Source organism: Hydrogenophaga sp. 2FB, assembly GCF_005503365.1.
In the GTDB taxonomy this organism is placed as follows: domain Bacteria; phylum Pseudomonadota; class Gammaproteobacteria; order Burkholderiales; family Burkholderiaceae_C; genus Hydrogenophaga.
Genome location: NZ_SCML01000011.1, coordinates 53,902 through 107,901, shown reverse-complemented (window position 1 = coordinate 107,901; position 54,000 = coordinate 53,902). Strand labels below are relative to the sequence as shown.

Annotated in this window: 61 protein-coding genes, 1 tRNA gene and 3 pseudogenes (2 of these 65 cut by a window edge); 28 read left to right on the top strand and 37 right to left on the bottom strand. The window is 64.5% G+C overall.

Going from position 1 to position 54,000, the window contains the following annotated elements; translation table 11 throughout:
• A protein-coding gene (locus tag FFS09_RS09165) for a DUF4124 domain-containing protein (RefSeq protein ID WP_137918545.1) crosses the window boundary here: on the top strand, positions 1–225 show its end. The gene continues 327 nt to the left of window position 1, outside the view; 225 of the gene's 552 nt are visible here — the last part of the coding sequence; its start codon lies off the left edge, out of view; it ends in the stop codon at positions 223–225.
• On the opposite strand, the gene FFS09_RS09160 is transcribed toward FFS09_RS09165, so the two are convergent.
• Complete coding sequence (locus FFS09_RS09160; RefSeq protein WP_137918544.1) at positions 219–548, bottom strand: RnfH family protein; 330 nt, start codon at positions 546–548, stop codon at positions 219–221. The genes FFS09_RS09165 and FFS09_RS09160 overlap by 7 nt on opposite strands.
• 11 nt (positions 549–559) lie before the next feature.
• On the bottom strand, positions 560–1,006 hold the full coding sequence (locus FFS09_RS09155) for a type II toxin-antitoxin system RatA family toxin (RefSeq protein WP_137918543.1): 447 nt from the start codon (positions 1,004–1,006) through the stop codon (positions 560–562).
• Positions 1,007–1,055: 49 nt separating this feature from the next.
• Here FFS09_RS09155 and smpB point away from each other — a divergent pair, with 49 nt between their 5' ends.
• The 4 genes from smpB to FFS09_RS09135 all read left to right on the top strand — a co-directional run bounded on the left by smpB (position 1,056) and on the right by FFS09_RS09135 (position 3,433).
• A complete protein-coding gene (smpB, locus tag FFS09_RS09150; RefSeq protein ID WP_137918542.1) occupies positions 1,056–1,553 on the top strand; it encodes an SsrA-binding protein SmpB in 498 nt (165 codons plus the stop codon).
• Between the two features lie 91 nt (positions 1,554–1,644).
• A complete protein-coding gene (locus FFS09_RS09145) occupies positions 1,645–2,022 on the top strand; it encodes a COG4315 family predicted lipoprotein (protein ID WP_137918541.1) in 378 nt (125 codons plus the stop codon).
• A 42-nt stretch (positions 2,023–2,064) separates the two neighbouring features.
• Positions 2,065–2,601: a sigma-70 family RNA polymerase sigma factor gene (locus FFS09_RS09140; RefSeq protein WP_137918540.1), complete on the top strand. Its 537-nt coding sequence runs from the start codon at positions 2,065–2,067 to the stop codon at positions 2,599–2,601.
• A gap of 16 nt (positions 2,602–2,617) precedes the next feature.
• Positions 2,618–3,433: an anti-sigma factor family protein gene (locus FFS09_RS09135; protein ID WP_137918539.1), complete on the top strand. Its 816-nt coding sequence runs from the start codon at positions 2,618–2,620 to the stop codon at positions 3,431–3,433.
• 34 nt (positions 3,434–3,467) lie between these two features.
• Here FFS09_RS09135 and FFS09_RS09130 read toward each other — a convergent pair whose 3' ends face one another.
• From FFS09_RS09130 to FFS09_RS09075, 12 genes are all read right to left on the bottom strand, one after another.
• Positions 3,468–4,571, bottom strand: a complete 1,104-nt coding sequence (locus FFS09_RS09130) for an enoyl-CoA hydratase/isomerase family protein (protein WP_137918538.1) — start codon at positions 4,569–4,571, stop codon at positions 3,468–3,470.
• Positions 4,572–4,594: 23 nt separating this feature from the next.
• The gene (locus FFS09_RS09125; RefSeq protein ID WP_137918537.1) at positions 4,595–5,602 is read right to left on the bottom strand and encodes a DMT family transporter; all 1,008 of its coding nucleotides are present in this window, start codon (positions 5,600–5,602) and stop codon (positions 4,595–4,597) included.
• A gap of 55 nt (positions 5,603–5,657) precedes the next feature.
• Positions 5,658–7,484 carry a translational GTPase TypA gene (gene typA / locus FFS09_RS09120; RefSeq protein WP_137918536.1) on the bottom strand — a complete coding sequence of 609 codons (1,827 nt, stop codon included), beginning with the start codon at positions 7,482–7,484 and terminating at the stop codon, positions 5,658–5,660.
• Positions 7,481–8,473 carry a tRNA pseudouridine(55) synthase TruB gene (gene truB, locus FFS09_RS09115; protein WP_137918535.1) on the bottom strand — a complete coding sequence of 331 codons (993 nt, stop codon included), beginning with the start codon at positions 8,471–8,473 and terminating at the stop codon, positions 7,481–7,483. The genes typA and truB overlap by 4 nt, the downstream gene beginning before the upstream one ends.
• A 2-nt stretch (positions 8,474–8,475) precedes the next feature.
• Positions 8,476–8,850, bottom strand: a complete 375-nt coding sequence (rbfA, locus tag FFS09_RS09110; RefSeq protein ID WP_137918534.1) for a 30S ribosome-binding factor RbfA — start codon at positions 8,848–8,850, stop codon at positions 8,476–8,478.
• 6 nt (positions 8,851–8,856) lie between these two features.
• Positions 8,857–11,733 carry a translation initiation factor IF-2 gene (gene infB, locus FFS09_RS09105; RefSeq protein WP_137918533.1) on the bottom strand — a complete coding sequence of 959 codons (2,877 nt, stop codon included), beginning with the start codon at positions 11,731–11,733 and terminating at the stop codon, positions 8,857–8,859.
• Positions 11,734–11,764: 31 nt separating this feature from the next.
• Positions 11,765–13,264, bottom strand: a complete 1,500-nt coding sequence (nusA, locus tag FFS09_RS09100; protein ID WP_137918532.1) for a transcription termination factor NusA — start codon at positions 13,262–13,264, stop codon at positions 11,765–11,767.
• Positions 13,265–13,315: 51 nt separating this feature from the next.
• A complete protein-coding gene (gene rimP / locus FFS09_RS09095) occupies positions 13,316–13,915 on the bottom strand; it encodes a ribosome maturation factor RimP (protein WP_137918531.1) in 600 nt (199 codons plus the stop codon).
• 174 nt (positions 13,916–14,089) lie between these two features.
• Positions 14,090–15,697 (bottom strand): ABC transporter ATP-binding protein, encoded by a 1,608-nt coding sequence (locus FFS09_RS09090; RefSeq protein WP_137918530.1) that lies wholly within the window; start codon positions 15,695–15,697, stop codon positions 14,090–14,092.
• Positions 15,694–16,734 carry an ABC transporter permease gene (locus FFS09_RS09085; RefSeq protein WP_137918529.1) on the bottom strand — a complete coding sequence of 347 codons (1,041 nt, stop codon included), beginning with the start codon at positions 16,732–16,734 and terminating at the stop codon, positions 15,694–15,696. Before FFS09_RS09085 ends, FFS09_RS09090 begins: the two co-directional genes overlap by 4 nt.
• Positions 16,734–17,765: a microcin C ABC transporter permease YejB gene (locus tag FFS09_RS09080; RefSeq protein WP_137918528.1), complete on the bottom strand. Its 1,032-nt coding sequence runs from the start codon at positions 17,763–17,765 to the stop codon at positions 16,734–16,736. Before FFS09_RS09080 ends, FFS09_RS09085 begins: the two co-directional genes overlap by 1 nt.
• 5 nt (positions 17,766–17,770) lie before the next feature.
• Entirely contained in the window at positions 17,771–19,567 is a 1,797-nt protein-coding gene (locus FFS09_RS09075; RefSeq protein WP_137918569.1) for an extracellular solute-binding protein, read from the bottom strand.
• A 76-nt stretch (positions 19,568–19,643) separates the two neighbouring features.
• On the opposite strand from FFS09_RS09075, the gene fabI reads away from it, so the two are divergent.
• Positions 19,644–20,441, top strand: coding sequence for an enoyl-ACP reductase FabI (gene fabI / locus FFS09_RS09070; RefSeq protein WP_137918527.1), 798 nt, complete (start codon positions 19,644–19,646; stop codon positions 20,439–20,441).
• Between the two features lie 55 nt (positions 20,442–20,496).
• The gene (locus FFS09_RS09065; RefSeq protein ID WP_502703725.1) at positions 20,497–21,357 is read left to right on the top strand and encodes a DNA ligase; all 861 of its coding nucleotides are present in this window, start codon (positions 20,497–20,499) and stop codon (positions 21,355–21,357) included.
• A gap of 15 nt (positions 21,358–21,372) precedes the next feature.
• On the opposite strand, the gene FFS09_RS09060 is transcribed toward FFS09_RS09065, so the two are convergent.
• A complete protein-coding gene (locus tag FFS09_RS09060) occupies positions 21,373–23,649 on the bottom strand; it encodes an arginine/lysine/ornithine decarboxylase (RefSeq protein WP_137918526.1) in 2,277 nt (758 codons plus the stop codon).
• Between the two features lie 222 nt (positions 23,650–23,871).
• Between FFS09_RS09060 and FFS09_RS09055 the strand changes: the two genes are divergently transcribed.
• The 3 genes from FFS09_RS09055 to FFS09_RS09045 all read left to right on the top strand — a co-directional run bounded on the left by FFS09_RS09055 (position 23,872) and on the right by FFS09_RS09045 (position 25,407).
• The gene (locus FFS09_RS09055; RefSeq protein ID WP_137918525.1) at positions 23,872–24,297 is read left to right on the top strand and encodes an NfeD family protein; all 426 of its coding nucleotides are present in this window, start codon (positions 23,872–23,874) and stop codon (positions 24,295–24,297) included.
• 58 nt (positions 24,298–24,355) lie between these two features.
• The gene (locus tag FFS09_RS09050) at positions 24,356–25,270 is read left to right on the top strand and encodes an SPFH domain-containing protein (protein ID WP_137918524.1); all 915 of its coding nucleotides are present in this window, start codon (positions 24,356–24,358) and stop codon (positions 25,268–25,270) included.
• Positions 25,271–25,317: 47 nt separating this feature from the next.
• Positions 25,318–25,407, top strand: a tRNA-Ser gene (locus tag FFS09_RS09045).
• 23 nt (positions 25,408–25,430) lie between these two features.
• On the opposite strand, the gene FFS09_RS09040 is transcribed toward FFS09_RS09045, so the two are convergent.
• Complete coding sequence (locus tag FFS09_RS09040) at positions 25,431–26,447, bottom strand: AraC family transcriptional regulator (RefSeq protein WP_137918523.1); 1,017 nt, start codon at positions 26,445–26,447, stop codon at positions 25,431–25,433.
• A gap of 151 nt (positions 26,448–26,598) precedes the next feature.
• On the opposite strand from FFS09_RS09040, the gene FFS09_RS09035 reads away from it, so the two are divergent.
• From FFS09_RS09035 to kce, 4 genes are read left to right on the top strand one after another with little or no spacing between them, the layout of a single operon-like run.
• Positions 26,599–27,657: a beta-keto acid cleavage family enzyme gene (locus FFS09_RS09035; RefSeq protein ID WP_137918522.1), complete on the top strand. Its 1,059-nt coding sequence runs from the start codon at positions 26,599–26,601 to the stop codon at positions 27,655–27,657.
• Between the two features lie 46 nt (positions 27,658–27,703).
• Complete coding sequence (locus tag FFS09_RS09030; protein ID WP_137918521.1) at positions 27,704–28,696, top strand: Bug family tripartite tricarboxylate transporter substrate binding protein; 993 nt, start codon at positions 27,704–27,706, stop codon at positions 28,694–28,696.
• 7 nt (positions 28,697–28,703) lie between these two features.
• On the top strand, positions 28,704–29,099 hold the full coding sequence (locus FFS09_RS09025; protein WP_137918520.1) for a carboxymuconolactone decarboxylase family protein: 396 nt from the start codon (positions 28,704–28,706) through the stop codon (positions 29,097–29,099).
• Between the two features lie 7 nt (positions 29,100–29,106).
• A complete protein-coding gene (kce, locus tag FFS09_RS09020) occupies positions 29,107–30,042 on the top strand; it encodes a 3,5-dioxohexanoate:acetyl-CoA acetone transferase (RefSeq protein ID WP_137918519.1) in 936 nt (311 codons plus the stop codon).
• A gap of 18 nt (positions 30,043–30,060) precedes the next feature.
• Here the strand turns inward: kce and FFS09_RS09015 are convergent, their stop codons facing one another.
• The 5 genes from FFS09_RS09015 to FFS09_RS08995 all read right to left on the bottom strand — a co-directional run bounded on the left by FFS09_RS09015 (position 30,061) and on the right by FFS09_RS08995 (position 34,299).
• Positions 30,061–31,464, bottom strand: coding sequence for a TolC family protein (locus FFS09_RS09015; RefSeq protein ID WP_137918518.1), 1,404 nt, complete (start codon positions 31,462–31,464; stop codon positions 30,061–30,063).
• A gap of 10 nt (positions 31,465–31,474) precedes the next feature.
• Positions 31,475–32,656 carry an HlyD family secretion protein gene (locus FFS09_RS09010; protein WP_137918517.1) on the bottom strand — a complete coding sequence of 394 codons (1,182 nt, stop codon included), beginning with the start codon at positions 32,654–32,656 and terminating at the stop codon, positions 31,475–31,477.
• Positions 32,656–33,189, bottom strand: coding sequence for a DUF3302 domain-containing protein (locus FFS09_RS09005; RefSeq protein WP_137918516.1), 534 nt, complete (start codon positions 33,187–33,189; stop codon positions 32,656–32,658). The genes FFS09_RS09010 and FFS09_RS09005 overlap by 1 nt, the downstream gene beginning before the upstream one ends.
• 101 nt (positions 33,190–33,290) lie before the next feature.
• The gene (locus tag FFS09_RS09000; RefSeq protein WP_137918515.1) at positions 33,291–33,635 is read right to left on the bottom strand and encodes a Rieske (2Fe-2S) protein; all 345 of its coding nucleotides are present in this window, start codon (positions 33,633–33,635) and stop codon (positions 33,291–33,293) included.
• Entirely contained in the window at positions 33,628–34,299 is a 672-nt protein-coding gene (locus FFS09_RS08995; RefSeq protein ID WP_252374298.1) for a DsbA family protein, read from the bottom strand. Before FFS09_RS08995 ends, FFS09_RS09000 begins: the two co-directional genes overlap by 8 nt.
• Before the next feature lie 24 nt (positions 34,300–34,323).
• Here FFS09_RS08995 and FFS09_RS08990 point away from each other — a divergent pair, with 24 nt between their 5' ends.
• Positions 34,324–35,424 (top strand): AraC family transcriptional regulator, encoded by a 1,101-nt coding sequence (locus tag FFS09_RS08990; RefSeq protein ID WP_252374297.1) that lies wholly within the window; start codon positions 34,324–34,326, stop codon positions 35,422–35,424.
• A 28-nt stretch (positions 35,425–35,452) separates the two neighbouring features.
• Here the strand turns inward: FFS09_RS08990 and FFS09_RS08985 are convergent, their stop codons facing one another.
• The 5 genes and pseudogenes from FFS09_RS08985 to FFS09_RS08965 all read right to left on the bottom strand — a co-directional run bounded on the left by FFS09_RS08985 (position 35,453) and on the right by FFS09_RS08965 (position 38,984).
• A complete protein-coding gene (locus FFS09_RS08985; protein ID WP_137918514.1) occupies positions 35,453–36,181 on the bottom strand; it encodes a zinc-binding metallopeptidase family protein in 729 nt (242 codons plus the stop codon).
• A 60-nt stretch (positions 36,182–36,241) separates the two neighbouring features.
• Positions 36,242–37,339 (bottom strand): DNA-binding protein, encoded by a 1,098-nt coding sequence (locus FFS09_RS08980; RefSeq protein WP_024815569.1) that lies wholly within the window; start codon positions 37,337–37,339, stop codon positions 36,242–36,244.
• 449 nt (positions 37,340–37,788) lie between these two features.
• Positions 37,789–37,899, bottom strand: a pseudogene (locus FFS09_RS08975) (IS5/IS1182 family transposase); the annotation flags it as partial.
• A gap of 64 nt (positions 37,900–37,963) precedes the next feature.
• A complete protein-coding gene (locus FFS09_RS08970; RefSeq protein WP_137918513.1) occupies positions 37,964–38,509 on the bottom strand; it encodes a hypothetical protein in 546 nt (181 codons plus the stop codon).
• A 28-nt stretch (positions 38,510–38,537) separates the two neighbouring features.
• On the bottom strand, positions 38,538–38,984 hold the full coding sequence (locus FFS09_RS08965) for a universal stress protein (protein ID WP_137918512.1): 447 nt from the start codon (positions 38,982–38,984) through the stop codon (positions 38,538–38,540).
• Positions 38,985–39,203: 219 nt separating this feature from the next.
• Between FFS09_RS08965 and FFS09_RS30585 the strand changes: the two genes are divergently transcribed.
• The 5 genes from FFS09_RS30585 (at position 39,204) to FFS09_RS30580 (ending at position 41,083) form a co-directional block, all read left to right on the top strand.
• A complete protein-coding gene (locus FFS09_RS30585) occupies positions 39,204–39,434 on the top strand; it encodes a hypothetical protein (RefSeq protein ID WP_171019938.1) in 231 nt (76 codons plus the stop codon).
• Positions 39,388–39,711, top strand: coding sequence for a putative Na+/H+ antiporter (locus FFS09_RS31545; protein ID WP_137918511.1), 324 nt, complete (start codon positions 39,388–39,390; stop codon positions 39,709–39,711). Before FFS09_RS30585 ends, FFS09_RS31545 begins: the two co-directional genes overlap by 47 nt.
• 310 nt (positions 39,712–40,021) lie before the next feature.
• Positions 40,022–40,363: an HPF/RaiA family ribosome-associated protein gene (locus FFS09_RS08955; RefSeq protein ID WP_137918510.1), complete on the top strand. Its 342-nt coding sequence runs from the start codon at positions 40,022–40,024 to the stop codon at positions 40,361–40,363.
• A 137-nt stretch (positions 40,364–40,500) separates the two neighbouring features.
• Positions 40,501–40,935: a TerB family tellurite resistance protein gene (locus FFS09_RS08950; RefSeq protein ID WP_137918509.1), complete on the top strand. Its 435-nt coding sequence runs from the start codon at positions 40,501–40,503 to the stop codon at positions 40,933–40,935.
• Complete coding sequence (locus FFS09_RS30580; RefSeq protein WP_171019937.1) at positions 40,928–41,083, top strand: hypothetical protein; 156 nt, start codon at positions 40,928–40,930, stop codon at positions 41,081–41,083. Before FFS09_RS08950 ends, FFS09_RS30580 begins: the two co-directional genes overlap by 8 nt.
• A 137-nt stretch (positions 41,084–41,220) precedes the next feature.
• Here the strand turns inward: FFS09_RS30580 and nhaR are convergent, their stop codons facing one another.
• Entirely contained in the window at positions 41,221–42,156 is a 936-nt protein-coding gene (nhaR, locus tag FFS09_RS08945) for a transcriptional activator NhaR (protein ID WP_137918508.1), read from the bottom strand.
• Between the two features lie 113 nt (positions 42,157–42,269).
• On the opposite strand from nhaR, the gene FFS09_RS08940 reads away from it, so the two are divergent.
• Genes FFS09_RS08940 through FFS09_RS08925 form a run of 4 tightly spaced genes read left to right on the top strand, consistent with a single transcriptional unit; the run spans position 42,270 to position 44,336 of the window.
• Positions 42,270–42,668 (top strand): HPF/RaiA family ribosome-associated protein, encoded by a 399-nt coding sequence (locus FFS09_RS08940; protein WP_137918507.1) that lies wholly within the window; start codon positions 42,270–42,272, stop codon positions 42,666–42,668.
• Positions 42,665–42,973 (top strand): Bax inhibitor 1 family protein, encoded by a 309-nt coding sequence (locus FFS09_RS08935; RefSeq protein WP_137918506.1) that lies wholly within the window; start codon positions 42,665–42,667, stop codon positions 42,971–42,973. Before FFS09_RS08940 ends, FFS09_RS08935 begins: the two co-directional genes overlap by 4 nt.
• The gene (gene floA / locus FFS09_RS08930; RefSeq protein WP_289509295.1) at positions 42,970–43,950 is read left to right on the top strand and encodes a flotillin-like protein FloA; all 981 of its coding nucleotides are present in this window, start codon (positions 42,970–42,972) and stop codon (positions 43,948–43,950) included. The genes FFS09_RS08935 and floA overlap by 4 nt, the downstream gene beginning before the upstream one ends.
• A 14-nt stretch (positions 43,951–43,964) precedes the next feature.
• Complete coding sequence (locus FFS09_RS08925; protein ID WP_137918505.1) at positions 43,965–44,336, top strand: hypothetical protein; 372 nt, start codon at positions 43,965–43,967, stop codon at positions 44,334–44,336.
• 6 nt (positions 44,337–44,342) lie between these two features.
• Here FFS09_RS08925 and FFS09_RS08920 read toward each other — a convergent pair.
• Positions 44,343–44,962, bottom strand: a pseudogene (locus FFS09_RS08920) (integrase core domain-containing protein).
• A gap of 197 nt (positions 44,963–45,159) precedes the next feature.
• On the opposite strand from FFS09_RS08920, the gene FFS09_RS08915 reads away from it, so the two are divergent.
• The gene (locus FFS09_RS08915; protein ID WP_137918504.1) at positions 45,160–45,597 is read left to right on the top strand and encodes a CBS domain-containing protein; all 438 of its coding nucleotides are present in this window, start codon (positions 45,160–45,162) and stop codon (positions 45,595–45,597) included.
• 396 nt (positions 45,598–45,993) lie between these two features.
• Here the strand turns inward: FFS09_RS08915 and FFS09_RS31075 are convergent.
• The 9 genes and pseudogenes from FFS09_RS31075 to FFS09_RS31070 form a co-directional block, all read right to left on the bottom strand.
• Positions 45,994–46,098, bottom strand: a pseudogene (locus tag FFS09_RS31075) (transposase); the annotation flags it as partial.
• Between the two features lie 543 nt (positions 46,099–46,641).
• Positions 46,642–47,547, bottom strand: coding sequence for a universal stress protein (locus tag FFS09_RS08900; RefSeq protein WP_137918502.1), 906 nt, complete (start codon positions 47,545–47,547; stop codon positions 46,642–46,644).
• 99 nt (positions 47,548–47,646) lie between these two features.
• Positions 47,647–47,868 carry a P-II family nitrogen regulator gene (locus FFS09_RS08895; RefSeq protein WP_212745081.1) on the bottom strand — a complete coding sequence of 74 codons (222 nt, stop codon included), beginning with the start codon at positions 47,866–47,868 and terminating at the stop codon, positions 47,647–47,649.
• Positions 47,869–47,896: 28 nt separating this feature from the next.
• On the bottom strand, positions 47,897–48,013 hold the full coding sequence (locus FFS09_RS08890) for a sodium-dependent bicarbonate transport family permease (protein WP_137918564.1): 117 nt from the start codon (positions 48,011–48,013) through the stop codon (positions 47,897–47,899).
• 470 nt (positions 48,014–48,483) lie between these two features.
• Positions 48,484–49,944 carry a GntP family permease gene (locus tag FFS09_RS08885; RefSeq protein WP_137918501.1) on the bottom strand — a complete coding sequence of 487 codons (1,461 nt, stop codon included), beginning with the start codon at positions 49,942–49,944 and terminating at the stop codon, positions 48,484–48,486.
• 40 nt (positions 49,945–49,984) lie between these two features.
• Positions 49,985–51,031 (bottom strand): patatin-like phospholipase family protein, encoded by a 1,047-nt coding sequence (locus FFS09_RS08880; RefSeq protein ID WP_137918500.1) that lies wholly within the window; start codon positions 51,029–51,031, stop codon positions 49,985–49,987.
• Positions 51,032–51,120: 89 nt separating this feature from the next.
• Positions 51,121–51,300, bottom strand: a complete 180-nt coding sequence (locus FFS09_RS08875; RefSeq protein WP_137918499.1) for a hypothetical protein — start codon at positions 51,298–51,300, stop codon at positions 51,121–51,123.
• A 40-nt stretch (positions 51,301–51,340) separates the two neighbouring features.
• Positions 51,341–51,481 (bottom strand): hypothetical protein, encoded by a 141-nt coding sequence (locus FFS09_RS31540; RefSeq protein ID WP_354595875.1) that lies wholly within the window; start codon positions 51,479–51,481, stop codon positions 51,341–51,343.
• Positions 51,460–52,071, bottom strand: coding sequence for a universal stress protein (locus FFS09_RS31070; RefSeq protein WP_252374296.1), 612 nt, complete (start codon positions 52,069–52,071; stop codon positions 51,460–51,462). Before FFS09_RS31070 ends, FFS09_RS31540 begins: the two co-directional genes overlap by 22 nt.
• A gap of 391 nt (positions 52,072–52,462) precedes the next feature.
• Between FFS09_RS31070 and FFS09_RS08865 the strand changes: the two genes are divergently transcribed.
• The 3 genes from FFS09_RS08865 to FFS09_RS08855 all read left to right on the top strand — a co-directional run.
• Positions 52,463–52,738 (top strand): DUF2934 domain-containing protein, encoded by a 276-nt coding sequence (locus FFS09_RS08865; RefSeq protein WP_137918497.1) that lies wholly within the window; start codon positions 52,463–52,465, stop codon positions 52,736–52,738.
• Positions 52,739–53,429: 691 nt separating this feature from the next.
• Positions 53,430–53,774, top strand: coding sequence for a calcium:cation antiporter family protein (locus tag FFS09_RS08860; protein ID WP_252374295.1), 345 nt, complete (start codon positions 53,430–53,432; stop codon positions 53,772–53,774).
• Positions 53,771–54,000: the beginning of a monovalent cation/H+ antiporter subunit A gene (locus FFS09_RS08855; RefSeq protein ID WP_137918496.1), read on the top strand. The gene runs 2,611 nt beyond the window's last position; the window shows 230 of its 2,841 coding nt (coding positions 1–230); it begins with the start codon at positions 53,771–53,773; the stop codon falls past the right edge of the window. The genes FFS09_RS08860 and FFS09_RS08855 overlap by 4 nt, the downstream gene beginning before the upstream one ends.

Below are 54,000 nucleotides of genomic sequence, written 5' to 3'. Positions count from 1 at the left end.
AGCAAGAAGGCAGAGGAACAACGCGTGGCCCAGGCTCGCGCCGAGAATTGCGAGCGCGCCCGCAAGGCCAAAGGCGCCATCGATTCGGGCATTCGCCTTGCCGTCACCAACGCCAAGGGTGAGCGAGAGATCATGGACGACAAGGCCCGCGCCAGCGAGGGCCGCCGCATCGACGGGGTCGTCCGCAGCGACTGCGGCCCCTTGCCCAAGCCCGCCGCTCAGTAACCCGCTTTGGAGCCCGGTCGACGCCGGGCAAACAAACCCGTGGAACGTGCGCCCTGACCGGCAAATCGCTCGCGCCGGGCCACTTTCGGATCGACGCGCAGTCCACGCACCACCTCCACACGGTCGTCCTCGCGCAGCACGCGGTCCCATCCGGCCTTGCGGCCCCAGACACCCACCGCCAGCGATTCGGCCTCGATCTCGGGAAAGCGTTGCAGCCAACCCGCCTGCTCCAATGCGCTGCGCAGCGTGCAGGCGTCGGTCACCGTCAGCGCCACTTCGTGCACCTCGCGTGGCGCAGAGGCGTACATGAGGGTGATCTTCATGCTGGCTGTGCTCAGTCCACGCCGTAGACCTGATCGGCCCGCTTCACGAAAGCGTCCACCAGGCTGCCGGCGATCTTGTCGAACACCGGCCCGACCAGTGCGGCGAGTGTTGAGCTGGCGAAGCCGTAACGCAGCTGAAACTCCACCTTGCAGGCGCGCTGCTTGCCATCCCCCAATGGGGTGAATGCCCAGACGCCGTCGAGTGTGGAGAACGGCCCGTCGACGAGCTTCATGAAGACCTTGCGATCGGTCTCGTGCGTGTTGCGCGTGGTGAAGTTCTGGCGCAGACCGCTGATGGCAATGCCCACCCGAGCCACCACGCCATCGTGCATGCGCTCCAGCACCTCGCCGTGGTCGCACCACGGCAGAAACTGCGGATAGCGCTCGATATCGGTGACGAGCGCAAACATTTCGTGCGCGCTGTGCCAGAGCAGGACGGACTTGTGAATGGTTTTCATACAATCCGATCCATTGTATTGGCCTCAAACGGCCGCACCTTGCCCCTTCATGGCCACCAAAAGCAGCAAAGAATCCCCAGCGAAAGGCAGCGGCGACAGCCGCATTGCCGACAACAAGAAAGCCCTCTTCAACTACGCGATCGAGGAACGCTTCGAGGCGGGCGTTGTGCTGGAAGGCTGGGAGGTCAAGGCCTTGCGCGAAGGCAAGGTGCAACTCACCGACGGCTACGTGGTGATCCGCGAAGGCGAGATGTTCCTCATCGGCTGCCAGATCAACCCGCTGCACACGGCCTCCTCCCACATCAGCCCGGATGCCGTGCGCACCAAGAAGCTGTTGCTGCACAAGGAACAGATTCGCCGCCTCATCGGCAAGGTCGAGCAAAAGGGCTACACACTGGTGCCGCTGAACCTGCACTGGAAGGGCCGCAACGTGAAGTGCGAGATCGCATTGGGCAAGGGCAAGGCCGAACACGACAAGCGCAACACCATCAAGGACCGCGAAGGCCAGCGCGAAGTCGAGCGGGTGATGAAGTCGCGCAACCGCTGAATTTTTTTCGAGGCGCGGGAATAAACCACGCCCCGCCGGCGTTCATCCCTGTGCAGAGACTGTCTGCTCATCACCCAACGGAGAGAACGCCATGAAATTCCTGATCCCCCTGACCCTGGCAGCCGCGCTGCTGGGCGGTTGCGCCTCGATGTCATCGACCCCGCCGCCCGCGATGACCAGCGATGGCGTGCTGGTCGGCCCCAACCGGATGACGCTCTACACCTTTGACCGTGACGCCGCGGGCAGTGGCAAATCGGTCTGCAATGGCCCCTGCGCCACGAACTGGCCGCCATTGATGGCCATGGGCAATGACAGGGGACACGGTGACTACACCGTCATCACACGCGATGATGGCCAGAAGCAATGGGCGCTGAAGGGCAAGCCGCTGTACTACTGGGCCAAGGACACCAAGCCCGGCGACAAGACCGGCGACGGCGTGAACAACGTGTGGCGCGTGGCCAAGCCCTGATCGCCCCGGCATGAGCGCACATCGCTGCAGCCACACAGGGTCATGAAGCGGTCCGAGCTCATCGACCAGATGCCCGGTTTGCGCCGCTATGCACGGGCGCTGACCGGCGACCCCTGGGCCGCCGACGACCTGGTGCAGGACACGCTGGAGCGCGCCTGCAGCAAGTGGCGGCTCTGGACGGTGGGGACGGACTTGCGCGCCTGGTTGTTCACCCTCATGCACAACCTGCACGTGAGCGGCCTGCGCCAGACGCAGCGCCGCTCGGGCAGCGGCACCCAGGTGGATCCGGAAGACGTGGCGGCCGAGCTGGTGGCGCCCGATAGCGCGCAGGATCTGGTGCTGGATCTGCAACGCTGCCTGCTGCGCTTGCCCGAGGAACAGCGCGCCGTGCTGCTGCTGGTGAGCCTGGAGGACATGAGCTACGACCAGGTGGCCCGCATCACGGGCACCCCCGTCGGCACCGTCATGTCCCGGCTCTCACGCGCCCGCACCCGTCTGCAGACATTGATGAATGCAACGGCCACGAACGCGCCACCGCCCGATGCCTGCGTCCCCACCCACCTGAGGCGGTTGAAATAGCACCACCCGCAAGACCATGGACACGCCCAACACCCTGCCCCTCACCGACACAGATCTCCATCGCCTGCTCGATGGCGAGGTGCTTGGCGCCGAGCGAGATGCCCTGCTGCAGCGCTTGCAGGGTGACCCGCCCGGCCGCGAGCGCCTGGCCCAATGGCAGGCTCAGCGAGAGGCCATTCGACAGCTGCATGCCGGCGTGCTGCACGAGCCATTGCCCTCTTCCTTGTTGGAAGCGGTGAACCGCGCTGACGATGCGCAGGCACGCGTGGCGGGCTGGTGGCGCTGGGGCGGCATGGCGGCAGGTATCGTGCTCGCCTTCGGTGCGGGCTGGTTGTCGCACCAGCAATGGCCGGGCAACACCACGATGGGCACCCGCCAACTCGCCACCCTGCCCGCCTTCGCGCGCGATGCGGCGGTGGCGCACGCGGTGTACTCCCCCGAGAAACGGCATCCGGTGGAAGTCGGTGCGCTGGAACAGGAACACCTGGTGCAGTGGCTCTCGCGCCGCACCGGCAAACCGCTCAAGGTGCCGCGACTGGATGCCCTGGGCTACGAACTCGTTGGAGGCCGGCTGCTGCCAGGCGATGCGGGCGCGCGTGCGCAGTTCATGTTCGAGAACACCCAGGGTGTTCGCATCACGCTGTACCTGGGTGCGTTGTCCCCCACACCCGGGCAGGTCGCCCCCAGTGGGGAAACCGCCTTTCGCTTTGCCCAGGAAGGCCCGGTGCCCGGCTTCTACTGGGTAGACCAGGGTTTCGGCTACGCGCTCAGCGGCCCGCTGAGCCGCGATGCCCTCATGGCCTTGGCCGAGGCGGTGTACCGGCAGCTCTGAGCGCCAGCACCGCGCCCCATCAAGCGAGGCCGTGTCAGCCCAGCGCTTTCAGCGGGTGCGTGTCCGCCGTCCAGGGACTCTCGAAAAAGGCCGCCACGTTGGCGGGCTTCACGTCTTCGATGCGGCTTGGGTTCCACTTCGGCGCATGGTCCTTGTCCACCGCCAGGGCGCGAATGCCCTCCACCGTTTCGCTGGCCGCACCGGGGCGCAGGTGGAAACAGCGGTACACCATGTCGCGCTCCATGCGCAGGTCATCGGCCAGGCCCATGCCGCGTGCGCGTCGGATCTGCTCCAGCACCACATGCAGCATCAGCGGTGAGCGCTGGCGCAGCGTGGCGGCGGTGCTGCGCGCCCAATCGCTGTCGGTGTTTTCGAGTGTGCCCATCACGTGTTGCATATCGGGTTGGCTGAACACGCGATCCACTTCCTTCGCAGGCCATGGCACGGGCGTGGCCGCGGTGCTCAGGTGGCTCGCGCACCAGCGCTCGACGGAGGCGCCGTTCTCGAAGGGGGTCTTTTCGAGCGAGGTCCACAGCCCCGGCAGGCGGCCCGAGTCGATATAGCCGTCGGCCAGCCCCGCCGCCATGGCGTCTTGCCCGCTCAACACGAGGCCAGTCAGCGCCAGGTACTCACCCAGATGCCCCCGGCAACGGCTCAGGAAGTAGCCGCCGCCCACGTCGGGGAACAGGCCGATGTTCGTCTCCGGCATGGCCAGCTTGCTGCGCTCGGTGACGATGCGCAGGCTCGCGCCCTGGCTGATACCCATGCCGCCGCCCATGACGATGCCGTCCATGAGCGCGATGTAGGGTTTGGGGTAGGTGTGGACCAGGTGGTTGAGCGCGTACTCCTCGGTGAAGAAGTCGTCGAGCTCGGGGTTGCCCGCCAGCGCAGCCTGATGGAAGAAACGGATGTCGCCGCCCGCGCAGAACGCGCCGAAGGGTCCTTCCTTGCCCATGCCGCGCACCACCACCGCGAGCACCGTGTGGTCGTCCTTCCAGGCCAGCAAAGTCTGCGTGATGTCGCGGATCATCGCTAGCGAGAGCGCGTTGAGTGCCTTCGGGCGGTTGAGCGTGATGCACCCGACGCGCCCCCGGATTTCAGCTTTCACATGGATGTCTTCAGAGACTGTCGCATTCATCTTTTTTCTTCCGGTTGAATCGGTCATTGTGGCCGTTTGTCTATCGTCTGGATACGCGGTGTGCCGACACGCGATCGCCAGCCCAGCAGTTCGTTGAGCACGAGGGCGCCGATCACCAACGAGCCGCCTGCAAGCACTTCGCGGCCGGGCTCTTCGCCCGCGCCCAGCCACACCAGCAAGATGCCGAAGATCACTTCGAGCAATGCCAGCAACGAGACCTCGGGTGCCTTGAGCGAACGGGCGCAGACCACGGCCAGTGCGCAGGGAATGGCCAGTTGGACCGCCCCCAGCAAGGCCAGCCAGGCGATGTCGGCGCCCGTGGCATGGAACGGCAAGGCCAGGGGCAAGGTCATCAGCGACGAGAGAATGCCGCCCAGCAGCACCGAAGGCACGAGGTCGATCTTCTCGCCATGGGTCTGGCCACGCTGCAACACGGTCCAGTTGACCGCGCCCGCCACGGGCACGCACAACGCCGCCAGCGAACCGACGACGAGACCGCTCGCTTGCTGGCCGGGGTCGGTAAAGGCCTGCAGGAACTGACTGCCGTACATGTAGACGATACCCGCGCCAGCCGCCAGGATGGCCAACCAGGTGCGCAGCGCGAGCCGCTGGCCGATGACCACGCGCGCGACCAGCGCCGTGAACAACGGGCCCACCGCCATGATGATCAGCACGTTCGCCACCGTGGTGAACGTCAACGCCAGCATGAAGGCGGTGAACATCACGCTCCAGCACACGCCGGCAATCCAGAATGCCTTCGAGCGCGCCAGGATGCCCCAGTGGCGCTCCAGCATGCCCTGTGCCGGATCATTGGCGATGTGCCCCGATGCGCGGTCCGCGGCGCGCCACCACGGCAGGATGACCAGCAGCGAGAGCGCGGTGAACGCGCTGCGCCAGAAGGTCACCTCAAAGCGCGCGGCCGATTCCAGCTGGCGTGAGACCACCCCCGCGATCGACCACATCAGGGTCACCGCAATCATCATGAACACCGCCTGGGTGTGCGTCAGGCGGCTGAGAACACGAAAGGGCATGGTCTGATTCGTAAAAAAGGCCGCGTTCTGGAGAACAGCGGCCTGTGACGCGGGATCAGCTATCGCGGCTGGCGCGCTTGCGGTCGTGTTCCTTCAGGTGGCGCTTGCGCAGGCGGATGCTCTTGGGGGTGATTTCCACCAGCTCGTCGTCCTCGATGAACTCCACACCATACTCCAGCGTGCACTCGATCGGCGGCGTGATCTTGATCGCGTCTTCCTTGCCGCTCACACGGAAGTTGGTCAGCTGCTTGGTGCGGGTGGCGTTCACCACCAGGTCGTTGTCGCGGTTGTGGATGCCGACGATCATGCCTTCGTACACCGGGTCGCCGGCGCGCACGAACATGCGGCCGCGATCGTCGAGCTTGCCCAGGGCGTAGGTGAAGATTTCACCGTCGTCCATGGAGATCAGCACGCCGTTCTTGCGGCTGGCGATGTCACCCTTGTGCGGCTCGTAGCCGTCAAAGATATTGGCGATCAGGCCCGAACCGCGCGTCAGGTTCAGGAATTCGTTGGTGAAACCGATCAGGCCACGGGCCGGAATGCGGTACTCGAGGCGCACACGACCACGGCCATCGGGTTCCATGTTGACCAGCTCGCCCTTGCGTTCGCCCAGCGCCTGCATCACGCCGCCCTGGTGCTGCTCTTCGATGTCGGCCGTCACCATTTCGATCGGCTCGTGGCGCTCGCCGTTGATCTCGCGGAACACCACGCGCGGCTTGGACACCGCCAGCTCGTAGCCTTCACGGCGCATGTTTTCCAGCAGGATGGTCAGGTGCAATTCACCACGGCCCATCACTTCGAAAATGCCGTCTTCGCTGGTTTCCTTGACGCGCAGCGCCACGTTGCTCTGCAGTTCTTTCTGCAGGCGGTCCCAGACCTGGCGGCTGGTGACGTACTTGCCTTCGCGGCCGGCCAGGGGGCTGGTGTTGACGCAGAAGTTCATGGTCAGCGTCGGCTCGTCGATCTTGAGCATGGGCAGCGGCGCCGGGTTGAGCGGATCGGTGATGGTCACGCCAATGCCGATGTCGGCAATGCCGTTGATCAGCACGATGTCACCGGGGCCGGCCTCCGTCACTTGCACGCGGTCCAGGCCCTGGAACGTCAGCACCTGGTTGACGCGGCCCTTGATGGTCTTGCCATCGGCTCCTTCCATCACCGCCACGTCCATGCCGGGCTTGACGACGCCAGCGCTGATGCGGCCCACGCCGATGCGGCCCACGAAGGTGGAGAAGTCGAGTGCGGAGATCTGCAGTTGCAGCGGTGCGGCCGGGTCACCGGTTTGCGCCGGCACGTGCTTGAGCACGGTGTTGAACAGGGCCGACATGTCGGGGCCCCACTGCTCGCCCGGCGCGCCCTCGACCAACGAGGTCCAGCCGTTGATGCCCGAGGCGTACACCACGGGGAAATCCAGCTGCTCGTCGTTCGCGCCGAGCTTGTCGAACAGATCGAAAGCGGCGTTGATCACCTTGTCGGGGTTGGCACCCGGCTTGTCGACCTTGTTGACCACCACGATGGGCTTCAAGCCCAGCGCCAGCGCCTTCTTGGTCACGAAGCGCGTCTGCGGCATCGGGCCTTCTTGCGCATCGATCAGCAGCACCACGCCATCCACCATGGACAGCGCGCGCTCCACCTCGCCGCCGAAGTCCGCGTGGCCCGGGGTGTCCACGATGTTGATGTGCGTGCCTTCCCAGCTCACGGCGCAGTTCTTGGCCAGGATGGTGATGCCGCGCTCGCGCTCGATCGCGTTGTTGTCCATCACCGTGTCGACCACTTTTTCGTGTTCGGCGAACGTGCCCGACTGGCGAAGCAGTTGGTCCACCATGGTGGTTTTGCCATGGTCAACGTGGGCAATGATGGCGATGTTGCGGATTTGTTTGCTCATGATGCGAGTTCCGGTGAGGTTTCCAGGATTTGCTGTATTTCGATGGGGCTCAGCAGCCGCCCCGGGATGAGTTCACCTGCCACGGTGTGTGCGCTGCCGAGCAGCACAGGCGGTGATGTGGGCGGGTCGTGGGCGCCGGTCGGAACCGGGCCAAACACCGCCACGCGCGCGCTGTCCGCCCAATCGCCCCGGCGGCGCAAGCCGCTGAGAAACCGTCCGGCATGGTCGGCGTCGAGGGTGACGGCGTCGTGACCGTCCAGCAGTGCCTGCACCGGCAGCAGCCGTCCCAGGCGATCGTTCTCGTCCAGGGCTTCGAGCGCGTCGAGTGCGATGCATTGCGACACATCGAACGGGCCCGTGGCGGTGCGGCGCAGCATGGTGAGATGACCGCCGCAGCCCAGGGCTTCGCCGATGTCTTCGCCCAGCGTGCGGATGTAGGTGCCCTTGCTGCAGCGCACCCGAAGGCGCAGATGCGGCTCGTCGCCCTGCAACTGCATGTCGAGCAACTCCAGATCGTGGATGACAACGTGGCGCGCCTCGCGCTCCACCGTTTCGCCGTCGCGCGCGTATTCGTAGAGCGCCTTGCCGTCCTTCTTCAAGGCACTGTGCATGGGCGGCACTTGAGCGATGGGGCCCATGAAGCGGTCGAGCACCTCGACCACCTGCCCCACGCTGCAGACCACAGGGCGCACCTCGATCACATCACCCTCGGCATCGGCGGTGCTCGTCTTCACGCCCAGGCGCACCGTGGTTTCGTAGGTCTTGTCCGCGTCCAGGTGGATCTGGCTGAACTTGGTGGCGGCACCGAAGCACAGCGGTAACACACCGGTGGCCAACGGATCGAGCGTGCCTGTGTGGCCCGCCTTTTCGGCGCGCAACAACCACTTGGCTTTTTGCAAGGCCTGGTTGCTGGAGAGACCCAGCGGCTTGTCGAGCAACAACACCCCATGCACAGGGCGCCGTTGCACCCTGGTGCGTGGCGCGTGCATCTTCAGTCCTCGTCTTTGGAACGTGAAGCGACGGCCTTGGAAATCAAGGCGTTCATGTCGGCCGCGCGCTCGGTGGTGCGGTCGAACAGGAAGTGCAATGTCGGCACGGTGTGGATGTGCAGACGCTTGAACAAGCCGCTGCGCAGGAAGCCGGCCGCCGCGTTGAGACCCTGAAGGGTCTCGTCGGGGTTGCCCGTGAGCAGGCTGAAGAACACCTTGGCGTGCGCGTAGTCCGGCGTCACCTCCACCGCATTGATCGTCACCATGCCCACCCGCGGGTCCTTGAGCTCGCGCGCGATCAGCTCGGCCAGATCACGCTGGATCTGGTCGGCCACGCGGAAACCGCGGTTGGGGGTGGATGATGCTTTGCGGGGCATGGTGGTTTACAGCGTACGCGCCACTTCCTTGACTTCGAAGAATTCGAGCTGGTCGCCTTCTTTGATGTCGTTGTAGTTCTTCAGCTTGATACCGCACTCGAAGCCTTCCTTGACTTCGCGCACGTCGTCCTTGAGGCGCTTGAGTGTGTCGATCTCGCCGGTGTAAATCACCACGTTGTCGCGCAGCAGGCGGAAATGCGCACTGCGGGTGACCATGCCGGAGGTGACCATACAACCCGCCACCGTGCCGATCTTGGAGGCCACGAACACCGTGCGGATCTCGGCCGCGCCGATGACCTCTTCACGTTTCTCTGGCGCCAACATGCCGGACATGGCCGCCTTCAACTCGTCCACGGCGTCGTAGATGATGTTGTAGTAACGCAGATCCACGTCGTTGCCTTCGGCCAGCTTGCGCGCGCCCACGTCGGCTCGCACGTTGAAGCCTATGACCACGGCCTTGGAGGCGATCGCCAGGTTGACGTCCGACTCGCTGATGCCGCCGACACCGGCGAACACCAGTTGCACCTTGACCTCGTCGGTCGACAGCTTGAGCAACGACTGGGCGAGCGCTTCCTGCGAACCTTGCACGTCGGCCTTGACGATGATGGGCAGCAGCTTGACTTCGCCTGCCGTCATGTCGGAGAACATGTTCTCCAGCTTGGCGGCCTGTTGCTTGGCCAGCTTGGTGTTGCGGAACTTGCCGGCACGGTAGGTCGCGATTTCGCGCGCACGGCGCTCGTCGGTCATCACCATGAAGTCGTCACCGGCTTGAGGCACTTCGGCCAAGCCCTGGATTTCCACCGGGATGGACGGACCGGCCGACTTGATCGTCTTGCCGTTTTCGTCCAGCATGGCGCGCACGCGGCCCGAGGTCTGACCGACCAGGATCACGTCGCCGGTCTTGAGCGTACCGCTCTGCACCAGCACCGTGGCCACCGCACCGCGACCCTTGTCCAGACGCGCTTCGATCACCAGGCCCTTGGCCATGGCATCCACGGGCGCCTTGAGCTCCAGCACTTCGGCCTGCAGCAGCACCTGCTCGAGCAGTGCGTCGACACCTTCGCCGGTCTTGGCCGACACGCCCACGAATGGGGTGTCGCCACCGAATTCTTCGGGCACGACTTCTTCGGCGACCAGCTCGGAACGCACCTTCTCGATATTGATACCAGGCTTGTCGATCTTGGTGATCGCCACCACCATCGGCACACCCGCCGCTTTCGCGTGCTTGATGGCTTCCTTGGTCTGCGGCATGACGCCATCGTCTGCCGCGCAGACCAGGATCACGATGTCGGTGGCCTGGGCGCCACGGGCACGCATGGCGGTGAACGCCTCGTGGCCCGGGGTGTCGAGGAAGGAGACCACACCGCGCGGGGTTTCCACGTGGTACGCCCCGATGTGCTGCGTGATGCCGCCGGCTTCGCCCGCCGCCACCTTGGCACGGCGGATGTAATCCAGCAACGAGGTCTTGCCGTGGTCGACGTGACCCATGACCGTGACCACCGGCGCGCGGGGCAGCGCTTCGGCGTCGGTCTGGGACGCTTCTTCGTCGGTGAAGGCTTCCGGATCGTCCAGCGCGGCCACGATGGCCTGGTGGCCCAGTTCTTCCACCACGATCATGGCGGTGTCCTGGTCCAGCGGCTGGTTGATGGTGACCATCTGACCCAGCTTCATCAACTGCTTGATGACTTCCGAGGACTTCAGACTCATCTTGTGCGCCAGTTCGGCCACGGTGATCGTTTCGGGCACATGGACCTCGATCACCTTGAACTCGGTCGGCGCCACGAAGTTACCCGAACCGCTGTCGCGCGAATCGCGGTCATTGCGGCGGCCGCGCGGGCCACCACGCCAGTTGGAAGAACGCCCGGCGCTGGTATCGCCACGGGTCTTGATTTCCTTCTTCTTGGCCGCGTCGTCCTTCCAGGTGGAGGACAGGTTTTCGGATTTGACTTCCTTCTTGCCCGCGGCACCGGCAACGCCCGGTGCGGCGACGGGTGCTGCCTTGCCCGGCGTACCCGCTGGCTTGTGCAAGGTGCCCTTGATGCCGGCCTTCGGGTCCGCACTGGGTGCGGGCTCGGGCTTCTTGGCCACCAGCGTCTTCGCTGGCGCGGCCATCATGGCGCGAATGTTGGCGGCTTCTGCCTCGGCCTTGCGGCGGCGCTCGTTCAGATCCTGCGCGCGCAGATCTTCCGCCTTCTTGGCTTCCGCGATCTTGTCGGCGGCGGCACGGGCGGCGGACTCGCGCTCGAGCGAGGCGGTTTTGGCCTCGGCGTCCTTGCCGGCCTTGACGGCAGCGGCTTCGGCGGCATTCTCCGGCGCTGCGGCCTCTTGTGCTGCGGCGGCTTCCTTGGCGGCACGTTCTTCTGCCGCCGCGCGTTCCTGCTCCGCCTTTGCCTGGGCCTGGGCTTCGCGAGCCTCTTCGGCCTCGCGGGCCTTGCGCTTTTCGGTCAGCTCTTCTTCCTGGCGGCGCAGCAATTCGGCCTGGCGGCGCGCGGATTCCTCGCGGCGAGCCAGTTCTTCGGCGTCGATCAAGGGCGCAGCCGGTGCGACAGGTTCTGCTTCCACTTCGGGCACCGCCACCTCGTCGTCGCGCTTGACGAAGGTGCGCTTCTTGCGCACTTCCACCTGGATCGTGCGCGCGCGCCCGGTCGCATCGGCCTGCTTGATCTCGGAGGTCGATTTCTTGACGAGGGTGATCTTCTTGCGCTCACCACCGGCCGTGCCGTGGCTGGCCTTGAGGTGGCCGAGCAACGACTGCTTGTCGGTTTCGGTGACGCGATCGGTCCCGGATGTCTTGGGCACTCCCGCAGCGGAGAGTTGCTCCAGCAAGACGGTGGTGGGTTTGTTCAGCTCGGCAGCCAATTCGGCGACGGTGGTACTGGTCATGGGTTCTTTTCTCCGCGTGGGCCTCCGCTGGTCAGTTGGTGGATTGCGCTTCGTCACCGGTAAACCAGTGCGCGCGTGCCAGCATGATCAGCGCCGTGGCCTCTTCAGGCGTCTGTGCGGTGATGTCGGTGAGCTCGTCGGTGGCCAGGTCGGCCAACTCGTCGCGGGTGTGGACGCCGGCATCGGCCAACTTGGCGATCAGCTCGGGGGTCACGCCTTCGAGGTCGCGCAGGTCTTGCGAAACTTCCTCGACGCTTTCTTCCCGGGCGATTTCCATCGTCAGCAAGGCATCCTTGGCGCGGGTGCGCAGCTCGTTGACGGTGTCTTCGTCAAATGACTCGATTTCAAGCATTTCCTGCAGCGGCACATAGGCCACTTCTTCGAGGCTGGTGAAGCCTTCCTCGATCAGGATGTCGGCGATTTCCTGGTCCACGTCCAGCTTGGCCATGAACACCTTGCGAATGCCGTCGGCCTCTTCGGCCTGTTTCTGCGCCGACTCGTCGGCGGTCATGATGTTGATGCGCCAGCCGGTCAACTCGGAGGCCAGGCGCACGTTCTGGCCGCCACGGCCGATCGCGATGGCGAGGTTTTCCTCGTCCACCACCACGTCCATGGCATGCCGCTCTTCGTCCACCACGATCGAAACCACGTTGGCCGGAGCCAGCGCGCCGATGACGAACTGCGCCGGGTCTTCCGACCACAGCACGATGTCCACGCGCTCACCGGCGAGTTCGTTGGTCACGCCGTTGACGCGCGAGCCACGCACGCCGACGCAGGTACCGATGGGGTCGATGCGCTTGTCGTAGCTGTGCACGGCGATCTTGGCGCGTGAACCGGGGTCACGGGCGCAGGTCTTGATCTCGAGCAGGCCTTGTTCGATCTCGGGCACTTCCTGGCGGAAGAGTTCGATCATGAAAGCGGGGGCGGAACGCGACAACAGGATGGGCGCGCCGCGCAGCGACAGGTCCACTTCCATGATGATGGCGCGCACGCGATCACCCGTGCGGAAGTTTTCCTTGGGGATCATTTCGCCACGCTTCAAGCGGCCTTCAACGCGGCCGCTCTCGACGATCAGGTCGCCCTTGTCCATGCGCTTGACGGTGCCGACGAAGATCTTGTCGCCACGCGACATGAAGTCGTTGAGCAGCATTTCGCGCTCGGCGTCGCGGATCTTCTGCAGGATGACCTGCTTGGCGGCCATGGCGCCGATGCGGCCGATCGGCACGCTCTCCACCGGCTTCTCGATGTAGTCGCCCTCTTCGATGTCGGCGAGTTCGTCGCGCGCATCGCTGAGCATTTCTTCGGCATCGGGGTTCTGCAGACCGGCCTCGTCGGGTACGACAAGCCAGCGGCGGAAGGTTTCGTAGGCGCCGGTATCAGGGTCCATCGCGACACGGATGTCGACTTCACCCTTGTAGAGCTTCTTGGTGGCCGAGGCCAACGCGAGTTCAACAGCACCGAGCACGACGTCGCGCTCGACGTTCTTCTCGCGTGAAATCGCATCGATCAACATCAACATTTCGCGGTTCATTTCACTCGCCCACCTTTCCGAATAGCTTGTCCGTAATCACAACGTTTTTTCTCATTCATCGCTGGGCGCAGCACCTGCACCCGGGGCCTGACGCCCCTTGAAATTCACAATCGGCGCCAGGCGCGCCTGCTGGATGTCGTCCAGCGAAAAAGTCATGGCCTGCATGGGTACCGGTGCGCGCTTCTTGCTCACCCGTTGCCCTGGCTTGGGCTCGGGCGCATCGCTCCACACCACCTGCCACTGCACACCATCGGCGGCACGTTCGAGCGTGCCGCGAAATTTCTTGCGGTTGGCCGCCACATCGGAACCCGTGACACCAATCGGCGCCTTCAAGGTCAGGTCCACCACGTGGCCCTCGAACCGCACGTAGTCGATCTCGCGCTTGAGTGGTCGGTCGATACCGGGGGAGCCCACTTCGAGGCGCCGGTATTCCAGACCTTCCACTTCCAGCAGGTACTGCAACTGCCGCGTGATCTTTTCGCAATCTTCCACCGTCACGAACTGCTCCGGGGGCAAGGGCTGGCCGGCTTGCGGTGCTTGCCACGGCAAGTCGATCGTGATCCGCAGCAACCCGCCGGCGGAGCGTTCGAGCTCCACCAGGTCAAAACCCAGTCCGGTAACGGTTTGCTCTACGGTGTCTTGCCAAGCCATGCTGCGCGGTGTCTGCCCAGGGTTCGTGTGGTCGTATTGCCCTGTGGTTATCCGCAGGGCCAAAATCGTTCGGCCAAAAAAAATGGGCCGGTGAGAACCCGCCCATTTGGTCGTGAAGCAAGGATTGTAACCCGTTTACATCTCGCTTTCAAGCATCCGGAATGCTTTGCGCTCTCAGCCAGCGGCCTGCACCAGTGCGCGGGTATAGGGGTGTTGCGGCGCGTGCAAAACCCGCTGCACAGTGCCACTTTCGACTACATCGCCGTCTTTCATCACGAGCACGTCATGCGCCATGGCCTGGATCACGTCCACGTCGTGGGTGATGAGCAGGTAGCTCAGGCCCCGCTCGCGCTGCAGGCGCTGCAACAGCGCCAGCACCTGTTTCTGCACCGTCACGTCCAGCGCGCTGGTGGGCTCGTCGAGCACCAGCAGCTCGGGGTTGACGATGAGCGCGCGGGCGATCGCCAGCCGCTGGCGCTGCCCGCCGGAGAATTCATGCGGGTAGCGCTGCAACCAGTCGCCGCCACGGGATGGATCGTCCACCAGGCCCACGTCGGCCAGGGCCGTCACCACGCGCTCGCGCCGCTGCGCCACCGAGAGGCCGGGCTGGTGCACCCGCAGCCCTTCCCCCACGATCTGCTCGACGGTCATGCGGGGTGAGAGCGAGGAAAACGGGTCCTGGAACACCACCTGGATGCGCTGGCGCAAGGCTTTTTCCTGTCCGCTGTGCTTCGCCTGTTTCCAGTCGGTGCCGCCCACTTGCAAGCTGCCCTGGTGCGGCAGAAGGCCCAACGTGGCCAGCGCGAGGGTGGATTTTCCAGAGCCGGATTCACCGATCACGCCCAGCGTGTGTCCCGGGGCAATGGACATGTCCGCGCCCTGCACGGCCACGAACTCGCCCTTCTTGAACCAGCCGCGAAAACCTGGCAGGCGCACCGGATAGCCCACGCGCAAGCCCTGTGTCTGCAACACGGGCACGGCATCCGGGCGGCTCACCGGTTCGACCACGTCGCGCGAGGGCTTGCTGGCCAGCAGCATGCGGGTGTAGGCGTGCCGCGGCGCGGCAAACACGTCGCCCACCTCGCCCTGCTCCACCAGATGCCCTCGCTCCATGACCGCCACGCGGTCCGCAAAACGGCGCACGAGGTTCAGGTCGTGCGTGATCAGCAGCACCGCCATGCCGTGCTGGCGCTGCAGGTCGGTCAGCAAGTCGAGGATTTGCTCGCGCAGGCTCACGTCGAGCGCGGTGGTGGGCTCATCGGCGATCAGCAGCTTGGGCGCGCTGGCCAGGGCCATGGCGATCATGGCGCGCTGGCGCTGGCCACCGCTCAGCTGGTGCGGGAAGGCGTTGGCGCGCCGCGCGGGCTCGGGAATGCCGGTGGACGCCAGCAGCTCGATGGCCGAGGTGCTGGCCTGCCGGGGCGTGAGGCCTTTCTTGAGTTGCAGCACCTCGCGGATCTGATCGCCCACGGTGTAGAGCGGGTTGAGCGCGCTCATGGGCTCCTGGAACACGAAGGCCACGTCGTCGCCGCGCACGCCGCGCAGTTGCCGCTCGGTCAGCGCGAGCAGGTCGCGGCCATTCAGCAGCGCGGTGCCCGACACCTCGGCGTTGTGCACCAGGCGCAGCAACGACAGCGCCGAGACGGTCTTGCCCGAACCGGATTCGCCCACCAGCGCGAGCTTCTCGCCGGCCCGAATCGAAAAATCGATGCCGTGCACGACCTCCTGGCCGCCGAACGACACGCGCAAGCCTTTGACGTCGAGCAACGTGGGCGCGGTCATTGATCCGCCTTCCGGGGGTCGAGCGCGTCGCGCAAGGCGTCGCCCATGAAGGTGAGCAACAGCAGCGTGATGACGAGCACCGCAAAGGTGGAGAGCGAAATCCACCACGCGTCGATGCTGTTCTTGCCCTGGCTGAGCAACTCGCCCAGTGACGGCGTGCCCGGCGGCACGCCCAGGCCCAGAAAGTCGAGGGAGGTCAGCGCCAGGATGGCCGCGCTCATGCGAAACGGCAGGAAGGTCACGACGGGGGTGAGGCTGTTGGGCAGCACATGGCGCCAGATGATCTGCCCGTTTGACAGGCCCATGGCCCGCGCCGCGCGCACGTAGTCGAGCTGGCGGTTGCGCAGGAATTCGGCGCGGACGTAGTCGGACAGGCCCATCCAGCCAAACAGGCTGAGCAGGATCAGCAACAAACCAATGCTGGGCGAGAACACGGCCGAGAAGATGATGAGCAGGTAGAGCTCGGGCATGGAGCTCCAGATTTCGATGAAGCGCTGGAAGGCCAGATCGGTCTTGCCGCCGAAGAAGCCCTGAATGGCCCCGGTGACGATGCCCAGCACCACGCCGATGGCCGTGAGTGCCAGCGCGAACAGCGCACTGACGCGGAATCCATAGATCAACTGCGCCAGCAGGTCGCGGCCGCGGTCGTCGGTACCGAACCAGTTGGCCCGGGTGGGCGCCGAGGGGTTGGGCTTCTCGGCGAAGTAGTTGATGGTCTGCGCGCCGTAGGGGTTGGGTGCGTAGAGCGCCCAGTTGTCACCGCGGGTGATCTGTTCGCGGATGAACGGGTCGAGGTAGTCGGTGGGCGTTTCGAAGTCGCCGCCGAACGCCGTCTCCGGATAGTCCTGGACGATGGGGAAATAGGTCTTGCCCTCGTAGCGCACGACCAGGGGCCGGTCGTTGGAGAGCACCTCGGCGAACAGGCTGGCCACCACCAGCGTGCAGAAGATGATGAGGCTCCAGTAGCCCAGGCGGTTGCGCTTGAAGCGCTGCCAGGCGCGGCGGCCCGGGCTGAGTGAGGGGTGCTGCGGCGCCATCAGTCGAACTTCACGCGGGGGTCGACCCACACGTAGCAAAGATCGGAGATGAGCTTGGTCACCAGGCCGATCAAGGTGAACAGGAACAGCGTGCCCATGACCACCGGGTAGTCGCGCCGGATCACGCTCTCGTAGCTCAACAGGCCCAGGCCATCGAGCGAGAACAGGGTTTCGATCAGCAGCGCGCCGGTGAAGAACGCGCCGATGAAGGCCGACGGAAAGCCGGTGATGATGGGGATGAGCGCGTTGCGAAAAACGTGTTTCCACAGCACCTGCCGCTCGTCCAGGCCTTTGGCGCGCGCGGTCATCACGTACTGCTTGCGGATTTCCTCCAGGAACGCGTTCTTGGTCAGCATGGCGGTGACAGCGAAGCTGCCCAGCACCATCGCCGTGACGGGCAAGGTGATGTGCCAGAGGTAGTCTGCGATGCGCGCGCCCCAGCTCAGCTCATCCCAGTTGGATGACGTCAGGCCGCGCAAGGGGAACCACTGCAGCTGCCCGCCAAAGATCACGAGCAGCGCCACGCCGAGCACGAAACCGGGGATGGCGTAGCCCACCAGCACCAGCAACGTGGTGACAAAGTCGAACTTCGAGCCCGCCCGCACCGCCTTGGCCACGCCCAGCGGCACCGCCACGCCGTAGCTGATGAGGAAGGTCCACAGGCCCAACGTGATGGATACGGGCAGCTTTTCCATGATGAGTTCGCTCACCGGCTTGTTCTGGAAGAAGCTGTTGCCCAGGTCGAAGCGCGCGAAACGGCTCAGCATGTCCACGAAGCGCACGTGCGCTGGCTTGTCGAAGCCGTAGAGCGCCTTGATCTGCTCCAGCCGCTGCGCGTCCACGCCCTGCGCACCGCGGTAGGTCATGCCACTGCCTTCGGTACCGCCCGGCCCCGCCCCGGCGCGTGCATCGGCCAGGTACTGCTCCACCGGACCACCGGGCACGAACTGGATCACCACGAAGGTGAGCAGCAGCACGCCAAACAGGGTGGGCAACATGAGCAGCAAGCGCTTGAGGATGTAGACCCACATGTTCGTTACCTTTTTGCCCACCAGGTGCTGATGGCCCAGGTTTCGGCCTGGGTGTAGGGCGGCATCTGCGCCGGTTTGTCCAGGCGCGTGGCGTTGTACGCCATGCGGTGCTCGTTGACCGTCCACTGCGGGATCAGGTAGTGGCTGTGTGCGATCACGCGTTCCAGCGCGTGGCAGGCGGGCAGCAGTTCGGCCTTGTCGCGCGCGCTGGTCATGCGGCGGATGAGCGCGTCCACCGCCGGGCTCTTGACGCCCGCGAAGTTGCCCGAGCCCTCCACATCGGCCGCCTTGCTGCCGAAGATGTCGAGGTATTCCTGCCCGGGGTTGTTGGTGCCGGGGAAGGCAATGGAGATCATTTCGTAGTCGAAGCGGTCCACGCGCTGCTGGTAGAGCGCGTAGTCCACCGAACGGAAGTTCAGGCGGATGCCCAGCTTCTCCAGGTTGCGGATCCAGGGCGCGACGGAGCGAACGCCGCCCTCGCGGCTGTCGAGGTACTCCAGCACAAAGGGCTGGCCTTGCGCGTTGCGCAGCGCGCCATCGCGGTACACCCAGCCCGCCTCCTGCAACAGCGCGCGGGCGCGGCGCAGGTTCGCGCGCAGGGAAGAATCGCCGTCGGTGCGCGGCGGCACGGTCATCGGGCCGAACACGGCGTCGGGCACCTTGCCGCGCCAGGGTTCGAGCAGCGCCAGCTCTTCGGGCGAGGGGGTGCCCTGCGTCTCGCAGTCGGTGTTGCCGAACAAGCCGTTCACACGGTGGTACGAGTTGTAGAACATCTGCCGGTTCATCCACTCGTAATCCATCGCCAGGCCCAGGGCTTCGCGCACGCGCACGTCGGCCAGCTTGGGGTTGCGCGTGTTCAGCACATAGCTCTGAAAGCCCGAAGGCAGGCGGTGGGCAAATTCGCCCTTGACCAGTTCGCCGCTGTCGAAGCGCTTACCGCTGACGCGGCGCGCCCAATCGCCCGCGGAGAACACCTGCATCAGGTCGTATTCGCCGGCCTTGAAGCCTTCCAGCCGCGCGGTGTTGTCCTTGTAGATCTTGACCGTGATGCGGTCGAAGTTGTCGGTGCCGCGCTTGACGTTGAGGTTTCGCGCCCAGTAGTTCGGGTCGCGCACGTAGGTGATGTCGCGGCCGAAGGAGACGGGCCCGATCTTGTAGCGCCCGCTGCCGATGGGGATGTCCATGATGACCTGGTCAAACGGCTTGGGCTTGCCGTCCACCACGCCCCACTTCCGGCTGAACACGGGAATGGTGCCAACCGTCAGGGGCAGTTCGCGGTTGGGCCGCTTGAAGCGGAAGCGCACGGTGCGCTCGTCGATCACGTCCAGCCCGGCCACATCGTCCAGCAAGGTCTTGTAGCCCGGCATGGTCTGCGGACTCATCAAGGTGTCAAAGCTGTGGCGCACGTCCGCGGCCAGCACGGGGTCGCCATTGTGAAAGCGCGCTTCGGGCCGGAGCTTGAAGGTGGCCGACAGTCCATCGGCCGCCACGGTGACATCGTTCGCCAGCAAGCCATACGCCGAAGCCGTCTCGTCCAGCGAAGGCGTCAACAAGGTGTCGAACATCAGCGCGGCCAGGTAGGCCGGCGCCGAACCGCGGATGGTGAACGGGTTGTACTTGTCGAAGGTGGAGACCCGCTGGTTGCTCACCAGCCGCAGCTCGCCGCCCTGGGGCGCCTGCGGGTTCACGTAGTCGAAATGCGCGAAACCGTCGGGGTACTTGAGATCGCCCCACAGCGCATACCCGTGCACCGCCCAACTCGCCGGGCTCCACACCACCAACGCCAGGGCCGCGCACAACATGGCGAGGCGGCTGAGGGGGCGAGGACGGATGACACGCATGAGACAATTCTGCTGGATTTTTCTCTGGAGATTGAAAATGGGTTTTCTTGCTGGCAAGAAATTGCTGATCACGGGCGTGCTGTCCAACCGTTCCATCGCTTACGGCATTGCCAAGGCCTGCCACCAACAGGGTGCGGAGCTCGCGTTCAGCTACGTCGGCGACCGCTTCAAGGACCGCATCACCGAGTTCGCGGCCGACTTCAATTCATCGCTGCTCTTCGATTGCGACGTGAGCGACGATGCGCAGATCGACAAGATGTTCGCCGACCTGTCGCAGACCTGGCCCAAGTTCGACGGCTTCGTGCACAGCATCGGCTTCGCGCCGCGCGAGGCTATCACCGGCGACTTCCTCGAAGGCCTCTCGCGCGAAGCCTTCCGCATCGCGCACGACATCAGCGCCTACAGCTTCCCGGGTATGGCCAAGGCGGCCCTGCCCTACCTGAACGACAAGGCCGCGTTGCTCACGCTGAGCTACATGGGCGCGATCCGCGCCGTGCCGAACTACAACACCATGGGCCTGGCCAAGGCCAGCCTGGAAGCGTCGGTGCGTTACCTGGCCGAATCGCTCGGCCCCAAGGGCATGCGCGTCAACGGCATCAGCGCCGGCCCGATCAAGACGCTCGCGGCCAGCGGCATCAAGGACTTCAGCAAGCTGCTCAACCTCGTGGCCAGCGCGGCACCCATTCGCCGCAACATCACGATCGAAGAAGTGGGCAACGTGGCGGCGTTCCTGCTGTCCGACCTGGCGTCGGGCGTGTCGGCGGAGATCACGTATGTGGACGGCGGCTACGCCCAGACCACGGGCGTGAGCCTCGACAGCCAGGCCATGCGCTGATTTTTCTTTTTTCAAGGAGATCCCGGCGCCGCTGACGTGGCCTGGGTGGTGTGCTTTGCAACGACGCAAATTGTTCACCGGGCTCGGAGCGGCCCTGCTGCTGACCGCTCTGCCTGTTCCAACGTGGGCGGACGGTGCGCCCGCGTTGATGCTGGCCGGCGTCTACCGCCCCGGCATCCCGCTGGGCGCGTATTGGCTCAGCGAAAAATACGACGGCCTGCGCGCGTTCTGGGACGGTCAGCGGTTGCGCACCCGTGGCGGCGAGACCATCGTGCCGCCCGCCTGGTTCACCGCGGGTTGGCCCGCGGAGGCCATGGATGGCGAACTCTGGGCCGGCCGAGGCCGCTTCGAAGACGCCCTGTCTACCGTGCGCCAACAAACGCCCAACGAAGACGCCTGGCGTCGTATCCGCTTCATGGTGTTCGACCTGCCCGGCCACCCGGGCGCATTCTCCGACCGCATCACGGCCTACCACGGCCTGGTGTCGCGCATCGATCAGCCCTGGGTGCGTGCCGTGCCCCAGGAACGCGTGCCGAACCACGCCGTGCTCATGGCGCACCTTGACCGCATGGTGAAGGACGGTGGTGAAGGCTTGATGCTCCACCGTGGCGATGCGCCCTACCGGGCGATCCGCAGCGACGACCTGCTCAAGGTCAAGACGCACGAAGATGCCGAAGCCCGTGTGATCGCACACCTGCCCGGCCAAGGCCGCCATGCAGGTCGCATGGGTGCTCTGCTGGTTGAGACACCCAAGGGTCAGCGCTTTCGCCTGGGCACCGGTTTCACCGATGCGCAGCGCGAACAGCCACCCGCCGTGGGCGAGTGGGTGACCTATCGATTCCGAGGCATCAACACCAGCGGCGTGCCGCGTTTCGCCAGCTTCGTGCGGGTGCGGCCGGACCTACCGCGCTTTTGAAGCGCGGCGAAGGTCTCAGACCTTCACGCAGTCGGCGAAGAAGCGCTTGCGACCGTCGTCACCCACCACTTCCACCAGGCCGTGGATGTCGGTCTCGAAGCCCGGGCACTGCAGGTTGAATTCGCGCGCGAACTTCAGGTAGTCGACGATCTTCTTGTTGAACACCTCGCCCGGGATCAGCAGCGGAATGCCCGGTGGGTACGGCGTGACCAGGCTCGTGGTGATGCGGCCTTCCAGGTCGTCGATCGGCACCCGCTCGGTGGTGCGCTGCGCGATGTGCGCGAATGCGTCGGTCGGCTTCATCGCGGGCGTGAGGTCGCTCAGGTACATCTCGGTGGTCAGGCGCGCGATGTCGTAGCGCGCATACAGCTCGTGCACGTGCTGGCACAGGTCGCGCAGGCCCATCTGCTCGTAGCGCGGGTGCTTCTGGCAGAACTCCGGCAGGATGCGCCACATCGGCTGGTTCTTGGCGTAGTCGTCCTTGAACTGCTGCAGCGCGGTCAACAGCGTGTTCCAGCGGCCCTTGGTGATGCCGATGGTGAACATGATGAAGAAGCTGTAGAGGCCGGTCTTCTCCACCACCACGCCGTGCTCGGCGAGGAACTTGGTGACGATGGACGCGGGAATGCCATCGGTCTCGAAGCGGCCGTCCAGGTTCAGGCCCGGCGTGACGATGGTCGCCTTGATCGGGTCGAGCATGTTGAAGCCCGGCGCCATGTCGCCAAAGCCGTGCCAGTCCTTGTCGTTGAAGGACACGTCCTTCTGCTTGAGCACCCAATCCCCGGCCTCGCCCATGCCCTCGTCGGCCAGGTCGTCCGGGCCCCAGACCTTGAACCACCAGTCGTCCTCGCCGAACTCGGCCTCCACCTTGCGCATGGCGCGGCGGAAATCGAGCGCCTCGAAGATGCTCTCTTCCACCAGCGCGCGGCCGCCGGGCGGCTCCATCATGGCCGCGGCCACGTCGCAGCTCGCGATGATCGCGTACTGCGGGCTGGTGCTGGTGTGCATCAGGTAGGCCTCATTGAAGAGGTGCCTGTCGAGCTTGACGTTCTGCGAGTCCTGCACCAGCACGTGGCTGGCCTGGCTGATGCCCGCGAGCAGCTTGTGGATCGACTGCGTGGCGTACACCACCGACTCCATCGGCCGCGCGCGCTTCTTGCCCATGGCGTGGAAGTTGCCGTAGAACGGGTGGAAGGCCGCGTGCGGCAGCCAGGCTTCGTCGAAGTGCAGGTTGGCCACATAGCCGTCGAGCATGCTCTTGATGGCCTCGGTGTTGTAGAGCACACCGTCGTAGGTGGACTGCGTCAGCGTCAACACGCGCGGCTTCACGGTCGTGGCGTCCACGCCGGCCAGCAGAGGGTTGGCGCGGATCTTGGCCTGGATCGCTTCGATCTCGAACTCGCTTTGCGGGATCGGGCCGATGATGCCGTAGTGGTTGCGCGTGGGCTTCAGGAAAACGGGGATTGCGCCCGTCATGATGATGCTGTGCAGGATGGACTTGTGGCAGTTGCGGTCCACCACCACCACGTCGCCCGGCGCCACCGTGTGGTGCCACACCATCTTGTTGCTGGTGCTGGTGCCGTTGGTGACGAAGAAGCAGTGGTCGGCGTTGAAGATGCGCGCCGCGTTGCGCTCGCTGGCGCCGATCGCGCCGTTGTGGTCCAGCAGCTGGCCGAGTTCTTCCACCGCGTTGCACACGTCGGCGCGCAGCATGTTTTCACCGAAGAACTGGTGGAACATCTGCCCCACCGGGCTCTTCAGAAACGCCACGCCACCGGAGTGGCCGGGGCAATGCCAGGAGTACGAACCGTCTTCCGCGTAGTCCAGCAGCGCCTTGAAGAACGGTGGCTGAATGCCTTCGAGGTAACTTTTGGCCTCGCGGATGATGTGGCGCGCCACGAACTCCGGCGTGTCCTCGAACATGTGGATGAAGCCATGCAGCTCGCGCAGCACGTCGTTGGGCAGGTGCCGGCTGGTCTTGGTTTCGCCGTAGATGTAGATCGGCACATCCGCGTTCTTGCGCCGCACCTCGTCGATGAAGCTGCGCAGGTTCAGCACCACCGGGTCCATGTCCTCGCCCGAGCTGAATTCTTCGTCGTCGATCGACAGGATGAATGCGCTCGCCCGGCTCTGCTGCTGCGCGAACTGGCTCATGTCGCCGTAACTCGTCACACCCACCACCTCGAAGCCCTCGGCCTCGATCGCCTGCGCCAGCGCGCGAATGCCCAGACCCGACGTGTTCTCGGAGCGGAAGTCCTCATCGATGATGACGATGGGAAAGCGGAATTTCATGTGGTTCTCCAGCCGCACAACGCCGGCTACGGGGGAAGGGTATCGGGAGCACGAGGCCCCATCGATGGCAAAGCAGGCGCGAAGTGTACGGAAATCGAGTGGCACCCTGCGGAACGTGCCAGGCTTTTGTCGCAGAATGTGGCGCAAGCCAGACAATCGACCGGCTTGACCCCATAGGGTCCCCCTCCCTCTTTTTCGTTCCCGAGTCAGGAGCATTCATTCATGGCGGAATCAACCTTGTGGTGGCTGTTGGCCGGTGCGGCGGTGGCGGTGGAGCTTTTCACCGGCACCTTCTACCTGCTCATGCTCGCGGTCGGCATGGTGGCTGCCGCGCTCGCGGCGCACGCCGGCGCGGACACGACGGTGCAGCTCGTCGTGGCGGCAATGGTCGGGTCGGCCTCGGTGATCGGCTGGCACCTCATCAAGCGGCGGCGCGCGGGGGACCCGTCCGTGCGCTCCCTGCGCAGCGTCAACCTGGATGTGGGCGAGATCCTGCAGATCGACGAGTGGCAGGCCGATGGCACGGCCACCGTGAAATACCGCGGCGCGCAATGGACCGTCATCCAGCGGCCGGGCAACGCGCCCACGCCGGGCAGCTATCGCGTGGCCGAGCTCGTGGGCAACCGGCTGCTGGTCGACAAAGTTTGAGCGCGTGCGCGTGCGCTACCCTCACCCTCTTCTGCAACCTCACTGAGACGCCATCGCCATGGAAATTGCCATTGTTCTGTTCATCATCGCCGTCATATTCATCACCCGCTCTGTCAAGGTGGTGCCGCAGCAGAACGCCTGGGTGGTGGAGCGGCTGGGCAAGTACCACGCCTCGCTGGCGCCCGGCCTGAACTTCCTGGTGCCCTTCATCGACAAAGTCGCGTACAAGCACAGCCTGAAAGAAATCCCGCTGGACGTGCCCAGCCAGGTCTGCATCACGCGCGACAACACGCAGCTGCAAGTCGACGGCATCCTGTACTTCCAGGTGACGGACCCGATGCGCGCCAGCTACGGCTCGTCCAACTACATCGTCGCCGTGACCCAGCTGGCCCAGACCTCGTTGCGATCGGTCATCGGCAAGCTCGAACTCGACAAGACCTTCGAAGAGCGCGACATCATCAACGCGCAGATCGTGCATGCCATCGACGAAGCCGCTTTGAACTGGGGCGTGAAGGTGCTGCGCTATGAAATCAAGGACCTGACGCCGCCGAAGGAAATCTTGCTGGCCATGCAGGCGCAGATCACTGCCGAGCGCGAGAAGCGTGCGCTGATCGCCGCGTCGGAAGGCCGCCGCCAGGAGCAGATCAACATCGCCACCGGCGAGCGCGAGGCCTTCATCGCCCGCTCCGAGGGTGAGAAGCAAGCCGAGATCAACAACGCGCAAGGTGAAGCATCGGCCATTCTGGCGGTGGCCGAAGCCACGGCCGAGGCCATTCGCAAGGTGGCCGATGCGATCCGCCAGCCCGGCGGCCAGGAAGCCGTGCAACTCAAAGTGGCGGAGAAGGCTGTGGACGCCTACAGCAAGGTCGCGGCCGATGCGACCACCACGCTGATCGTGCCGAGCAACATGACCGAGGTGTCCGCGCTCATCGCGTCCGCCATGAAGATGGTCGGCACGGGCAAAAGCGCTTGATGCCAGGCTGAATACACAGATTGGCCTGCTACAATCGCAGGCTTCGCGGAGAGGTGGATGAGTGGTTTAAGTCGCACGCCTGGAAAGCGTGTGTGGGCTAATCCCCACCGCGGGTTCGAATCCCGCCCTCTCCGCCATTGACTGGGTCGCTGACGACCACCTAAGAGCCTCGCTTCCCTATGGAATCGGGGCTTTTTTGTTTCTTCGCACGGGCATCCATCGGATAGCCGCGCTTCCAGCGAGAGAACGCACTCAGGCTGCTGAATCCCAACAAGGGGGCGATGTCGGTGAGCTTGCGGTCGCCGTAGCCCAGCAGGCGCTGGGCTTGTTCGAGTCGGATGTCGTCCAGCAATTGTGTGAACGTCGTGCCATGCGCGGACAGCCTGCGGTGCACGGTGCGCCGGTCCACGCCCAGGTGCATGGCCACCTGGTCCGCACCGCAGCGGCCGGTGGGCAGCAAGGCCATGATGAGCTGCTCCACCTCCTCCCGAAACGTGAAGGGGTGCCCCGACAGATCGTCGTGCATCAGCTTGCGCACTTGCTGACGCATCGCGGGGTCGGCGAAGTGCAGCGGCGCATCCAGCTCCGCCGACAGCAGGGCAATGCCGTTGTGGTCCTGCGAAAACAGGAAGTTGCTGCCCAGGATGCTGCGGTGCCAGGAAAGATCGGCGGGCGCAGGGTGCATGAAGCTCACGCGGCGGGGTTGCCACGTCTTGCCCAGCGCGAGGCACAGGGTGTGATAGAGCGCGCCCAGCGCCAACTCCACCGATTGCCGCCCGGCACCGACCGAGGGCAACAGCATCTGCTCGATCACGGCAATGCCACCGTCCTCGTGAATCCTGGTGCTCAGGCTTTCGTTGTGCAGGTACAGATACCGGGTGAGCGTGTCCAGCACCTGGCGCAACGTGGGCTCATCGCGCGCCAGCATGCCGACGACCCCGAAGGACGACAAGCGCCGCGTGACCGACAGGCGCAGACCGAAGGCTTCCTCCCCCGAGCGCTCCGCCGACAGCTCCATCAAGCGCATGACCGCAGTGGCGGGAATGCGCAACTCCGTGCTGTCCAGGCACGAGAGCGGCAGGCCCACCGCGGCCAGCATCTCGTGCGGCACCAGGCCGACGCTGGATGCCAGGTCGGCGTAGTGGGTCAGGCTGGCGCTGCGCATCAGGACGGGCATAAGGTTTTCCCTAGGTGTCCCAACAGGATAAGTCAACGTCCCGAAACGTCAAACATCAAACGGTCGGAGTGCCTAAATTCAGCACCGCAGAAAGGCTCATCTGGAGCCTCGACAGCCCGCAAACACTGAATTGAAAGTTGAAAGGCACACCATGAACTTCCTCGACGGCCACCTGTTTCCCGAGAACCAACAACCGCTGATCATCACGGCGGCGCCCTATGCGCCCTCGTGGATGCCGGACGATTTCCCCGGCGAAATCGCCGTCACCATGGAAGAGCAGATCCAGAAGGCGGTGGACTGCTACAACGCCGGCGCCCAGGTGCTGCACCTGCATGTGCGCGAGCTCGATGGTCGCGGCAGCAAGCGCCTGTCGAAGTTCAACGAACTGATTGCCGGGGTGCGCGCCCGCGTGCCCGAGATGATCATTCAGGTGGGTGGCTCCATCAGCTTTGCGCCGGAAACCGACGGCGCCGCCGCCAAGTGGCTGAGCGACGACACGCGCCACATGCTGGCCGAGCTGGACCCCAAGCCCGATCAGGTCACGGTCACGATCAACACCTCGCAGATGAACATCCTGGAGCAGTTCGATGCGCGCGACATCGTCGGCACCTCCATGGAAGACCCGGCCGTGTTCAACGCCTACAAGGAAATGACCGTGCCCGCGCAGCCGGGCTGGGCCGAGGAGCACATCCGCCGCCTGAGCGAAGCCGGCATTCAAAGCGCCTTCCAGTGCTACAACATCAACAGCTTCGAATCGGTGGAACGCCTGATGCGCCGTGGCATCTACAAGGGCCCGCTGGTGCTGAACTGGGTGGCGATCGGCGGCGGCATGGATGCGCCCAACATCTACAGCCTGGCCCACTTCGTGCGCGCCGTTCCCGATGGCGCCGTGCTGACGGTGGAAAGCTCGGTGCTCAACGTGTTGCCCATCAACGCCATGGGCATCGCCATGGGCCTGCATGTGCGCTGCGGCACGGAAGACAATCTCTGGAACCAGACGCGCACCGAGAAGATGGGGACGGTGGCGCAGATCGAGCAACTCGTGCGCATGGCCAAGGAGTTCAGCCGTCCGATCGCCACGCCACAGCAGGCACGTGAGATCTGCAAGATCGGCGTGTTCTACGACACCGCGGAAGAAACGCTGGAACAGAACGGCTTTGCACCGAACCGCAATGGTGGCCAGCAAGGTTATCTGCGCAAGGTCGCCTGAGTGGATCCCGTCCGCTGCCCATCATTGACGTCATCTGGATAGCAACATGAACTTCAACGCTTCTTCCTTCTCGCGCCGCACATGTCTTCTGGCATTGCTGGCCGTCCTCCCCTGCGCCCACGTGGCTGCGCAAAGCGCCTGGCCCAACCGGCCCATCCGGATTCTCGTTCCCGCACCGGCCGGCGGGGCGTCCGACATGATCGCGCGCACTGTCGCGGAGAGCGTTCGCAAGAGCACGAACCAGACGGTCCTGGTCGAAAACAAGCCCGGCGCGGGCGGCATCATCGCGGTGGAAACCATGCTGGGCGCGCCGCGCGACGGCTATACCTTCGTGTTGTCGCCCAACTCCCTGGTGACGGAAAACCCGCACAGCTACAAGTTCCGGTTCGACCCTTTCAAGGACCTGGCCCCGGTCGCCGAGGTGGCCAGCGTGGCGCTGGTGCTGGTGGCAGATCCCGGCCTGCCGCTCGCGAACATCACCGAGATGGTGGCGTACGTCAAAGCGCGCCCCGCCAAGACGTCCTACGCGTCCTACAGCCCGGGCACGCTGTCGCACCTCAAGGGCATGCAGTTCAGCAAGGCCGCGGGGCTGAGCATGGAGCACGTGGGCTACAAGGGCTCACCACCCGCCTTGCAGGACCTGATGGGTGGGCAGGTCCAGTTCATGTTTGACGGCATGGGCACCTCGCTGCCCTTGATCAAGAACAGCAAGGTGCGCGCGCTGGCCGTCACGTCGGCGAAACGCTCGCCCTACCTGCCCGATGTGCCCACGCTGGCCGAAGCGGGCTTCCCCGAGCTGAGCCAGATCATGGGTACCACGATCTGGTCCACGCCCGACGTGCCACTGGAGATCCGCGACAAATTCCGCCAGGAACTGCTCAAGGCCATCTCGACGCCATCGGTGAAGAGCCAACTCGCCGCACTCGGCATGGATGCCGGCAATCCGTCGCAAACCATCCCCGATCTGGAAAAGGCGCTGAAACAAGACAACGAGCACACCGGCCAGATGCTGCGCTCCATCAACTACAAACCGCAGTAAGCCCGGCATGAGCGATCAAAAGACCGAGGGCGCAACGCCCGTCAGCGACACGCTGCGGGCCAGCGGCTACTGGAATCCCGAATGGGACGGCTTCACCGAACTCGACCCCCTGTGGACCGAGAAATTCCTGGACATGGCGATGCATCCGATGCGCAAGGGATTGATCGAGCCCAAGGTCTGGGAGTTCATCTCCATTGCGGTAGACGCTTCCTGCACGCACATGTACGGCCCGGGCACCCGGCGCCACATTCGCCGCGCGCTGGAACTCGGCGCGACCAAAGAGGAAATCGCCGCGGTGCTGCAGGGCGTGAGCGTGCTGGGCCTGCACGCCAACAGCATGGGCGCGCCGATGTTGCTGGAGGAAGTGGCCCGCTTCGAAGCCCAGCCCCAACAAAAGAAATAGCTTTCCCATGGCCGCACCACAAAAGAAAGTGATCGTGACCTGCGCGATCACCGGTGGCATTCACACGCCATCCATGTCCCCGTACCTGCCCATCACACCCCGGCAGATCGAGGACGAAGCCGTCGCCGCCGCGCAAGCGGGTGCGTCCATCGTGCACCTGCATGCGCGCGACCCTGCCGATGGGCGCCCTTCGCAGGCACCGGATCTTTTCCGCCAGTTCCTGCCGCAGATCGCGCAGCGCTCGGACGTCGTCATCAACATCACGACCGGCGGCGCGCCCCACATGCTGGTGGAGGAACGGCTACAACCCGCGCTCCAGCTCAAGCCGGAGGTGGCCTCGCTCAACATGGGCTCGATGAACTTCGGCCTCTATCCCATGCTCGCGCGCCAGAAAGCATTCAAGTACGACTGGGAGCGCCCGTACCTCGAAGGTTCCGAAGACCGCGTCTTTCGCAACACCTTCAAGGAGATCCGCTACATCCTCGAATCGTGCGCGGACAACGGCACGCGATTCGAGATCGAGTGTTACGACACGAGCCATCTCTACACGGCGGCGCATTTCGTTGACCGCGGCATTCTGAAGCCACCGTTCTTCATCCAGTCCGTGTTCGGGCTGCTCGGTGGCATCGGCACCCATCCGGAAGACGTGATGCACATGCGCCGCACGGCCGAGCGCCTGTTTGGCCAGGACTACTTCTGGTCCGTGCTCGGCGCGGGCCGCAGCCAGGTCCCGCTGGCCACCCTGTCGGCCACCATGGGCGGCAATGTGCGGGTCGGCCTGGAAGATTCGCTGTGGGACGGTCCCGGCCAACTGGCCACCAGCAATGCGCAGCAGGTCGAGCGCATCGTCACGGTGCTCCAGTCGCTCAATCTGGAGGTCGCAACGCCCGACGACACGCGCGCCATGCTGCAGTTGAAGGGCCAGAACGCGGTGGCGTTCTGAGCCCATCCTGCGTGCCGTCTACGACCCGGCGATGAAGTCACCGCCGAGCGCCAGGTGCAGGTCGACGCGGCGCACCAGGCGCTCGCGCCGCACCGCCAGCAAGGCAACTTCAGCGGCATCCGCGGAGAGCTGGCGATCCGTCACCTCGCGCAGGTCGGACTTGCCGATGCGGTAGGCGTCCTCCGTCAGCGCTGCGGCGCGGCGGCTGTCCTCGGCCGCGGCGCGCAGCAACGCTTCCCGCGCGGCCAGGCTGGCTTCCGCATCGAGCGCGGTTTCGACATCGTTGAGCGCCCGCAGTGCAAGACCCGCATAGTTCGCAACCGCCGCGCGCTGTTCCGCGGTGCGCAGGCGCACGTTGCCGGTGAGACGGCCACCCGTGTACAGCGGCACGGTGGCGGTGGCACTGGCGCTGGACGTCGTGCGATCCAGGCTTTTCTGGATCTCGATCGCGTCGCGCGATACGCGGCCGTGCCCCGCGGACAGCGACAGCGAAGGCCAGAACGACGCCTTCGCTTCGCCCACCAGATCGAAGGCCGCGGCCACACGGCGTTGCGCCGCCACCATGTCGGGCCGGCGATCGAGCGCATCCAGAGGCATGCCGGCGGGCGCGGGGCCGGGGAACGGTGCCAGCGCGGTTCGCGGCGCGATCGCGGCGGCGGGATAGTGGCCGACCAGAATCTCCACGGCGCGCAACGCACTGCGGTGCGCGAGCTCCACCTGTTGCAGGGCGTCGCGGTAGCTCGCATGGTTCGTGCGGGCGCTCATCAGCTCGATCTCGGTGCCCGCGCCGACGCGCAGCCGGTCGCGGCTCAGGCCGACCAGGCGCTGTGCGTCAGCCTCCATCCGTTGCGCGATCCGCACCTGTTGTGCCGTTTCCGTCGCGACAAACCAGGCGCGAGCGACCGACGCCGCCAGCGACTGCTGCGCAGCGCGGAAGTCGGCGCTGCTGGCATCGCGCTGTGCGATGGCCGCGTTGCGCTGGTAGCGCAGGCGGCCCCACAGGTCGACTTCCCAGGTCAGGCGCAGCATGGCGCCGTTGAGCGTCGAGACGAGATCGGCGACGGATCTGGATCCCGCGCGCCCAAGCAGGCCGATGGCGGGTTTGAGCTGGGCGTTGGCGAGGTCCACCTGTGCGGCGGCTTGCTCCACGCGCGCGGCCGCGATCGCGAGGTCGGGACTGTGCGCGAGGGCCTCGCGAACCAGCGCATCGAGCTGCGGATCGCCGAAGGTCGCGAGCCATCCGGCGTCCACCGGCGCTGCGCTCACCGGCACCGCCCAGGTCTGAGGCACCTGCACATGGCCGAGCGCTTCGGCGCGCGTGTCGGCCGGTGTCGGCTCCGGCAACGTCGCGCAACCGGCGAGCAACGCGGCCACCAACCCGAGCGAGATGGCACGTGAAAGTGAAGTGCGAAGAAACGGCATGGTGTCGGCCTCAGTGCAACTTCAACACGAACAGGTCGAGCTTGCTGCCCACGCGCAGGACCACCTTGCGGATGAGGTGCAGCATCTGGCCCCGTTGCGTGTACACGGCGCCAACGCCCTGCGCGCCCATCGGCAGGAAGGCATCCTCGTCGTCCCCCACCACCTTCAGGCGCACCGCGAAGCGGCCCGGCGGGATGGGTGCGGAACCCGTCTGCGGCACGCTGCCCGACAGCGGCAACTGCCCGGTACCCGACGACCAGATGATCGAATCCACCTCCGCCTTGATGATGCGGTTCGGGAAGGTCTTCAACGCGATCTCGGCCTGGTCGCCCGGCTTGATGTTGCGCAACTCGTTCTGCGAATACATCGCCAGGATCCACTGCTCGTTCTCGACGAAGGACATCACCGGCACCATCGGCAGCTGCGCGGCGTACGAGCCCGGGCGCAACTGCAGGTTCGTCACGGTGCCATCGGCGGGCGCGTGGAACACAGTCTGGTCGAGCTCCCATTTCGCGTAGTCGATCTGCGCCGTGAGTTGTTTCAGCGCGGCGCGCGCCTGCGCGACTTCCGACAAGTCACCGGCCGGCGTGCGCGCCGAGAGTTTCTGCTGCACCTGTTCGACTTGCGCCGTCGCCTTCGCGAGGTCGGCGCGCAGGCCCACGACGTCCGCCTGTGCCTGCTCGTGGTCGTACCGGGCGCCCGCACCTGTGTTCAACAGTTCCTGCGCCTGCCCTTCGCGCTTGACGGCGAGCGCCAGCCTGGCGGCGGACGCATCGCGCGCGGAGCGTGCGCCTTTCAGTTGCGCATCGAGTTCACGCTGGTAGGCCTGCGCACTGTCGATCTTCGCCTCGAGTTCGGGCCGTTTCGATTCCAGTGCCAGTAGCTTCTGCTCGAACGGCTCCGGATCGATGCGGAAGAGGACATCGCCCTTCTTGATCGGGCGGTTCGGTTCGATCGGCACATCGATCACGCGGCCGGTGACGCGCGGCGTGACCTGCACCACGTAGTTGATCACGCGCACATCGGCCGAGGACGGCGCCACCACGTTGAGCATCAGGATCGTCGCGGCCAGGCCAATGATCGGCAAGGTGATCACGATCACCTGGCTGACAAAGTTCCAGGGCAGCAGCTTGAACTTGAAGAAGATCAGCCAGGCGATGCCGGCGTAGATGAGGAGGAGAAGGATTTCCATCAGTTGCTTTCTTCAGCGCCTGCGCCATGGCCTTGTGCCTGCGCGTTCGCGGCGGCGAGCTGCAATTCGAGCGACTGGATGTGGCGCCGCAGCCCATCGGTGTCTTCGGTGGCCGGCACAGGTTCGGGTGTCACCTGCGGAGGCTCCTCTGGCGTGGGTTCAAGACCGACGGCATCGCCGCCGTGGCCGTGCTCGTCGAGCGTGTCGGTGCCATACGCGAGCTTGTGCAACACCGGTCGCGTGTAGGCCCATATCCACGCGAAAGGCCAGAGCAAACCACCGAACACCAGCGAGAGCAGGCAGATGATCTTGATCGCGGCCAGCTGCGGGTGCTTGCGATTCTCCGCGACCTTCTCCGGCATGATGTGCAGCCACCAGAACCCGCTGATCAGCACCATCGGCACGACCAAGATGGCGATCCACGAGATGACGTTGGCGGCCGTATCCAGCGCGCCACCTTCGAGCAGCGACGCGCGCGCGGGCGAGATCCACAACAGCGCGAGCAAAGGGAGCACGATTCGTCGTTGCACCATCACGCCGCCTCCCTCCCCAGCAACGGCTGGATGAGCAAGGGACAGGTACAGGCCGAGGGTGTCGGCGTGAGCAGGTTGTCGATGGATGTCATGGGGTCGCGTCAGCGCGTGGAGGGATCGCCGGCGGGTTCGTTCGCACGAAGCCACAGGCTTTCGTCCTGCACGACGACGTCATAGATGGGGATGCGCAAATCCGGCGAAGCGGTGCACTGGCCGTTTTGAATGTTGAATTTCAGCCCATGCGCCGGGCAGCTCAGGACATGGCCCTGGCAAGCCCCGCTGGCGATGGACGCACCCGCATGCGGGCAGCTGTTCTCGAGGGCAAAGAATTGCCCGTTGACGTTGAGCACAACGATCGACTCCTGGCCTGGCCGGAAGACGAGCTTGCGCGAACCGGGTGGCAGGTCTTGCAACGCACCCGCGGCGATCAGCGATGGCTCAGGCATGGGACGTGGCCGCATCGGCGCTGTGGAGCATGAGCTGCAGCAGCTCTGCCGCTGGCCTTGCGCCGGTCATGGACCATTGATCGTCGATCACGACATGGGGCACGCCGCTGGCGTTGCTCTGCCGCCGATGCAGCGGCTCGGCGTCCAGGCGCGCCGCGTCCCAGTCGAGACCCGCCGCCTGTGCGAGCGACTGCAGGGTATCGACCGATCCGATATCCCTGCCTTGCGCAAAAAAGGCCGAGAAGATGGATTCGACAAAATCAAACATCGCCTCGGTCGCCAGTTGTTCTTGCGCGAGATTGACCACCGCACAAACCCGTTGGGTGTTGGGAAACGTCGTGATGGCGCCGAAGTTCAACGTCAGATCCACCGACTGCGCCACCACCTGGATCTGCGCGCGGCGCGCCGCCACCGCGTCCTCGCTGCCCAGGCGCGCAACGTAGAAAGGCTGGTAGGGAACGCCCTGCTCGGGGATGTGCGGCAGCAAGGTGTTCGCACGCCAGCTCAGCGCCATGGGCAGGTCCGGGCGCAGCGCGCGCATGGCATTCCACGCCGTGCGCACATTCCGCAACCCGATCCAGCACCAGGGGCAGATCAGGTCCAGGTGGAAGTCGACGTGCATGGCGCGGGGCGGCACATCCAGACGGTGGTTCATCGTTGTCATAGGGGGATTCGATCCAGTGGCGACATGCGGCGCGAAGGGCCAGGTGCCGAGAAGGAGGAATGTAGAGGAAGCGCAGTAACATACTTCTCTTTTCACGCCAACTTCTTTGCATTTCGCGCCACCATGGACACGCTGGTCAGAACGGTGACCCTGAACGGGTTTCTGGACGTCTGCAACAGGCATGGCCTGAACTCCCACGCCTTGCTGGAACAGGTCGGGCTGGATGCCGGATCGCTGGTCGACGCCGAGCGCCACATCTCCGCGGAAACCTTGTGCCGCCTGCTGGAGCTGGCATCCACGGCGTCGGCCTGCGCGGCCTTCGGCGTGCAGATGGCGCAGAGCCGACACATGTTCGACTTCGGCGTGCTGGGTGTGCTCATGCGACACAAGCAGTGCTTGCGCGAGATGTGGCTCAGCGCGATCCAGTACCGCCAGCTGCTCAACGACGCTTTGGCGCTCTCGCTGGAGCCAGCGGGCGAGTTGACCATCCTGCGGTTTGAACTGCTCGTTGACGCCCATATTCCGCAACGGCAATCGTGCGAATTGGTCGCGGGCAATCTGGTCCGGCTGAGCCGGTCTGTGCTGGGGGACGCCTGGTGTCCGCGCGAGCTGCACTTCATGCACGCCGCGCCCCAGACCCTGTCGCTGCACAAGAAGTTCTTTGGTTGTCGGCTGAACTATGGAAGCGAGTTCAACGGCCTGGTGATGCGCAGCAGCGACCTGAACGTACCGAACCCCGCTGCCGATCCTGAACTGGTGCGCTACGCAGAAAGCGTCGCCATGCCGCTACGCGCGTTTGGCGACAACGCGCTGCTGCAGGAAGTGCGAAGAATCATTTATCTGCTGATGCCGATTGAGCAGGCGAGCATCGAGCGCGTGGCCGAGCAGATGCACCTGAGCACCCGCACCCTGCAGCGCCAGCTGGACCAGAATGGCACCAGTTTTTCAGCGCTGCTGGACAACGTCAGAAAAAATCTGGTGCTGCGGTACATGAACAACCACCGGTACTCGATCGGTCAGGTTGCATCGCTGACGGGGTACTCCCGCCAGGCGTCGTTCACGCGCTGGTTTCAGCTGAACTTCGGCATGAGTCCGCGTGAATGGAGACAGGCCAGGGCATCCTGATGGCGCCAGATGGATCGGCCCGCAACGCCTACTCTTTCGGCGGCGCGGGCTTCACCAGCCCCGGAAACTTCACCCCCAGTTGCTCCAGGTAGGTGTCGTATTTCTTCGCGTCGTAGTAGTACTTGCGCATCTCCGGGCGAAACCGTTCCATCGTCTCGCGGTTCATGCGCACCTGGGGCTTGTCGTCCTTGCCGATCAAGGGCACGTACTGCTGTGCCTTGAGCTGCACGTCCTTGAAGTAGCGATCGGCCTGCTGCACCAGCCCCGGTCGGGTCAGCAGGTCCACCGCGGTCATGGCCGTCACTTTGGCGCCGGCGACGATCCCCTTATGCGCGATCGGTGTGGCCATGGCGATTGCGCTGGCCCAGTGGTGGCTCGGAATGTTCGGGATGTTGGACGGGTAGTACAGCGTGACGGTGGGTACCACCCAGGAGACATCGCCAATGTCGTCGGAGCCGCCGCTGCGGGGAGGCGACGCAGGCGCCGACAGGGCCGCATGCTGAAGGTTCAGCCCGTCGGGCTTGCTGCTCACCAGGTTCTGCACGGCTTTGGCAAAGGTCTGCTCGTCGGCCGTCCATTCGGGCAGGCCCACCTGCTCGATGTTGCGCTGCATCGCTTCGGCCACCGGCTTGTTGAAATAGCGCGGCGCGGCTGCGCCCACGATGGTCCGGGTGACGGTGGTATCCGTCATGGCCGCGGCGGCCTCGGCAATGCGCTGGTTGATGGCGGCGTTTTCCGCGATGTTCTCGAAGTCCATCTCGCGCAGGAAGTACCAGAGGGTCGGCAGGGATTCATGTAAAACCCAGCAGAAACAGGCTTAAGTGCCTGTCCCCGTTGACTTTTTCGACTCTCTCTTCCCTGGACGACCGGCCTCTTCAACCGGGTTCGCAACCAAATTAGGGCCAGTCGCCGGCGTACTGAAGCGCTCAAGCATGCTGGCCACGACCTGCTCCTGGGCCGTGACGGATGACCTGGCCGTCGCCAGCGCCAGTTCCAGCTGTTGTTTGGCGGAAAGCAGCTCGTCGACCTTGGCCTGCAACTGCTCTTTGGAAGTGCTGAGCTGCTGGACGGCCGCGTCCTGCTCAACCAGGCGCCGGCCCAATTCCTCGGAGCGCCTTTGCGCAAACCCCAGTTCATCCTTGAGCGGCCGCAGGCCTCGCACCTCTTCCTGAGCCTGGTGCAGATCGCCCTGGGCGCGCGACAAATCGCCCAGGAGGCGTGCGTTTTCCTGAAGGGTATGGACGGCTTCCTGCTGCTTGGTGGCCAAGGTCTCGTTCACGGTGCGCAACTCGGCCTGCAGGTACTGCACCTGCTGTTCGTGCTTGCGCTGGTCCTGGTCGCGCTGCTCCTTTGTGGATTCCCGGAAATGCTCCAGCGCCTGGCGCGCGTGCTTGTGCTTTTCTTCCAGGGATTGGCGATGGCGCTCTTCGGCCGCGAGGCGCTCCTGCAGGTCGGCCACCTGCTGGACGAGCTGAGTGTTTTCCAGGGTCTTGCGGCTCAGAGCTTCGCTGGTTTTGCCGTGAGCGTTTTTTTCGTCGGCCAGGGCCCGCTGGGTTTGCTCCAGCTGCTGGCGCGTGGCCAGCGCCTCGGATTTCAGGGCCGCGACGGCTTGCTGCTGTTGGCTCAGCTGCTCGGCGTGCTTGGCCTGCGCCGTGGTGACCCGCTCTTCCGCTTCTTCATTGACGCGGGCGGCTAGGCGACCCACCAGGTCCTGGATTGCCTCGCTGACGGCTACGCGGCTGCCGGTGGCTGGCCCTTCCTCTTCCTCGATCTCCTTCAGGTAGCGATGGATCGTGGTTTTGGAGCCGCTGCCCAGCTCTTCGCGCACCGCATCGATGGACGGATTGCGCCCTGCGGCCAGCAATTTATCGCGGGCACGCAGCACTTCAGACTTGTAGATTCCGGCTCGGGCCATGGTTCACCTCGTTATTTCGTACTGTAGTATGTACCATGATATTACATACTATTTAAGAGGTCAATAAATCATAGATCTTAGTAAATATCACACTGGGTAATAGTGGATTATCCAATGTGATGTTGGTTTTGGGCCATTTCAGCCGTGGCTTGCGTACGTATGGACGTCATCGTCCATTTGGCATCATTGGACTGCCCACAGGCCCTGGCGGAAAAATTAGCGGATGCCAAATGAACCGCCCCGGGGCGGTTCATCCTGTCTCTCAAGATCCCGCCCAGAGGCACGCCAGGCGGCGCCTATCCGTTTGGCGTGAAGAAGCAGGACGAGCAAGCATAAAAAGTCCCACCAGACCCGGTGCGCGGCCACACCGGCATCACTTTAGTGCCCAGCATCACGCTTGACGAGGCGCCGGCCGATCTAGACAGTCTCTTTTTGGAACTTAGAACTTGTCCATAAGTAATGTTTATGGATAGCTGCACTTTTCGGAACGCGATGATGTCGGCAGCGAGGTGGTGCGGTGCCATGAAACTGCGGTCCAACTTTTCGTACCGCACCAGCAGAGATCATGAGGGTCGTCATTGCCGACCCTCCGCTGGGATTGTGGGCTTGAGCAGGATGGACGGGCTACGACTTCACCGGTGTGACGTGGACGCTTGCGCCTGCCAGGTTGCGGTAGATCCTGACCTTTCGAGCGATGGGCCACCACCCGTAAAGGAAAATCTGGAGCGGGCTCCACATGGCGACCCAGCCGCCGATGAGCAAGCTCTCCTTCAGCAACTTGAGGAAGGTGTTGCTGGCAAAGCTGGACAGGAGATCGGCGGCAATCAGGCAAAGCGCCAAGAAGCCGATGCCGATCAGCAGGCTGGTGCGCCCCTCCAGCAGAAGCCGGCGCAATGTCCGTTTGGCCAGCACCGACTTGTATTCGAAGTGATTGTGGATCGCCTCGGCAACCAGTGGAGCAGGATCCTCTGGTGGCATCTTTTCGATGTGGACGATGATGCGAAAGTGGCTGGCCTGCGGGAACTCCAGCGCCCAGCTTTCCAGGAACTTCTCCGCATCGGTGTCGAGGTCGCGGTGATGAAACGGCGTCGGATCCATCGAGTTGAACAACTCGGGCAGTTCGACGACGCGCAGTTCGATCTGGTGGAAGGGTGGATGATTCTTCTTCATGTCATGTTCCACTCGTGGCAGCACCCCATCAATCAGCGGCATCCGATTCGGTGTGCCTGATGATCGTCACAGGAACCTTGGCGGCGTGAAGAACCGCCTGCGACACCGAGCCAAACAACGCACCGCGCAGGGTGCCCAGGCCTCTGGAACCCAGAATGATGGCGTCACAAGCAAGGCGCTCGGCCAGCTCGACCAGCGTCTGCGCCGGGTCGCCTGATCCGATCTCGCGCTCGAAGCTCACGCCAGCCGCGTTGAAGAGCGCTTCGGCGCCCTCCAGCGCACGCGAGCCCACCGCGCCGCTGACCCGTTCCAGCACGTCGGCGTCGGGAGCGAGCATCAATTCGTACAGATAGGTCGGCTCCTGAACGGTGGCCAGCACGAAGGTCGCATTCAGGCCTTCACGCTTCAGTCGCAAGGCATGGCGCACGGCGTCCAACGCCCGTTCGGAGCCATCGACAGGTACAAGGATCTTCATGACTCAACTCCTGGTTGATTTCTGCAAATGTGGCCGAACGGGTGGGTTGGTACCACCCCCACCGGGGTTCACCCTCAGCTCCGCTGCGCCCCACCACTCGCAGGGTCTGTCCCAGCATCGCGGGCGTGATTCGCGTGATGCCTCGCTCGGTGACGTGGACACGCGCCTTGTCCCGGCCGGGTCATGCCAGCCTGGAGGCGGTCAGGCAACACGCCTCGATTGTCCATCGCCGTCCGCCACAAGACCGTATTCTTGCCGATCACCACATCGGGCAAGCCCGTGTTACCGCAGTTGCTGAGCGCGAAGTCGACTGTCAATCTTTTGCGTGGCCGTGATGTAGTTGGTTTCCAAGCCATCCTCGCTGCGCTTCATGTCGTGCAGGATGAACGCCTAGAAGTTGCCGATGGCCATCACGGCCAGCGTGATCATCATGGGCTCGCTCGTGCATGAAAAGAACGATCGATTCAAGTATCCACTCGTCGCAGGCGCGCTGACCAGCGGCGGCCTGACCGTCATCGCCAACGCGCCCAACCCGGGCGTGCGAGCAATCCCGCGCGGGAACTCCGACCAAGGCGTCATCAGCCCGCATGGGTTGTTCTCCGCCGCGCTATCGCCCACCATGGTCGCGATTGAACGGCCACGGTCTAAACGGTGCAGCCGGACGCGACCCAGGCGCAGGCGCAGGCGATGGTCGGAGGGGCCTCGTGCCCACGATCACGGTCAATGATGGCCACCCGCAGCATTGCACCCAGGATCTTCAACATGGCAGGCCCCCCGTTCCGCTGGCGCAAAGGCGCCTGGCCCCGACACCGGCTGTTCGTGCAGGTCAGACCGGCGCACCGTCCGATCGTTGACGGCTGCTCGTGATCAAGGCTGCAAAGCGGCAGTCGGAGAGCTACCCACAGGCCCGTAGGCCCGCAGGTGCAGGTTGGGCGTTTAGTCAGATTTATCGGACCTTTCGCTCTGCAATTTCCTGATTTTCCGAAAGTCCGCGACACCCTATCGTTGGGCCATGTTTCAACCGATGGAGATCAGTCATGCATGTGCTCTTTGAGTCCCGCGATCCGGAAGGTGCGCAGTTGCGCGAACTCGCGGTGCGTCGCGTGCGCTTCGTGATGCGCCGCCTCGCCTGGCTCGTACCGCGCGCCAAAGTGCAACTGTCGGACATCAACGGTCCGCGCGGTGGCGTGGACAAACGTTGCCAAGTGGAACTGAAAACCGACAGCTCCGGCACCGTGGTGATCACATCGATGGCGCGCGATTGGCGTTCCGCTCTCGAGGGCGCGCTCGCGCGCGCCGCCCGGGCGTTGGTGCGCATTTGGCGGCGCACGCACGACCACGAGCGTTCCGGCCAGCGTGCGATCGGCTTTGATCGCTGAACAAGGTGAAAGAAGGCCTGAAAAAGATGACGCAAGCGGTCAGAGGCTTGCAAGTGCCTTTCAGTGCCTCGGCACGACGGGTGGAAAAATGCCATCTTCGGCCAATCCGGTCAACTTGTTTGCAAAGAGTACAGATCATGCGTTCCTATCCGAACAACAGCCCGCAGGCAGCTGCCCGCATCGTCGCGCTGGCCTTGCTGGCCGACGGCAGCCTGAGCAAGGCGGAGCTTGACGTCCTCGACAGGCTTGGCGCCAACGAACAACTCGGAATTCAGTCCGAGGAGTTGCAGATAATCGTGCATACCGTCTGCGAGGATCTGCTCTTGGCGGCGCATTTGAGGCGCGCGGACTCGTGCGAAGTGGATCCTCGAACGCTCTCCCAGCTGATGGCCGAAATCGATGATCCGGAACTGCGCCTCAAGGTGCTGCGCCTGTGCGTCGCGGTGGTCGAGGCGGACGGGCATGTCGCCGAAGGCGAGTCGATCGTGCTCGTCGAGGCGGTTGAGCAATGGGGCCTGCATCTCGAGATGCTGCGGACGCAGCCCTCCTTACGGGGCGTCGAACGTGTCTGACTTCGCATTCCTGGTCGCGCTACTAGGGGGCGTCGTCTTGCTGGGTGCCTGGCGCGAATATGCGAACGACAACCAGCGTGACGCCAAGTTGCTGGCGGCATTCGGTGCGGCTGGCACGCTGGCGGGTGCGGCCATGTGGCTGGCTTGATTGTCAGGACCTCGAACGTCACCCAGCCAAACGACCAGGACCGGCGCAGCAAAGTCACCCCGGGAGTCTGCAGACCATCAACGGGACGGCCGGCACCGCTCAGGCGAGCGAAGGCCTGAATCGTGTCATGCGTCATGTCAAAGCGATGCCAGTCGGCGCGTGCGCCTAGCGTTGGCGGGCGGCGCGAACAACTCGTTTCTCGCTGCCTGAGTGATCGCGACGACACAAGGATGCGTGACGCGCCGCTCGACAGAGATAGCGAAGAACTCGGCCAAGACTTCGGCTGCAGCGCCCACGTCCTTGACACCGAACTGCCTCTCGATTTCCTTCGCCAGCACCGTGGGAGCAACGAAAACTCCCGCGCCGCGGCGACCGAACTCTTTGGCCAGCGCGCTGTCGTCGAACTCGCCGACGACCAGCGGCTGCAACGAGCGCTCCTGAAACCACGCACGCAGTCGCCGCCCAACCGCCGAGTCGTCGCCCGGCATGAGCATTCGGGCACCGTCGAGACAGCGCGGGAAAGGTCCTTCGAATGTCTCGACCAACGCAGGCGCCGCGAAAAAGCTGACCCCCGAGGCGCCGAGCTGATGATTGAAGGCCTTGACGCTGATCGATGTCGGCATCGGAGTGTCGGAAATCACGAGGTCGAGCCGGTGCATGGCCAGCGCTGCCAGCAGACCTTCGAGTTTGCCTTCACGGCACACGATGCGCACCCGCTGCGGCAACTGGGTCGCCGGCTCCAGCAGCCGGTACGCAATGGCTTTGGGCACCGCGTCGACCACCCCGACCTTGAACTCCAGCAGACGCACCTTTGCCTTGTGCTCGCGCACCGCCTCGCTGAGTTCGGCCCCCATCGAGAAGATCTCTTCGGCATAGCCCAGCACAAGGCGGCCCGCATCAGTGAGCACTAGGCTGCGCCCGCTCTTTGCAAGCAGCGCGCTGCCCATGGCCTCTTCGAGCAGCTGGATCTGCCCGCTGATGGTCTGCGGCGTCAGGTGCAGTTGCTCGCTTGCGCGCGTCACACTGCCCAACTTTGCCACCTGCATGAAGTAGTGGAGGTGTTTGTAGTTCACGGTCCAACCATCCTATTTTTTCGAACCTTTAGTCCATATCTTTCGAGTTTACACATGTGACCGCAGCCACTAGATTAAGCAGGTCGCTGCGGCAATCAACCATAGAGGTGCGCATGAGAGTCAGTGTTCAAAGTATGGGGTTTCCGGCCACGCCCGCGTTGATCGATCACGCCGATCGCCGCCTGCGGTTCGTGTTGACCCGCCACAGTGACCGGGTGCAGCGCGTTGCCGTGCGACTTGGTGACGAGAACGGCCCGCGCGGTGGCGTCGATAAGTTTTGCCAGATCCAGGTTTACTTGGTCGATGCACATGTCGCCTTCGTCAGGGACATCGGTACCGATCTGTACGACGTGATTGAACGGGCGACAGATCGAGCGGGCCGTGCGGTGGTCAAGCATCTGGACCAGTCGCGAATGGGCCGGCGCACTGCGCATAACAAGGTGACGCAGCCGCCGCCACATGCGTTCGACGATGCAACCTACCCAACTCAATTCAAAGGAGAAAATACTTGAGATCGAAACAGGCATTCCCGCAGGCCGTCGCTCAGTCTGCAGCGAGCAGAGCGCTATACATCGATGGCGCACAACGCAACACCGTCCGGCCACTGTTCGTGACGCTGTCTTTCATCGCTGCGGGCACAACGGCGAGCCTCGCGTCGCAGCTGTCGCATCCCGGGCTCTTCATCACGCTGCTCGGCCTTTTCGGTCTGTGGTACGCCTCGTCGAGGGTGACCCGATCAACGTGGTGGCACGCCGCGACGACAGCCGACTCGTCGCGCGGTTTGTATTGCACATCAACAAACAGGGCTGACGAATGAACGAAGTCATGACGGGCTTGATGGGCGGTTTCGGCTTGCTCATCGCAGTGGCGGCGGGGCTGGCCCTGCTGCTGTATCTGGTGCCGATACCACTGTGGATCGCCGCATGGGCTTCCGGCGCCTACGTGGGAATGTTTACGCTCATCGCAATGCGCCTGCGCCGCGTTCCACCCGGCACTGTAGTCACGGCGCGGATCAGCGCGGTGAAGGCCGGTCTGGACATCTCCATCAACGACCTGGAAGCCCACTTTCTCGCGGGCGGCAACGTCGTCAGGGTGGTCAACGCCATGATCTCGGCCGACAAGGCCGCCATTCCCTTGCCCTTCAAGCGCGCCGCGGCCATCGATCTGGCCGGGCGCAACGTGCTCGAAGCGGTGCAAATGTCGGTCCTGCCCAAGGTGATCCAGACGCCCAAGATCGCGGCTGTGGCCAAAGACGGCATCCAGCTGATCGCGGTGTGCCTGGTCACGGTGCGCACAAACATCGACCGCCTGGTGGGCGGCGCCGGCGAAGAGACAATCATCGCGCGGGTCGGTGAAGGCATGGTCAGCACCATCGGATCGTCGGCCAGCCACAAGAGCGTGCTCGAGAGTCCGGATCACATCTCCAAGCATGTGCTGAGCAAGGGCTTGGACGCGGGCACGGCCTACGAAATCCTGTCGATCGACGTCGCAGACGTGACCGTGGGCGAGAACATCGGCGCCAAGCTGCAGATCGACCAGGCCAACGCCGACAAGCAGATCGCGCAGGCCAAGGCCGAAGAGCGCCGGGCCATGGCCGTCGCGCTGGAGCAGGAGATGCGTGCGCGCGTGGTGGAGGCCGAAGCCGAGGTGCCGCGTGCGATGGCCGAAGCCTTTCGACAGGGCAACCTGGGCATCATGGACTACTACCGCATGAAGAACCTGCAGGCCGATACGGTGATGCGCCACGAGATCGCCGGCAACGGCGGCGATCCGGCGGCCAGCGCCAGAAAGTGACGAGCGCGACTGCGATGGACATACCTGCAGAACTGATCTATGGGCTGGTCTTTGCCGCCATCCTGCTTTTTCAGTACGTGATGAAGCGGTTTGGTCTGCTGCCGACGCCCGATGCGGAACCCCGGCAAGCACCGCTCCCGCCGGAAACCGCCGAGCAAGAAGCGCCGCTGGCGGACAGCCCAAGGAGCGCGCAGTCCACCCCTGCAGCTTCGCCGGCCCTGCCCGGCCGCGCCTCGTGGCTCGGGGCACCCGCCGCCATGGAGACGACGTCGACCGCCGGCCGGGCCACCTTGCTGCTCGGTAGCCGGCAAGACCTGCAGCGCGCGGTCTTCAGCATGACGGTGCTGGGGCCGTGCCGGGCTCTCGAACGGCCCGATGATCGGTAGTCTCGCTCAAGACCGGATTGCTCCGTGGCCGGGGACTGCCGTCTCAGCCCGGTGGCCCCGCCAGCTGCGAAGAGTCAAGAGGTCTTCTTGAGCGAGAGAGCCGGGACATGGGAGCGACGCCACCGATACCTTGATGAGCTGATGCCAGTTGTAGAGGTGATTCCAGTCGTCGAACGCGGCTGTTCTCTCGCTGGAGTTCTGGTACGTGAAGCAATAGGTCCACTCGCGCCGGGTCGACTGAATGAAATACTCGACCATGCTGATGGTCTGCGGTCGGAAGGGTTTAGTGAACCGGTGGCGAATGCCCCGCTCTTTGAAGGCCAACGCAGAGTCTCGTAAACAGAAGGCTACTCCGTTGTGGTGAGCAGGCGCTGACTGCGCCCCCCCAGATTGCCGTAGTAGGCGTGCGCGTTGCTCAGGACCTGCACCGCGTTGCGCGTCTTCTCGCATGGGACGAGCCACTTGCGGCGCAGCTCTACCAGGGTCAGGCCCTTGGCGGGTTCGATGGCGCGAGATACGTGAGACGGGCACGAGGACGCGTCAACCAGGCCTTCTTGGCCCAGGGCCAGGAAGCAGCCCAGACACTTACGCGCCGTGGGCGCGCTCATCGTGATGTCTCGAACCATTTAGATTCGACGCGCCAGCGTAAGTCGGGCATTCTTATAGATGTTCATTTGGTTGAGTTCATTGAGGGTTCCGGGGGTGTGGTGATTCCCGCTCACTCAAACTCAACTCAGGTGAACAAAAATAGCCTGTTGGACCTTCACAGCCACCCTACCCGCCGGCTGTGCCGGCACCGCCCATCCACCACAAGGAGTTCGACATGACTGTTCAGCGCATTCTCGACAGGCAGCCGAAGCGCACCGCTTCGACCATCACACCTGACACCACGATCGCTGCGGCATTGCAGTCCCCCGGGCTCGAAGACGGGGGCGCCCTGGTGGTGAGCAGCGACGGCAGAACCATAGAAGGCATCATTTCCGTGCGCGACATCGTACGTGGATTGAAAAGCATCGGCCCCGACCTGTTGAATAAGTCCGTACGGGATCTGATGACCGCAAAAGTTTTGACCTGCGCTCCACAAGATCGAGCGGTGGGCATCATGGCGCTCATGATGACCAGGCATGTGCACCACGTACCGGTGCTGACCAACGGTACGCTGGTCGGCATGGTGACCGTCCATGACCTGCTTCAGCTGCGTCTGGAGGAGGTTCTGTCGGAAGCGGAGGCCATGCAGAAATACATCGGCGGCAGCGGGTGACCGACTGTCCCCCGTCGTTGCGCCGGTCGATCTTGCCCCAATGCACGTCAGGATCGGCCAGTTGGCGCTGGAGATTGATGTTTTAGAAAGCGCTCTCACCAAGGTGGGATTGTTAAGAGCAAAGCGATGATCGACCGTGATCGGGAGCAGGTTCGTCAAATGCCCACTCCTTCCTATGCCATTCTTCCGTCGAGAACCGCATCGCCCAGCTCTCGCTTCGTTGACGCCGTCGCCGGTCATCGCGACGATCTGCCCCTCGGCTTGCAGCGCGCGCACCCAGCGCAGCATGTGCTCGGGATTGGCGCGTGCGAAGGCCGTCACACGTACGGCCAGTTCGCGCAGACTGGCGTCGTCGCAGGCCTCGACCTCCGCTCCGGTGACGGCTGCCGCGCCGGCATCGGCGAGGCCGAGCCGGCGACACACGTCGACAACCGGTGTGCCCGACTCAGCCAGTCGCAGCGCATACGCGATCTGCTCCTCTGAAAATCTCGACCTCTTCATTGCTTCTCCTTGCGCCCCTTCGGGCTTGCCGGAAAGCAACCGTACCTCTAGTTTTGAAAAATCCGGAGTTCGGGGGAGACGTCAAGATATGGAGCACGAGAGATGAGCAAGCAAGACGACAAGCGCCGCAGGGCAAAGTACACGCCGGAGTTCAAGCTGGAGGCCGTCAGACTGGTCAAGGGCGGGCAATTGGGGCCAAGTTGCGCAAGTCGGCCACGTGCCTCTTTCGCTGACACGCCGCGCTGCGCGTCGTTGCGACTCGTGCGACAACGGTCGGAGCATCCAGGGCGTGCCAAGTGGACGTCGTGGACACGTTCGATTCAGTCATGTAGGGGCTCCAAACAAGAGAAGCAAAGTATTGAACCGGCAGCCTGTGACCGCAGCAGGCACATGACGCTGCTGCGGCCCACCGTTTTCAGTGCGATCATCGATGGACCGAACCGCTCAAGCACGCCGTGCTGACGCGCAGCGAACCAAATTGTGCGGATCGGGCGAAGACGGTATCCAGCCGACGGCCCTGTACCCGAGCAGCTGCGCGGGTCTCTACTTCTCCCGCACCAGCAGCAGCGCGGTCCGACAACGCGACGCCACGCGGGTCGCGACCGAGCCCATGAGGGCTTGCCGGGCTGCTCCGAAGCCGAGCGACCCCATCGCCAGCAGGTCCAGCCTGCTCTTCGTGACATGCATAGCGATCGCATCGCCGGGCACCTGCCCGACCAAGCGAACTTCGGCGGCCGTGATGCCGGCTCTGGCAAGAAGCTCATGGGCCGGCTTAAACACGTTCTCGAACGCCGCATTCTGCATGGCCTCGACCTGCTCTGGCTTGATGCCGGTCGACACCTCGCGTTCAATCCAGCCCGGCACAACGATCTTCGTCAGGTCGGGAACGACGTGAATAAGGCTCACCGAAGGCGACGCGCCGAACAGGTCCCGGTTCCTGGCCACGAAGCGCGCGACGGCTAGGCCGTAGGGGCTGCCGTCCAGCGCAATGCCGACTTTCAGCGAATCCCGCTTGGGGATCTGAGCCCCGCGCAGGATGAGCAGTGGCTTGGTGCATGAGACGGCCACAGCGCTTGCCACCGAGCCGAGTAGCAGCTTCTTAAGCCCCGTGTCGCCGTGCGAACCCATAACGATCAGATCGGCCCGGTCGTTGGCAACGATCGACGCCAGTTCGTGCGCCACGGTACCAACAACGTACCGTCCAGCAGCGTTCGCACCAGCGCGCTTCAGCGCCGCCGCCGAAGTCTTTAGCGCCTTCGCCGCTTCTGATTCGTGGTATGACTGCACCATTTCGCGCCCCAATGCACGCGCGGCGCGTGATGGCACCGGATACTGGATGTTGAGCAGTTCAACTTCGGTGGGGTTCTCCAACAGGGTGGTGCGCGTCGCGACGAACGCGACGGCTGCCTTGCTGTACTCACTGCTATCGACGGGCATTAGGATACGCATCCGGACTCCTTTGGTTACTTTGATGAAATAGAGCGCTTAGAACTTCTCGGGCCGCAGCACCTCGACGTCGGCCACTAGCCGGATTATCGATTCGTTGTCTTAGTGCGCTCGCGCAGCGCTGATGGCGAGCGCCGTCTCGGCAGTGCCAAGCACCTCCACGCGGATGTTGGCGTGCGGGCCCCAGGTGGCGTCACGCCGGCCCCGACTGCCCTTGCCGCGCGCGTCGGTCACCGTGTAGCCTCGCGCATCCAGCGACTCGAGGTAGCGCAGAAGCGTGGTCTCAAGCGCGGCCTCGCACACGACGGTCAGCAGTTTGATCATGCCTGTCTCCGGTAGTTGCATTACGTGCTCAATGTATTGCTTGCTGCGCGAGCCGGTGATACAGCGGAATGCCGATCAGCAGGTTGAACGGAAACGTGACGCCCAGCGCCGCGCCGATGGACAGGGCCGGATTGAGGGCAGGCAGGGACTCATGTAAAAACCCGCAGAAACGAGCGTGTGGAAGGTCTTACATGGACGTTCCAGAAGAGCAAGATTCGGCGGCGTGAAGGTCTGAAGGGTTTGCCGTCTTACATTCGGACTGTCGGTGCAGGTCTGCACCGAACTTGAGTTCACCCCGGCTGGGCCTCGATTGCGTAGGCCAACAGCCCCAGGGCCGCAGGCATAGGCCGATGGACCGGGTCTCGGGACAAAACGTTGCATGGGGCTCCTCGGGTGGGCTTCGATCCGGATCCCGTGCGCATGGCCCATGCAACGTGTACCGTCCGCGGGTCGAGTTTGCGGGTGTTCTGCATGTCTTTCGTTGCTCTGGTGCAATCGAGCCTGCATCTCGATGCGAGGATCATCGAGCGGGGCCGTACGGATAGTGCGACAACGAAAGCGCGGGCTGCGCAAGTGGCGAGCCGCAGCCCGCCGACAGACGACCATGCCGCGGCTTCAGAACGACCCGAAGTTGGTGCCCAGCACGACGACCGCGGCCAGCGCCAGCAGCGGGATCAGCACCGCCACCACGAAGATGTCGAAATAGGACTGGCGGTGCGTCAGCTTGCAGATGGCCAGCAGCGTGATGACGGCGCCGTTGTGCGGCAGGGAGTCGAGGCCGCCGGTGGCTATCGACGTCACACGGTGCAGCAACTCGGGCGAGATGCCGGCGGCGCGCCCCATCTCGAGGTAGGTGCTGCCGAGCGTCTGCAACGCGATGCTCATGCCGCCGGAGGCCGAGCCGGTGATGCCGGCCAGCAGATTGACGGCGACCGACAGCGACACCAGCGGATTGCCGGGCGCGATGCTCAGCACCGCGTCGCGGATCAGCGCAAAACCGGCCAGCGAGGCGATCACCGCGCCGTAGCCGACCTGCGACGCCGTGTTGAAAATCGGCAGCACCGAGGCGCTGGCCCCGGCGTCCAGCGTGGCCTTGAGCGTGGGCAGGCTGCGCCGCGCCAGCACGATCAGCAGCAGGTTGGCCAGTGCGAGCGCCGCGATGATGGCCCAGGTACCCAGCACCGCGTCCAGGCGCGTGGCGCCGTACAGGGCCGTGGCCAGGTAGCTGCTGTCCAGGCCCGGCAGGATGTGGGCGCTGAACACCCAGTTCAGCGCCACCACGGCCACGATGGGTGCGATGGCCACGCCGAAGCTCGGCGGCGGCGCCGGTGGCGTGGCCCCGCCCTGCGGCCCCAGTTCGGCCACGTCGTAACCCTCGCCCTGGGCGTGCGGGCGCACGCTGCGCGCCAGCAGGGCCCGGCCATCGGGGTCCGCGCCATAGCCCTCCCCGGCGGCCGCCGCCTGGCGCGCACGCCGCAGCAGCCACAGCGCCCCGAGCACCCCCATCACCGCGCCGCCAATGAGCCCGAGCCCGGGCGCAGCGAACGGCGTGGTGCCGAAGTACGGCATCGGAATCGCGTTCTGGATCGCCGGGGTGCCGGGCAGTGCCGTCATGGTGAAGGTGAACGCGCCCAACGCGATGGTGGCCGGGATCAGCCGTTTGGGCACGTCGACGGCGCGGAACAGTTCGACCGCGATCGGGTACACCGCGAAGGCCACCACGAACAGCGACACGCCGCCATAGGTGAGCACCGCGCAGGCGAGCACGATAGCCAGCACGGCGCGGCCTGCGCCCAGCCAGTCGACGATGCGCGAGGCGATCACGCGCGCCGCGCCCGAGTCTTCCATCAGTTTGCCAAACACCGCGCCCAGCAGGAACAGCGGAAAGAACAGCGCGATGAAGCTACCGAGCGCCTTCATGAAGACCTGCGTGTAACTGGCCAGCAGCGGCGCGTCGGGGCTGAACAGTACCGCCAGCAGGGCCATCAACGGGGCCAGGATGAGCACGCCGATGCCGCGATAGGCCAGCCACATCAACAGCGCCAGCGACAGCAGGATGCCCGCAATGCTCAGCATGGCGAGACTCTCGCGGGCACAGTGCAACAAGTGAGAAGTGTCATGTCAGGAAGGGTTCCAGCGCCAGGGTGGAGCGGCGCCCTAAGTGGGTGAAGTTGGTTTCGAGCCAGGCCTGCGCAGCGCGATGGCCGATGCGGTGCAGCCGCGTCAGGAACGGCCACCCCGCATTGAGCTTGCTCGCAGTACCGAGGCCGCCCAGTTCGGCCTCGGCCTCGATGCGGTGCATGCGAAGTGCAGAGACCTGCGTGAACAGCGACGCTCGGCCCGCACCGGGCGGCACGCCTTCCAGGCGCAACAGTTGCTGCAGCAATGCCACCGAGCGCAGTTCCTTGACCAGGCTGCTGTTGAAGGTGATCTCATTCAGACGGTCGAGAATGTCCGCGGCAGTGGTCGGCAGCGCCTCGCGCCGCGACGGGTTGATCTGCACCAGCACCAGGTCGTGGGCCGGGCTCTCTGAAATCAGCGGCAGCAGCGACGGGTTGCCGAGGTAGCCGCCGTCCCAATAGGCCTCGCCGTCGATCTCGACGGCGCGGAACAGCAGCGGCAAGCAGGCCGACGCCATCACGGCGTTGGCCGACAACTCGGACTGCCGGAATTCCTTCAGCGCGCCGGTGCGCACGTTGGTGGCGGAAACGAACAGGCGCACCTTGCTGCAGCCGCGCACGCGCTCGAAATCGACCTCGGCCGCCAGGATGTCGCGCAATGGGTTGATGTCGAGCGGGTTCATCTGGTGCGGCGACAGCGAGCGGCCGACCCAGTCCAGGTACATGCCCAGCGGTGAGCCCTCGAGCGACCAGTTGCCGAAGAACGCACCCAGCGCCTGGGGCACCATCGGGCCGCGCCCGGACGCATTGCTGACCCGGCTCCAGAAGCGCCGCAGAGCCTCGCGCGCGCCCTCGCGTCCCCCGGTCATCAGCCCGTCGGCCAGCACCACCGCATTCATCGCCCCGGCGCTGGTGCCGCTGATGGCGTCGATCTCGATGCGCTCGTCCTCGAGCAGGCGATCCAGCACGCCCCACGTAAACGCGCCATGGGCGCCGCCGCCCTGCAGCGCGAGGTCAATGTGCCTGATTCGGCGCGATGTCATGTGGGAATGCTACTGCACGCGGCGGCGCAGCCCTCTTGCGGATTCCGGGTCAGCCTGGATCTCCTGACTTGCGAACCTACATCAGACCGTCAATCACCGACGAAATCAGGTCGATGGGCAAGAGGAGACGAGCGTCGAGGTTTTTCCCCGGCCATCGCGGTCAGCGTGTTGAGGTAGCGCAACAAAATCCCCTGCTTGGCGTGCACCAACCTCTGTACCGCTTCCAGCAGCTTGTCGGAAGTCCGCCCCCCCCTTTGGCGCAGGCCCATGAAGCCGAGGTCCCGGCCGCGAACGCAGGTTGCGCGCACCTCATCGCACCACAAGCACATCGCTAAGCGCAGCGTCGATCACTTTCGGAGTCATGCTGCCGAGGTCTTGGTCGGTGGCTGTGCACAGGCCATGGTGGCCCGCGACCACACTATCCGCGCTTATTTTCGCGGCAGCGACCAGGATCGCCCGCGCCGGCAGCGAGTGGACAGGCGCTGCGCGAACCGCTGCAACCCGCCTTCCGCCTGGGTATGTAGCGATTCCGGCATCAGGCGCAAAGGTTCGCCGCAGAGACCGCCCCACCCAGCGCTGCCCGATGCCGCGTCCAGCGAATACAGCAGGTGAAGGTGCGTGGCCGGCAACAGATTGACGGCAAGGGACGCGGTCCAAATGAAATCTTCGCACAGGTTGACGACCGACAGCATCTCGTCGCAAGGCTGGTCATCGCCCACACGCACGATCAGGATCGCGCATGGCGGCCTGCGTACAAACATCAAAGCGGTGGTGCTTCGGCCCGAAAGTGCGGGTTCGACACGCGAGCCGATCACGACGAGGGCGCCTGCATGCGAGTCGACATACGCGTTGATCACCTTTGGCGGTGGTCCGACGCCGCAGAGGACGCCCTTCAGGATTTGCCAGGCACCGATGTCGAAGGCAAGCAGCAGGCACAGCGAAACGCGATGCGTCGCCGCCAGTTGCGCCGCGCGGTGTACGACAGCGTCCGAGGCCGGCGAGAAGTCGGTCGCCGCCACAATGCTGCGAAGTGTCGTCATGGTGCAACGTCTCCCGGTGACAGTCCCGGTCATGCCGCAGCATGCGAACCAGCACCAGCGATGTTCAGGCATTCCATCTCGACACCGTTGGCAGGCATCAATCGATGCCCCAGCTGCGGACTGAACACAGGTCCCTCCGCGAGCGAGCGAGCGATACTGAACGGCAGGTCGATTCCCAACGCCGCTCCGGTCAAGAACCGGCCGGCGCGATCGAGGCACTGGTCTCAGCCGTCCGGACTGGTCGCGGCAGCGCCTGGAGGAAATGTTCACCCAACTCACATGAATTGACGCAGCGCAACGGTACCCACCCGGATGCGCCTATATTCAGGCCTGCGGTAGCGGCGTCGCGATGCCTCTGCAGCGAGCCTACTTTCAGCCAGGAGATCCGACTATGCCAGCACAACTCAGCGAAACCGCGTGCACCCGTGCCGGGCCCGAGCCGAGTTCTGCACAGCAAGAAGCCGTCGATGTGACGCAGGTTGCTCCGGACGATCCGCGTCAACAGGCGATTCGCCAGGCTGCCTACGCGCAACTCGAAGCGCGCGGCTGTGTCTACGGGCACGAACTCGAAGGCTGGTTGAAAGCCGAGGCGGAGGTCGACGCGCGGTTGCAGCAGGTACCTGCCGATTCACTTTCAGGCAAGGCGCTCACGCAGACCAGCGCTTGATCGAGCCACTGCATGGCGGTACCGATCGACCGATCGGCCCGGTCACGCCTGCCATGCGCTGCACACCAGCACCACGGCGACGGGCGAGCGTACGGTTTAGCGCGCGCTCCGTGCCAGAACTTGCCCAGACTCGGGCTGGCGCGCATACGCGACCAGCCCCGGCGGTATAGCGCAAAGGCAGCGGGCGCCTCCTACAGCGACTCCGCCGACAGTCAGCGCGGCAATGACCAACAGCGTGAAGAGCGCGGTCCCGAGCCAGGCACACCCGATGTCGACGCGAACACTTCGGGCAGCACCACGAAGGCCTGGGGCAGGGCCCTCGGGTCGCATCAACGCAGACCAGTCGGGCGATGGTGAAGGCCCGTGTTCCAAGCAGGTGGCCAACGCCACCGGCCCGATGTGGCGAGGGTGCAGGCCGAGCTTGGGGCCGACTACAAACAGCAGTACCATGAATTCGATCTGCGACAGCACATCGATCTGGTCAAGCACCTGCACCACGCCGAACCCGGCCAGCCCGGCGACCAGAGGCAGCAACGCGATTTGGGTGCAAGGCCTTTTCTTCGATGGCACTCAGGTCGCACGAGCCGTGTGCAGGGCGACGGGAGAGTGGTTCTGCGGATTCAAGGTGACCAGCTACCATGCCACATAATCGAGACGGCCGCTCCGAGCGGCGTCAGCCTATCGCTTCAACATGATGATCCAGATTCAGATTCTCTTCGGTAGGCTGGCGGCGCTGGTGGTCGGCGCCGACCTGCTGGCGCGCGGTGCGTCGCGACTGGTGCTCTCGTTCGGAATCTCGCAGCTGGTGGTGGTGGTGAGCCTGACCATCGTCGCCCTGGGCACCAGCGGGCCGAGACTCCCAGTGTCGTTGGGCACCGCGATGGAGGGGCGCACCAGCATCGCCACCGGCAATGTGATCGGCAGCAACACCTTCGACAGCTGGGTCACGCTGAGTTTCATGCTGCCGCTCGCCGCAGTGACCTTGGTCCTGGATATCCTGCAGCCGGCCCCGCCAGCGGTCACTTGTAGCCCATGAGCAGCGGCGCGCTGCTGCCCTGGCTGGCGCTGACACCCTTTGCGGGCGCCGCGCTGATCGCCGGCGTCGACAACCGCCAGCGGCGAACGGCCGCGTGGCTGGCGGGCGCCGTGACCTTGCTCGTGTTCATTGCGATGCTCGCGGCCGCGCCGGCCGTGTTCGGCGGCGAGGTGCTGCGCTGGTCCGTCGACTGGCTGCCGACGCTGGGCCTTAAGTTCGGCTTTCG

Coding starts and splice junctions, on each gene's coding strand:
- FFS09_RS09040 (WP_137918523.1), bottom strand. CDS start 26,447: ATGCCCGTCCTGATGCGCAGCGCCAGCCTGACCCACTACGCCGACCTG.
- FFS09_RS09055 (WP_137918525.1), top strand. CDS start 23,872: ATGGCGGAATCAACCTTGTGGTGGCTGTTGGCCGGTGCGGCGGTGGCG.
- infB (WP_137918533.1), bottom strand. CDS start 11,733: ATGACCAGTACCACCGTCGCCGAATTGGCTGCCGAGCTGAACAAACCC.
- FFS09_RS09135 (WP_137918539.1), top strand. CDS start 2,618: ATGGACACGCCCAACACCCTGCCCCTCACCGACACAGATCTCCATCGC.
- FFS09_RS31545 (WP_137918511.1), top strand. CDS start 39,388: ATGGCCATCACGGCCAGCGTGATCATCATGGGCTCGCTCGTGCATGAA.
- FFS09_RS09010 (WP_137918517.1), bottom strand. CDS start 32,656: ATGGAAATCCTTCTCCTCCTCATCTACGCCGGCATCGCCTGGCTGATC.
- rbfA (WP_137918534.1), bottom strand. CDS start 8,850: ATGCCCCGCAAAGCATCATCCACCCCCAACCGCGGTTTCCGCGTGGCC.
- FFS09_RS09140 (WP_137918540.1), top strand. CDS start 2,065: ATGAAGCGGTCCGAGCTCATCGACCAGATGCCCGGTTTGCGCCGCTAT.
- FFS09_RS08865 (WP_137918497.1), top strand. CDS start 52,463: ATGCCAGCACAACTCAGCGAAACCGCGTGCACCCGTGCCGGGCCCGAG.
- FFS09_RS09080 (WP_137918528.1), bottom strand. CDS start 17,765: ATGTGGGTCTACATCCTCAAGCGCTTGCTGCTCATGTTGCCCACCCTG.
- FFS09_RS08950 (WP_137918509.1), top strand. CDS start 40,501: ATGCGTTCCTATCCGAACAACAGCCCGCAGGCAGCTGCCCGCATCGTC.
- FFS09_RS09125 (WP_137918537.1), bottom strand. CDS start 5,602: ATGCCCTTTCGTGTTCTCAGCCGCCTGACGCACACCCAGGCGGTGTTC.
- FFS09_RS08940 (WP_137918507.1), top strand. CDS start 42,270: ATGAGAGTCAGTGTTCAAAGTATGGGGTTTCCGGCCACGCCCGCGTTG.
- FFS09_RS09085 (WP_137918529.1), bottom strand. CDS start 16,734: ATGGCGCCGCAGCACCCCTCACTCAGCCCGGGCCGCCGCGCCTGGCAG.
- FFS09_RS09030 (WP_137918521.1), top strand. CDS start 27,704: ATGAACTTCAACGCTTCTTCCTTCTCGCGCCGCACATGTCTTCTGGCA.
- FFS09_RS08895 (WP_212745081.1), bottom strand. CDS start 47,868: ATGATCAAACTGCTGACCGTCGTGTGCGAGGCCGCGCTTGAGACCACG.
- kce (WP_137918519.1), top strand. CDS start 29,107: ATGGCCGCACCACAAAAGAAAGTGATCGTGACCTGCGCGATCACCGGT.
- FFS09_RS08955 (WP_137918510.1), top strand. CDS start 40,022: ATGCATGTGCTCTTTGAGTCCCGCGATCCGGAAGGTGCGCAGTTGCGC.
- rimP (WP_137918531.1), bottom strand. CDS start 13,915: ATGGCTTGGCAAGACACCGTAGAGCAAACCGTTACCGGACTGGGTTTT.
- typA (WP_137918536.1), bottom strand. CDS start 7,484: ATGAGCAAACAAATCCGCAACATCGCCATCATTGCCCACGTTGACCAT.
- truB (WP_137918535.1), bottom strand. CDS start 8,473: ATGCACGCGCCACGCACCAGGGTGCAACGGCGCCCTGTGCATGGGGTG.
- FFS09_RS08875 (WP_137918499.1), bottom strand. CDS start 51,300: ATGGGCCTGCGCCAAAGGGGGGGGCGGACTTCCGACAAGCTGCTGGAA.
- FFS09_RS09035 (WP_137918522.1), top strand. CDS start 26,599: ATGAACTTCCTCGACGGCCACCTGTTTCCCGAGAACCAACAACCGCTG.
- FFS09_RS09155 (WP_137918543.1), bottom strand. CDS start 1,006: ATGAAAACCATTCACAAGTCCGTCCTGCTCTGGCACAGCGCGCACGAA.
- FFS09_RS09025 (WP_137918520.1), top strand. CDS start 28,704: ATGAGCGATCAAAAGACCGAGGGCGCAACGCCCGTCAGCGACACGCTG.
- FFS09_RS09000 (WP_137918515.1), bottom strand. CDS start 33,635: ATGCCTGAGCCATCGCTGATCGCCGCGGGTGCGTTGCAAGACCTGCCA.
- floA (WP_289509295.1), top strand. CDS start 42,970: ATGAACGAAGTCATGACGGGCTTGATGGGCGGTTTCGGCTTGCTCATC.
- FFS09_RS09130 (WP_137918538.1), bottom strand. CDS start 4,571: ATGAATGCGACAGTCTCTGAAGACATCCATGTGAAAGCTGAAATCCGG.
- FFS09_RS08900 (WP_137918502.1), bottom strand. CDS start 47,547: ATGCGTATCCTAATGCCCGTCGATAGCAGTGAGTACAGCAAGGCAGCC.
- FFS09_RS09050 (WP_137918524.1), top strand. CDS start 24,356: ATGGAAATTGCCATTGTTCTGTTCATCATCGCCGTCATATTCATCACC.
- FFS09_RS08995 (WP_252374298.1), bottom strand. CDS start 34,299: ATGACAACGATGAACCACCGTCTGGATGTGCCGCCCCGCGCCATGCAC.
- fabI (WP_137918527.1), top strand. CDS start 19,644: ATGGGTTTTCTTGCTGGCAAGAAATTGCTGATCACGGGCGTGCTGTCC.
- FFS09_RS08915 (WP_137918504.1), top strand. CDS start 45,160: ATGACTGTTCAGCGCATTCTCGACAGGCAGCCGAAGCGCACCGCTTCG.
- FFS09_RS08860 (WP_252374295.1), top strand. CDS start 53,430: ATGATGATCCAGATTCAGATTCTCTTCGGTAGGCTGGCGGCGCTGGTG.
- FFS09_RS08965 (WP_137918512.1), bottom strand. CDS start 38,984: ATGAAGATCCTTGTACCTGTCGATGGCTCCGAACGGGCGTTGGACGCC.
- FFS09_RS08925 (WP_137918505.1), top strand. CDS start 43,965: ATGGACATACCTGCAGAACTGATCTATGGGCTGGTCTTTGCCGCCATC.
- FFS09_RS08885 (WP_137918501.1), bottom strand. CDS start 49,944: ATGCTGAGCATTGCGGGCATCCTGCTGTCGCTGGCGCTGTTGATGTGG.
- FFS09_RS08990 (WP_252374297.1), top strand. CDS start 34,324: ATGCGGCGCGAAGGGCCAGGTGCCGAGAAGGAGGAATGTAGAGGAAGC.
- FFS09_RS08970 (WP_137918513.1), bottom strand. CDS start 38,509: ATGAAGAAGAATCATCCACCCTTCCACCAGATCGAACTGCGCGTCGTC.
- smpB (WP_137918542.1), top strand. CDS start 1,056: ATGGCCACCAAAAGCAGCAAAGAATCCCCAGCGAAAGGCAGCGGCGAC.
- nusA (WP_137918532.1), bottom strand. CDS start 13,264: ATGAACCGCGAAATGTTGATGTTGATCGATGCGATTTCACGCGAGAAG.
- FFS09_RS09075 (WP_137918569.1), bottom strand. CDS start 19,567: ATGTTGTGCGCGGCCCTGGCGTTGGTGGTGTGGAGCCCGGCGAGTTGG.
- FFS09_RS09160 (WP_137918544.1), bottom strand. CDS start 548: ATGAAGATCACCCTCATGTACGCCTCTGCGCCACGCGAGGTGCACGAA.
- FFS09_RS09090 (WP_137918530.1), bottom strand. CDS start 15,697: ATGACCGCGCCCACGTTGCTCGACGTCAAAGGCTTGCGCGTGTCGTTC.
- FFS09_RS09015 (WP_137918518.1), bottom strand. CDS start 31,464: ATGCCGTTTCTTCGCACTTCACTTTCACGTGCCATCTCGCTCGGGTTG.
- FFS09_RS08985 (WP_137918514.1), bottom strand. CDS start 36,181: ATGGACTTCGAGAACATCGCGGAAAACGCCGCCATCAACCAGCGCATT.
- FFS09_RS09060 (WP_137918526.1), bottom strand. CDS start 23,649: ATGAAATTCCGCTTTCCCATCGTCATCATCGATGAGGACTTCCGCTCC.
- FFS09_RS08880 (WP_137918500.1), bottom strand. CDS start 51,031: ATGACATCGCGCCGAATCAGGCACATTGACCTCGCGCTGCAGGGCGGC.
- FFS09_RS09005 (WP_137918516.1), bottom strand. CDS start 33,189: ATGGTGCAACGACGAATCGTGCTCCCTTTGCTCGCGCTGTTGTGGATC.
- FFS09_RS08980 (WP_024815569.1), bottom strand. CDS start 37,339: ATGGCCCGAGCCGGAATCTACAAGTCTGAAGTGCTGCGTGCCCGCGAT.
- FFS09_RS09145 (WP_137918541.1), top strand. CDS start 1,645: ATGAAATTCCTGATCCCCCTGACCCTGGCAGCCGCGCTGCTGGGCGGT.
- FFS09_RS31070 (WP_252374296.1), bottom strand. CDS start 52,071: ATGACGACACTTCGCAGCATTGTGGCGGCGACCGACTTCTCGCCGGCC.